Source organism: Alishewanella longhuensis, assembly GCF_014653435.1.
Lineage (GTDB): Bacteria > Pseudomonadota > Gammaproteobacteria > Enterobacterales > Alteromonadaceae > Alishewanella > Alishewanella longhuensis.
Genome location: NZ_BNAO01000002.1, coordinates 601,013 through 654,807 on the forward strand (window position 1 = coordinate 601,013; position 53,795 = coordinate 654,807).

General features: G+C 47.0%; 45 protein-coding genes and 1 pseudogene. 18 read left to right on the forward strand and 28 right to left on the reverse strand.

Going from position 1 to position 53,795, the window contains the following annotated elements; translation table 11 throughout:
• Both groEL and IE163_RS06840 read right to left on the reverse strand, forming a co-directional pair.
• The coding region (groEL, locus tag IE163_RS17765) for a chaperonin GroEL (RefSeq protein ID WP_229833460.1) at window positions 1-887 on the reverse strand (887 nt) is incomplete at its 3' end.
• A 49-nt stretch (window positions 888-936) separates the two neighbouring features.
• The gene (locus IE163_RS06840; RefSeq protein WP_189431542.1) at window positions 937-1,227 is read right to left on the reverse strand and encodes a co-chaperone GroES; all 291 of its coding nucleotides are present in this window, start codon (window positions 1,225-1,227) and stop codon (window positions 937-939) included.
• 169 nt (window positions 1,228-1,396) lie between these two features.
• On the opposite strand from IE163_RS06840, the gene cutA reads away from it, so the two are divergent.
• From cutA to purH, 9 genes are all read left to right on the forward strand, one after another.
• The gene (cutA, locus tag IE163_RS06845; RefSeq protein WP_189431544.1) at window positions 1,397-1,720 is read left to right on the forward strand and encodes a divalent-cation tolerance protein CutA; all 324 of its coding nucleotides are present in this window, start codon (window positions 1,397-1,399) and stop codon (window positions 1,718-1,720) included.
• On the forward strand, window positions 1,716-3,518 hold the full coding sequence (locus IE163_RS06850; RefSeq protein ID WP_229833472.1) for a protein-disulfide reductase DsbD: 1,803 nt from the start codon (window positions 1,716-1,718) through the stop codon (window positions 3,516-3,518). The genes cutA and IE163_RS06850 overlap by 5 nt, the downstream gene beginning before the upstream one ends.
• A gap of 338 nt (window positions 3,519-3,856) precedes the next feature.
• Window positions 3,857-4,315, forward strand: coding sequence for a type II 3-dehydroquinate dehydratase (gene aroQ, locus IE163_RS06855; protein ID WP_189431546.1), 459 nt, complete (start codon window positions 3,857-3,859; stop codon window positions 4,313-4,315).
• Between the two features lie 18 nt (window positions 4,316-4,333).
• Window positions 4,334-4,789 (forward strand): acetyl-CoA carboxylase biotin carboxyl carrier protein, encoded by a 456-nt coding sequence (gene accB / locus IE163_RS06860; protein WP_189431548.1) that lies wholly within the window; start codon window positions 4,334-4,336, stop codon window positions 4,787-4,789.
• A gap of 16 nt (window positions 4,790-4,805) precedes the next feature.
• The gene (gene accC, locus IE163_RS06865) at window positions 4,806-6,149 is read left to right on the forward strand and encodes an acetyl-CoA carboxylase biotin carboxylase subunit (RefSeq protein ID WP_189431550.1); all 1,344 of its coding nucleotides are present in this window, start codon (window positions 4,806-4,808) and stop codon (window positions 6,147-6,149) included.
• A gap of 113 nt (window positions 6,150-6,262) precedes the next feature.
• Complete coding sequence (prmA, locus tag IE163_RS06870; RefSeq protein WP_189431552.1) at window positions 6,263-7,144, forward strand: 50S ribosomal protein L11 methyltransferase; 882 nt, start codon at window positions 6,263-6,265, stop codon at window positions 7,142-7,144.
• 252 nt (window positions 7,145-7,396) lie between these two features.
• Window positions 7,397-8,368 carry a tRNA dihydrouridine synthase DusB gene (gene dusB / locus IE163_RS06875; RefSeq protein WP_189431554.1) on the forward strand — a complete coding sequence of 324 codons (972 nt, stop codon included), beginning with the start codon at window positions 7,397-7,399 and terminating at the stop codon, window positions 8,366-8,368.
• A 17-nt stretch (window positions 8,369-8,385) separates the two neighbouring features.
• Window positions 8,386-8,676, forward strand: a complete 291-nt coding sequence (gene fis / locus IE163_RS06880; protein WP_019676480.1) for a DNA-binding transcriptional regulator Fis — start codon at window positions 8,386-8,388, stop codon at window positions 8,674-8,676.
• An 86-nt stretch (window positions 8,677-8,762) separates the two neighbouring features.
• Window positions 8,763-10,349 carry a bifunctional phosphoribosylaminoimidazolecarboxamide formyltransferase/IMP cyclohydrolase gene (purH, locus tag IE163_RS06885; RefSeq protein WP_189431555.1) on the forward strand — a complete coding sequence of 529 codons (1,587 nt, stop codon included), beginning with the start codon at window positions 8,763-8,765 and terminating at the stop codon, window positions 10,347-10,349.
• A gap of 53 nt (window positions 10,350-10,402) precedes the next feature.
• Here purH and IE163_RS06890 read toward each other — a convergent pair whose 3' ends face one another.
• From IE163_RS06890 to IE163_RS06905, 4 genes are all read right to left on the reverse strand, one after another.
• Window positions 10,403-10,933, reverse strand: a complete 531-nt coding sequence (locus tag IE163_RS06890; protein ID WP_189431557.1) for a SixA phosphatase family protein — start codon at window positions 10,931-10,933, stop codon at window positions 10,403-10,405.
• Between the two features lie 17 nt (window positions 10,934-10,950).
• Entirely contained in the window at window positions 10,951-12,444 is a 1,494-nt protein-coding gene (locus IE163_RS06895) for a methyl-accepting chemotaxis protein (RefSeq protein WP_189431559.1), read from the reverse strand.
• A 198-nt stretch (window positions 12,445-12,642) separates the two neighbouring features.
• Complete coding sequence (gene traT / locus IE163_RS06900) at window positions 12,643-13,455, reverse strand: complement resistance protein TraT (RefSeq protein WP_189431561.1); 813 nt, start codon at window positions 13,453-13,455, stop codon at window positions 12,643-12,645.
• Between the two features lies 1 nt (window position 13,456).
• Window positions 13,457-14,185: a complement resistance protein TraT gene (locus tag IE163_RS06905; RefSeq protein WP_189431563.1), complete on the reverse strand. Its 729-nt coding sequence runs from the start codon at window positions 14,183-14,185 to the stop codon at window positions 13,457-13,459.
• 252 nt (window positions 14,186-14,437) lie between these two features.
• Here IE163_RS06905 and suhB point away from each other — a divergent pair, with 252 nt between their 5' ends.
• Both suhB and IE163_RS06915 read left to right on the forward strand, forming a co-directional pair.
• Window positions 14,438-15,241, forward strand: a complete 804-nt coding sequence (gene suhB / locus IE163_RS06910) for an inositol-1-monophosphatase (RefSeq protein ID WP_189431565.1) — start codon at window positions 14,438-14,440, stop codon at window positions 15,239-15,241.
• 142 nt (window positions 15,242-15,383) lie between these two features.
• On the forward strand, window positions 15,384-16,640 hold the full coding sequence (locus IE163_RS06915; RefSeq protein ID WP_189431567.1) for a mechanosensitive ion channel family protein: 1,257 nt from the start codon (window positions 15,384-15,386) through the stop codon (window positions 16,638-16,640).
• A gap of 56 nt (window positions 16,641-16,696) precedes the next feature.
• On the opposite strand, the gene IE163_RS06920 is transcribed toward IE163_RS06915, so the two are convergent.
• The 7 genes from IE163_RS06920 to IE163_RS06950 all read right to left on the reverse strand — a co-directional run bounded on the left by IE163_RS06920 (window position 16,697) and on the right by IE163_RS06950 (window position 23,623).
• Complete coding sequence (locus IE163_RS06920) at window positions 16,697-17,068, reverse strand: rhodanese-like domain-containing protein (RefSeq protein ID WP_189431569.1); 372 nt, start codon at window positions 17,066-17,068, stop codon at window positions 16,697-16,699.
• A gap of 61 nt (window positions 17,069-17,129) precedes the next feature.
• The gene (gene secF / locus IE163_RS06925) at window positions 17,130-18,077 is read right to left on the reverse strand and encodes a protein translocase subunit SecF (protein WP_189431571.1); all 948 of its coding nucleotides are present in this window, start codon (window positions 18,075-18,077) and stop codon (window positions 17,130-17,132) included.
• 10 nt (window positions 18,078-18,087) lie between these two features.
• Window positions 18,088-19,944: a protein translocase subunit SecD gene (gene secD, locus IE163_RS06930; RefSeq protein ID WP_189431573.1), complete on the reverse strand. Its 1,857-nt coding sequence runs from the start codon at window positions 19,942-19,944 to the stop codon at window positions 18,088-18,090.
• A gap of 28 nt (window positions 19,945-19,972) precedes the next feature.
• The gene (gene yajC / locus IE163_RS06935; RefSeq protein ID WP_189431575.1) at window positions 19,973-20,308 is read right to left on the reverse strand and encodes a preprotein translocase subunit YajC; all 336 of its coding nucleotides are present in this window, start codon (window positions 20,306-20,308) and stop codon (window positions 19,973-19,975) included.
• 27 nt (window positions 20,309-20,335) lie between these two features.
• Complete coding sequence (gene tgt / locus IE163_RS06940) at window positions 20,336-21,469, reverse strand: tRNA guanosine(34) transglycosylase Tgt (protein ID WP_189431577.1); 1,134 nt, start codon at window positions 21,467-21,469, stop codon at window positions 20,336-20,338.
• Window positions 21,470-21,596: 127 nt separating this feature from the next.
• Entirely contained in the window at window positions 21,597-22,622 is a 1,026-nt protein-coding gene (gene queA / locus IE163_RS06945) for a tRNA preQ1(34) S-adenosylmethionine ribosyltransferase-isomerase QueA (protein ID WP_189431579.1), read from the reverse strand.
• 86 nt (window positions 22,623-22,708) lie between these two features.
• Window positions 22,709-23,623, reverse strand: coding sequence for a hydrogen peroxide-inducible genes activator (locus tag IE163_RS06950; RefSeq protein ID WP_189431581.1), 915 nt, complete (start codon window positions 23,621-23,623; stop codon window positions 22,709-22,711).
• 197 nt (window positions 23,624-23,820) lie between these two features.
• Here IE163_RS06950 and arsB point away from each other — a divergent pair, with 197 nt between their 5' ends.
• The 3 genes from arsB (at window position 23,821) to IE163_RS06965 (ending at window position 27,506) form a co-directional block, all read left to right on the forward strand.
• Window positions 23,821-24,843, forward strand: coding sequence for an ACR3 family arsenite efflux transporter (arsB, locus tag IE163_RS06955; protein WP_189431583.1), 1,023 nt, complete (start codon window positions 23,821-23,823; stop codon window positions 24,841-24,843).
• Between the two features lie 293 nt (window positions 24,844-25,136).
• Window positions 25,137-26,621, forward strand: coding sequence for a SulP family inorganic anion transporter (locus IE163_RS06960; RefSeq protein ID WP_189431584.1), 1,485 nt, complete (start codon window positions 25,137-25,139; stop codon window positions 26,619-26,621).
• Window positions 26,622-26,633: 12 nt separating this feature from the next.
• Window positions 26,634-27,506: a universal stress protein gene (locus IE163_RS06965; protein WP_229833461.1), complete on the forward strand. Its 873-nt coding sequence runs from the start codon at window positions 26,634-26,636 to the stop codon at window positions 27,504-27,506.
• A gap of 177 nt (window positions 27,507-27,683) precedes the next feature.
• Here the strand turns inward: IE163_RS06965 and IE163_RS06970 are convergent, their stop codons facing one another.
• From IE163_RS06970 to IE163_RS06995, 6 genes are all read right to left on the reverse strand, one after another.
• Window positions 27,684-29,432, reverse strand: a complete 1,749-nt coding sequence (locus IE163_RS06970) for a Na/Pi cotransporter family protein (protein ID WP_189431585.1) — start codon at window positions 29,430-29,432, stop codon at window positions 27,684-27,686.
• Between the two features lie 231 nt (window positions 29,433-29,663).
• Window positions 29,664-30,374: a phosphate signaling complex protein PhoU gene (gene phoU, locus IE163_RS06975; RefSeq protein WP_189431587.1), complete on the reverse strand. Its 711-nt coding sequence runs from the start codon at window positions 30,372-30,374 to the stop codon at window positions 29,664-29,666.
• Between the two features lie 47 nt (window positions 30,375-30,421).
• A complete protein-coding gene (pstB, locus tag IE163_RS06980) occupies window positions 30,422-31,195 on the reverse strand; it encodes a phosphate ABC transporter ATP-binding protein PstB (protein WP_189431589.1) in 774 nt (257 codons plus the stop codon).
• Between the two features lie 31 nt (window positions 31,196-31,226).
• Window positions 31,227-32,582, reverse strand: coding sequence for a phosphate ABC transporter permease PstA (gene pstA, locus IE163_RS06985; protein ID WP_189431591.1), 1,356 nt, complete (start codon window positions 32,580-32,582; stop codon window positions 31,227-31,229).
• Window positions 32,582-34,465, reverse strand: a complete 1,884-nt coding sequence (locus tag IE163_RS06990; protein WP_189431593.1) for an ABC transporter permease subunit — start codon at window positions 34,463-34,465, stop codon at window positions 32,582-32,584. The genes pstA (IE163_RS06985) and IE163_RS06990 overlap by 1 nt, the downstream gene beginning before the upstream one ends.
• Window positions 34,462-35,460, reverse strand: a complete 999-nt coding sequence (locus IE163_RS06995) for a PstS family phosphate ABC transporter substrate-binding protein (RefSeq protein ID WP_189431595.1) — start codon at window positions 35,458-35,460, stop codon at window positions 34,462-34,464. The genes IE163_RS06990 and IE163_RS06995 overlap by 4 nt, the downstream gene beginning before the upstream one ends.
• 212 nt (window positions 35,461-35,672) lie before the next feature.
• Here IE163_RS06995 and IE163_RS07000 point away from each other — a divergent pair, with 212 nt between their 5' ends.
• The 3 genes from IE163_RS07000 to IE163_RS07010 all read left to right on the forward strand — a co-directional run bounded on the left by IE163_RS07000 (window position 35,673) and on the right by IE163_RS07010 (window position 39,951).
• Window positions 35,673-36,170, forward strand: a complete 498-nt coding sequence (locus IE163_RS07000; protein WP_189431597.1) for a glycine cleavage system transcriptional repressor — start codon at window positions 35,673-35,675, stop codon at window positions 36,168-36,170.
• Window positions 36,171-36,262: 92 nt separating this feature from the next.
• Window positions 36,263-38,395 carry a polyphosphate kinase 1 gene (gene ppk1, locus IE163_RS07005; protein WP_189431599.1) on the forward strand — a complete coding sequence of 711 codons (2,133 nt, stop codon included), beginning with the start codon at window positions 36,263-36,265 and terminating at the stop codon, window positions 38,393-38,395.
• On the forward strand, window positions 38,392-39,951 hold the full coding sequence (locus IE163_RS07010) for a Ppx/GppA phosphatase family protein (RefSeq protein WP_229833462.1): 1,560 nt from the start codon (window positions 38,392-38,394) through the stop codon (window positions 39,949-39,951). Before ppk1 ends, IE163_RS07010 begins: the two co-directional genes overlap by 4 nt.
• A gap of 37 nt (window positions 39,952-39,988) precedes the next feature.
• Here IE163_RS07010 and phoR read toward each other — a convergent pair whose 3' ends face one another.
• The 8 genes from phoR to IE163_RS07050 all read right to left on the reverse strand — a co-directional run bounded on the left by phoR (window position 39,989) and on the right by IE163_RS07050 (window position 50,015).
• Window positions 39,989-41,326 carry a phosphate regulon sensor histidine kinase PhoR gene (phoR, locus tag IE163_RS07015; RefSeq protein WP_189431601.1) on the reverse strand — a complete coding sequence of 446 codons (1,338 nt, stop codon included), beginning with the start codon at window positions 41,324-41,326 and terminating at the stop codon, window positions 39,989-39,991.
• Window positions 41,327-41,332: 6 nt separating this feature from the next.
• On the reverse strand, window positions 41,333-42,019 hold the full coding sequence (gene phoB, locus IE163_RS07020) for a phosphate regulon transcriptional regulator PhoB (RefSeq protein ID WP_189431603.1): 687 nt from the start codon (window positions 42,017-42,019) through the stop codon (window positions 41,333-41,335).
• Between the two features lie 222 nt (window positions 42,020-42,241).
• Entirely contained in the window at window positions 42,242-43,279 is a 1,038-nt protein-coding gene (locus IE163_RS07025) for a porin (RefSeq protein ID WP_189431604.1), read from the reverse strand.
• A gap of 196 nt (window positions 43,280-43,475) precedes the next feature.
• Complete coding sequence (pstB, locus tag IE163_RS07030) at window positions 43,476-44,264, reverse strand: phosphate ABC transporter ATP-binding protein PstB (RefSeq protein WP_189431606.1); 789 nt, start codon at window positions 44,262-44,264, stop codon at window positions 43,476-43,478.
• Window positions 44,265-44,313: 49 nt separating this feature from the next.
• Window positions 44,314-45,684 carry a phosphate ABC transporter permease PstA gene (pstA, locus tag IE163_RS07035; RefSeq protein ID WP_189431609.1) on the reverse strand — a complete coding sequence of 457 codons (1,371 nt, stop codon included), beginning with the start codon at window positions 45,682-45,684 and terminating at the stop codon, window positions 44,314-44,316.
• Between the two features lie 6 nt (window positions 45,685-45,690).
• Complete coding sequence (pstC, locus tag IE163_RS07040; RefSeq protein WP_189431611.1) at window positions 45,691-47,085, reverse strand: phosphate ABC transporter permease subunit PstC; 1,395 nt, start codon at window positions 47,083-47,085, stop codon at window positions 45,691-45,693.
• A gap of 139 nt (window positions 47,086-47,224) precedes the next feature.
• Entirely contained in the window at window positions 47,225-48,253 is a 1,029-nt protein-coding gene (locus IE163_RS07045; RefSeq protein ID WP_189431613.1) for a substrate-binding domain-containing protein, read from the reverse strand.
• 121 nt (window positions 48,254-48,374) lie between these two features.
• The gene (locus IE163_RS07050; protein ID WP_189431615.1) at window positions 48,375-50,015 is read right to left on the reverse strand and encodes a methyl-accepting chemotaxis protein; all 1,641 of its coding nucleotides are present in this window, start codon (window positions 50,013-50,015) and stop codon (window positions 48,375-48,377) included.
• A 278-nt stretch (window positions 50,016-50,293) separates the two neighbouring features.
• Here IE163_RS07050 and IE163_RS07055 point away from each other — a divergent pair.
• A pseudogene (locus IE163_RS07055) lies at window positions 50,294-50,455 on the forward strand (helix-turn-helix domain-containing protein); the annotation flags it as partial.
• A gap of 82 nt (window positions 50,456-50,537) precedes the next feature.
• Here IE163_RS07055 and IE163_RS07060 read toward each other — a convergent pair.
• The coding region (locus tag IE163_RS07060) for an Ig-like domain-containing protein (protein ID WP_189431617.1) at window positions 50,538-53,795 on the reverse strand (3,258 nt) is incomplete at its 5' end.

Consider the following 53,795-nt stretch of genomic DNA (forward strand, 5'->3'; position numbering starts at 1 on the left):
GTTAAGGTGGCGATATCTTGCAGCATGGCTTTACGACGATCGCCGAAGCCTGGGGCTTTCACTGCAGAGATCTTCACGATACCGCGCATATTGTTCACAACCAAAGTAGCTAAGGCTTCGCCTTCTACATCTTCAGCAATAATTAATAACGGCTTGCCTGATTTCGCTACGCCTTCTAATACCGGTAATAACTCACGGATATTAGAGATTTTCTTATCTACAGTCAGGATGAATGGGTTATCCAGTTCCACCTGGCCCGCTTCCTGGTTGTTGATGAAATAGGGCGATAAGTAGCCACGGTCAAATTGCATACCTTCAACCACGTCTAGCTCGTTGTTCAGGCCCTGGCCTTCTTCAACAGTAATTACGCCTTCTTTGCCAACCTTGTCCATGGCATTGGCAATGATTTGGCCAATTTCATCGTCAGAGTTAGCAGAAATAGTGCCTACCTGGGCAATGGCTTTACTATCAGCACAAGGCTGAGATAAGGTTTTCAGCTCGGCTACCGCAGCGATAACGGCTTTGTCGATACCGCGCTTCAGGTCCATTGGGTTCATACCAGCAGCAACGGCTTTCACACCTTCGTTGATGATGTTTTGTGCTAATACCGTAGCCGTAGTAGTACCGTCACCCGCTTCATCATTCGCTTTAGAGGCCACTTCTTTGACCATCTGTGCGCCCATATTCTCGAACTTATCTTCCAGTTCGATTTCTTTCGCTACAGACACACCATCTTTGGTGATGACAGGTGAACCGAATGATTTGTCTAAAATTACATTGCGGCCTTTTGGACCTAAGGTAACGCGCACAGCGTTAGCCAGAATATTTACGCCTTTCAGCATCTTGTTGCGAGCTTCGTCGCCAAAACGTACGTCTTTTGCAGCCATTTTATAAATCCTTAAATACGGTTAATGATTACTCAGAAAAAGGGAGGTATTAATCCAGAATGACACCTAAGATATTATCTTCTTTGGTGATCACATATTCCTGACCATCAATTTTTTCAGTGCGCTCTACATAGGCACCAAATAGCACCTTGTCGCCTACTTTCACTTCCAGTGGCTTAACGTCACCGTTATCTAAGATACGACCATTGCCAACCGCAACGACTTCGCCACGAGTAGATTTCTCAGCAGAAGCACCAGTTAAGACGATGCCACCGGCTGACTTGCTCTCAGCGTCAGTACGTTTGATGATGACACGATCATGTAATGGACGAATATTCATGCTCTATCTCCTAAAGCTTATTTATGTTTTAACATGGTTGTTAAATTGCGTGCTCCCTATATGGGGCAAGCCGAAAAAAATTCCAAGGGCTGAATTTAAAAATTCTGCATTTTTTCTTAGGTACTTTGCCGTACAATTGCCATATGAAACTACAAGATTGGGCCGCAATATGAGCCAGTACTTACTAATACTCTGTAACTGCCCGGATGAAGACAGCGCCAGCAAAATCACGGAGATATTGCTATCACGCCAACTGGTAGCTTGTGTCAATCAATCAGCACCCATGAAATCGAGCTACCGCTGGCAAGGTAAGATAGAACAAAGTATCGAGTTACAATTGCAACTTAAAGCACCAGAGCGGAACTTTAACGCAATTGAGCAAGCCATAAGCGCCATTCACCCGTATGCTGTACCCGAGATTATTGCCCTGCCGCTGGTAAAACTAAACCCAGCCTATGGTAACTGGATAGATGAGGTAACTTTACGTGATTAGATCTTTGCTGTTTTTATTTTTTATTTTTCTATCTTCGCTAGCGCCGTTGGCAGCACAGCAAAGCCCAACTAATACAGCCAATAATAATGCAGTGTTAAATAGCTTGTTAAGCGGTCAACCGCAGTTTCTGCCGGTAGACCAAGCCTTTGCCTTAGATTATCGGCAGCAGGATAACGAACTGTTACTCAATTGGACCATTGCCGATGGGTATTATATGTACCGAGATAAGTTCAAGCTCGGTGGCATTGCTGTAAATTTTTCACATCCAACTTATCCTGCCACTATCACCATTGAAGATGAGTTTTTTGGCAAATCAGAGGTTTACTTTCATCAATTACAGTTAAAAATCCCTTTATCAGATATTGATGAAGATGCCGTTTTCCGTGTGCAATTTATGGGTTGTGCCGAAGCAGGTCTTTGCTATCCACCGGAAACGATTGAAATTCCACTTAGTTCGCCAACCATAAGCAGTGGCGAATCACTGACCACTGCTAATAACGCACCTGTCTCCAGTCAGTTTGGTTTATTAGAGCGCTTATCACAAGGATCAGTACTAGCGAGTTTAGGCGTGTTTTTCTTACTGGGTTTAGGTTTAGCTTTCACCCCTTGCGTCTTCCCGATGTATCCGATTTTAAGCAGTATTATCGTCGGTCAGGGCCAGCAACTCTCTACTCGCCGTGCCTTTGGCCTGTCTATGTCTTATGTGCAAGGCATGGCTGTCGCGTATTCGTTGTTGGGTTTAATCGTTGCCAGCTTGGGCGTTAAGTTTCAAGCTGCCATGCAGCACCCTGCAGTGCTGATTGTCGCCATCATTATTTTTGTGGTGCTTGCCCTGGCCATGTTTGGTGTGTTTAATTTGCAACTCCCCGCCCGCTGGCAAGAAAAAGTAGCCGGTATTAGTAATAAGCAACATGGGGGCTCACTGAAAGGCGCTTTTACTATGGGCGCACTTTCTGGCTTTATTGCTTCCCCTTGCACTACTGCACCTTTATCTGCCGCTCTGCTCTATGTAGCACAAAGCGGCGATTTACTTTTAGGGGCAATAACCTTATATGTGTTAAGTCTGGGCATGGGCTTACCGCTGCTGTTACTGGGTACCTCTGGTGGTAAATTGCTGCCAAAAGCCGGCAATTGGATGAACGCCATTAAAACGATTTTTGGCTTTTTATTGTTAGCGGTGCCGTTAATTTTACTTGATCGCTTTTTACCCTTTGCGGTGATTCTAACCCTGGGCACCCTGCTCACACTGTCGCTGGTGTTTTACTTATACCGTTTACTATTTAGTTTAAGTAGTGCTAATGCCAAAGCCAGCGTTGCTGTAATAGCCCAGTTGTTGCTGCTTGCTGCTTTTTGGCTAAACCTAAACTATTGGCAACCCACAGCACCCGCTCAAGTTGGTAGCGCTACGCAACAGTCCGACGAACAAGTAAACGCCTTAGGCTTTATTGAAATAAAAACCGCCGAAGAGCTAGCGGAACAATTAGCCAAAGCCAAGGCTGCCAATCAGTACACGCTAGTCGATTTATATGCCGAATGGTGTGTGGCCTGTAAAGAGTTTGAGCAGTTAACCTTTCCGCGGCCAGAAGTTACCGCCCTGACCTCGCAAATGCGCCTGATTAAAATCGACGTGACTAAAATGACACGCAGTGATGCGGCGCTGCTTGATAGCTATCAGGTGTTGGGTTTACCAACCTTGCTATTTTTTGCACCAGATGGCACAGAGCTAACCCAAAGCAGAGTCACCGGCTTTATGAATGCCAGTGCCTTTGCCAATCATCTCGAAGCGTTACTCCCCTAGCTCACTTTACCTGTAACACAGCCGTTGTCTAAAACGGCTGTGTTACAGGCATTAAGGCAGATTATCTATTTTTAATTGCCTATTTGGCACTTTTTCAATAGCACCTAGTCATATCCCCTACTATTGGCTGGCCAAGCCCCCTTATCTGTTCCATCTAGATGGCCATTGGCTGATTAGACCAGTATTTTGCTGCCATTTGCTGCGATTTCACTATAATAAGGCACGCATCTGCCGGCTAGCAGAGAAAAAAACGTAAGTAAGGTGCTAAACACCTGTTTTTTGCTGCAAGCCCTTATATGATAGACGCAGTTAACAAACTGCCACGGGATTAGAAACAAATGGCTGCATCTTTACGGATATTACTGCTAAATGGCCCCAATCTTAATATGTTGGGTATTCGCGAGCCAGCAACTTACGGCGCCGCCACCTTGCAGCATATTGTTGATGCCTTACAACAGCAGGCAACAGCCGCAGGGGTAACCTTGCAGACATTGCAATCTAATGCCGAACATGTGCTGATTGACGCTATTCAGCAAAGCTATCAGCAGCAAGACTTTATTATCATCAATCCGGGGGCTTTTACCCATACCAGCGTTGCCCTGCGCGATGCCTTGCTGTCGGTAGCGATACCCTTTATTGAAGTGCACTTATCCAATATACATGCGCGGGAGTCTTTCCGGCACCACTCTTATTTATCCGATATTGCTAAAGGCGTGATATGTGGCCTGGGCGCTAAAGGCTACCATTTTGCTTTAGATGCAGCGGTATCGTATTTACAAACACACAACCAAAACTAACCAAATCAGGCGACAGACATGGATATTAGAAAAATTAAAAAATTAATTGAATTGCTGGAAGAGTCAGGCATTTCTGAATTAGAAATCACCGAGGGCGAGGAATCAGTTCGTATCAGTCGCCATGCACCTGTGCAGCACTATGCACCGCAGCCTATGCATTATGCCCCTGCGCCAACTCAGGCTCCAGCTGCCGCGCCAGCGCAAGCTCCAGCAGCACCGGCCGCTGCGCCGGTAGTCTCTGGTCATACTGTAAAATCGCCGATGGTCGGCTCTTTCTATCGCGCCGCCTCACCAACATCAAAGAATTTTGTAGAAGTTGGCCAAAGCGTGAAAGTTGGCGACACCCTGTGTATCGTAGAAGCCATGAAAATGATGAACCAAATCCAGTCTGACAAGGCCGGTGTGGTTAAAGAAATTCTGGTTGAAAATGGCGAGCCGGTTGAATTTGACCAGCCACTTTTTATTATTGAATAACGCAAAAGGCTGACTGATGCTAGAAAAAGTTCTGATAGCCAACCGCGGCGAAATTGCCCTGCGCATATTACGCGCGTGCAAGGAGCTGGGGATCAAAACGGTAGCAGTGCACTCCACTGTGGATCGTAATTTAAAGCATGTGCTGCTGGCAGATGAAACCATTTGTATTGGTCCGGCGCCGTCACCACAAAGCTACCTTAATATTCCAGCGCTCATCGCTGCTGCTGAAGTCACCAATGCTCAAGCCATCCATCCTGGCTACGGCTTTCTGGCTGAGCGCGCTGACTTTGCCCAGCAAGTAGAAGAGAGTGGTTTAGTTTTTATCGGTCCACATCCGGATTCTATCCGCCTGATGGGTGACAAAGTCTCCGCCATTGAAGCCATGAAAAAAGCCGGTGTACCTTGTGTGCCAGGCTCTGATGGTGCAGTCGGTGATGATGCTGCTACGAATATGAAGATAGCTAAACGTATCGGCTACCCGATTATCGTTAAAGCCGCCGGTGGTGGTGGTGGTCGTGGTATGCGTGTGGTGCGCTCTGAAGAAGAGCTGGTAAGCTCTATCGAAATGACCAAAGCTGAAGCTAAAGCCGCTTTTGGTAATGATATGGTGTACATGGAAAAATTCCTGGAAAACCCACGTCATATCGAAATTCAAGTGTTGGCCGATGGCCAGGGCAATGCCATCCACCTAGGTGAACGTGATTGCTCGATGCAACGTCGCCACCAGAAAGTGGTAGAAGAAGCCCCAGCACCGGGTATTACCCCTGAGCTACGCGCCTTTATCGGTGGCCGCTGTGTTGATGCCTGTAAAGTGATGAACTACCGCGGTGCCGGGACCTTTGAGTTCTTATTTGAAAATGGCGAGTTTTTCTTTATCGAGATGAACACTCGTATTCAGGTAGAGCACCCGGTTACTGAAATGATCACCGGTGTCGATCTGATTAAAGAGCAGCTACGTGTCGCTTCTGGCATGCCGCTAACCATTAAGCAAGAAGATATTGTTATTCGCGGTCATGCCGTAGAATGCCGTATTAATGCCGAAGATCCGGTTAGCTTTATCCCTTCACCAGGCAAGATCACCCGCTTCCATCCACCAGGTGGTAATGGTATTCGTTGGGACTCGCATATTTATGCCGACTACACGGTACCGCCAAACTACGATTCGATGGTCGGTAAACTGATTACTTACGGTGAAACCCGCGACATTGCCATTGCCCGAATGCGTAATGCTTTAGATGAGTTATTGGTCGATGGTATTAAAACCAATATCCCATTGCACAAAGACATTATGCGCGATGTGGGGTTCTGTAAAGGCGGTACCAATATCCATTATCTGGAAAAGAAACTGGGTATTAAATAATAACTGTAGCCTTTAAAAGTACACAAAAAGGACCAATTGGGTCCTTTTTTATTTCGCTCAATGGCAGCAGAGCGCTATAATACGCCCCCATTATTGCCAAGCCGAGATTTGCCATGCCCTGGATCCAATTGCGTGTCACCACTACCGAGAAAAAAGCTGAACAGGTCAGTGATATGCTGATGAGCTGGGGAGCACAGGCGGTCACCTTTCTGGATGCCAAAGACACGCCAATCTATGAGCCAATGCCAGGTGAAATCCTTTACTGGGAAAATACCGTGGTGATGGGCTTGTTTGATGCTGAGCATCCGATGCAAAAGGTCATTAAGCAGTTAGAAGCTGCAGCCCTGTTTAAAGACGGCCTCACCTATAAGTTGGAGCAGCTGGAAGATAAAGACTGGGAACGCGAGTGGATGGATAACTTTCATCCGATTAAATTTGGCGAAAGGCTTTGGGTTTGCCCCAGCTGGCGCGATATTCCCGATCCTACAGCCGTTAACGTGCTTTTAGATCCAGGCCTAGCCTTTGGCACCGGTACCCATCCTACTACTGCGCTTTGTATGCAGTGGCTAGATGCCCATATTAAGCCAGAACAAACCGTGGTCGATTTCGGCTGTGGCTCGGGCATCTTGGGTATTGCGGCGCTCAAACTCGGTGCCAGTCGTGTGGTAGGTATTGATATTGATCCCCAAGCCATTATGGCTTCAAAAGCCAACGCCGAACGTAATAACGTGGCCGGACAAATTGAACTCTACTTACCAAAAGACCAACCCAGCTTACAAGCCGATGTAGTAGTCGCCAATATTTTAGCTGGGCCTTTAGCGGAGCTCTCTAGCATCATTAGCGCTTACGTTAAGCCCGGTGGCCTATTAGCCCTTTCCGGTATCTTGCAAAGTCAGGCACAAAGTGTGATTGCTGCTTATGCCGCAGAATTTACTTTTGACCCTATTGCCGAGCAAGAAGAATGGGTGCGGTTAAGTGCCAGAAAAAATACCTGATTCAGGTATAATTCATCACGTTTCGGTAAGCTCTCGCTGGTGATAAAAACAACAGCACTACAATTATCTTTTTATGACAGCCTGTATTAACGCGGTTGTTGCTGACAGAAAATGCGTCTTTTCAGCCTTTTAGGGAATGTCAATCCCCGAAAGGGCAAAAAAAAGCAAATTTTGTTTAAATAATAGCCTTTGCTTTAGTGGCAAAAATCCGTAAACTTAGCGCCCCTTAAGGGTAGACCCTCGGATTCAGTGGTGCGCATAGGTCCATATCAGTTAACGAACAAGGTAATTTGTGCTCCGATGGCTGGAGTAACCGATCACACTTTTCGGGAGCTTTGCCGGCGTTTTGGGGCAGCTTTAGCTGTGTCTGAAATGCTGTCGAGCAATCCGCTGGTCTGGCAAAGCGAAAAATCGCAAAATCGGATGGGGCATCGCCAGGAGTCAGGTATCCGCTCAGTACAAATTGCTGGCAGCGATCCGGAACAAATGGCCGCAGCAGCCCAATACAACGTTGAGATTGGTGCCGATATTATCGACATCAATATGGGATGCCCAGCAAAGAAGGTGAATAAAAAATTAGCAGGTTCGGCGTTATTACAATATCCGGAACTGGTTGAGCAAATTATTCAGGCGGTGGTTAAGGCAGTGTCTGTGCCCGTGACCTTAAAAATCCGCACCGGCTGGGACCCAGAACACCGTAATGGCGTGCAAATTGCGCGCCTTGCTGAGGACAATGGCATTCAGGCTCTAGCTGTACATGGTCGTACTAAAGCCTGTATGTATAAAGGAGAAGCCGAGTACGACACCATCGCAGCTATCAAGCAGCAGGTTACGATACCGGTCATTGCCAATGGTGATATTACTTCACCGGAAAAAGCGCAATTCGTGCTCGACTACACCGGTGCCGACGCCATTATGATTGGCAGAGCGGCACAGGGTCGGCCATGGATTTTCCGGGAGGTAGCGCACTATCTGGCAACAGGGGAGAAACTGGCCGCACCTGCCATAGCAGAAGTGCAGCAGATTATGCTGGAGCATGTTCAGGGCCTGCATCAGCTATATGGATCTTACGCTGGTGCCCGTATCGCCCGCAAACACGTGGGCTGGTACCTGGCAGAACATGATGCAGCAGGACTATTTCGCAGTGAATTCAATGGTATCGAGCAAGCCCAACAGCAGCTTGATGCATTAAATGACTATTTTCATAAACTAGCAGCAACCTAACGTAAAAGAGAAAAGCAATGTTTAATTCGAACGTTACTTCGCCATTTATTACTAACGCCCATGTTCAGACTCAAGAGAAGCCACAGGCTTTATCAAACGCCGTACAAAAAGCCGTTGCTAACTACCTGCAACAGTTAAATGGCCAGGATGTGAACGATCTGTACGAACTGGTATTATCAGAATTAGAGCGGCCGTTACTGGAAGAAGTTATGAAGTATACCCGCGGTAATCAAACCCGCGCTGCCAACCTGATGGGCATCAACCGCGGTACGCTGCGTAAGAAATTAAAGCAATACGGCATGTCGTAATGCCCCGCAGGGTTCGGCCCTGCAACAAAGCACCTTCGGGTGCTTTTTTATTGACCTTTTCTTTTAGTGACAACGAGATAAACCTGATGAGCACACTTCGTCCTGTTCGCCGCGCCCTGCTAAGCGTATCTGATAAAACTGGTATTGTTGAATTCGCCCAGGCGCTAAGCGCCATGCAAGTGGAGATTTTATCCACCGGCGGCACGGCCAAATTGCTGGCCGAACAAGGTATTAAGGTAATTGAAGTATCAGACTACACCGGACACCCAGAAATTATGGATGGCCGGGTAAAAACCCTGCACCCCAAAATTCATGGTGGTATTTTAGCCCGTCGTGGCACCGATGAAGCGGTAATGGCTGCCAATAGTATTGGCCCAATCGATCTGGTGGTGGTCAACCTTTATCCTTTTGCCAATACCGTAGCTAAAGCCGGCTGCACGCTGGCAGATGCGGTAGAAAATATCGATATCGGCGGCCCGACTATGGTTCGCGCGGCAGCAAAAAATCATCAGGATGTGACCATTATTGTTAATGCCAGCGACTACGCTAAAGTGCTGGCTGAGTTGCAGGCCAATAATGGCGCCACTACGCATGCTACACGTTTTAGCTTAGCCATTAGCGCCTTTGAACACACTGCGCAGTACGATGGTATGATTGCCAACTACTTTGGCACTACGCTGTCAGCTTACGGCCAGGAAAGCGAGCCAGCCACAAAATTCCCACGCACCTTTAATAGCCAGTTTGTGAAAAAACAAGATTTACGCTATGGCGAGAACAGCCATCAGCAAGCGGCTTTTTATGTGGATGCGAACGCCAGCGAAGCCTCAGTCGCCACTGCAACTCAGCTACAAGGTAAAGCGCTGTCGTATAACAATATCGCCGATACCGACGCGGCGCTAGAGTGTGTGAAAGAATTCGCCGAGCCAGCCTGTGTTATCGTTAAACATGCGAATCCGTGTGGCGTAGCCATTGGCGAAAATATTTTAGCCGCCTATAACCGTGCTTATAGCACCGATCCTACTTCAGCCTTTGGCGGTATTATTGCCTTTAACCGCGAGCTGGACGAAGCGACGGCGCAAGAAATCGTTAGTCGGCAGTTTGTGGAGGTGATTATCGCCCCTCGCGCCACAGAGGCCGCTGTCGCGATTGTTGGCACTAAACCAAATGTGCGCTTACTGGTCTGCGGTGACTTTACTGTCGCTGCCGCAGCACTGGACATTAAACAAGTGAATGGCGGTATCTTGCTGCAAGATCGCGATCAAGCCCAGATCAGTGCGGCTGATTTAAAAGTGGTCACCAAGCGCCAGCCAACTGAGCAAGAGCTAAAAGATTTACTGTTCTGCTGGAAAGTGGCGAAGTTTGTTAAATCCAATGCCATTGTGTATGTAAAAGATAGCATGACCATTGGTGTCGGTGCTGGCCAAATGAGCCGTGTTTATAGCGCGAAAATTGCCGGTATTAAAGCCGCCGATGAGAACCTGGAAGTTAAAGGCTCAGTCATGGCCTCTGATGCGTTCTTCCCGTTCCGTGATGGCATTGATGCCGCTGCCGCTGCTGGGATTACTGCGGTAATTCAGCCAGGTGGTTCAATGCGCGATGCTGAAGTGATTGCTGCTGCCGATGAGCATGGTATGGCGATGGTGTTTACTGGTGTACGGCACTTCCGTCACTAATTAACCTTATTACGTTAAGCTAAATAAGTAGGCCGCCTTATCAGCGGCCTTTTTTATGGCATAAATTTAACCGGCACCGACCATTGTAAAGTCCAACGTCCCTGTTCTGTTGATAGATCAGCATCTGGTTCACATTGTTGCAAACTTGGCTGAGCCACCGCAAGCTGCAAACAGGTTATCGAGGCTTTGCGCACTTTGAGTACTGGTAGATCAGTGCCCAGCAAATGACTAATCAGCCGCGATAAATCCGGCTCGTGACCAATTAACAGGCTTTGTGCTGGTAACTGCGCTAGCAGCGCTTGCAAAGCCACTGCTGACTGCGCAACAGGCGTATCCAACGCTAGCCAATCCACTTCTTCAGCGGGCGCTAACAACGCCTGCTCACAGACGATAGCGGCCGTTTGGATAGCGCGTGGATAAGGACTGCTGAATACCCGCTGCGGATTAACACCCTGTTTTAGAATAAAATTACCAACACGCATAGCTTGTTGGCGCCCTTTATCCACTAAACAGCGATCTACATCTAGCTGACCGGGCCGAATCACTTCTGCCGTAGCATGGCGTAGAAAATACAATGTTGTCATACTTCATCCTGAAAATATTATACTTGGAACTTCTTCGTTTCATTATTCAGCGTCACAGCCAGTTTCTCCAGCGATTGGGCCGTATCAACCACAGCCACGCCCTGACGATTCTGTTGTTCCGTCATATCTTTTAGCATTTGCGTACTTTTTGCCACTTCATGACTGGCGGTATTTTGCTGCTCAATCGACGTTCGCATGGTTTGTGCTGATTCCGACACCAGCCTAGCTTGATCAAGAATGACCGTAAGTAATTGCTTACTGGTCACTGCATTATCTTTAGTCAGGCTTAATTGTTTAACACTGTGCGATACCACTTCGACCGAATCAGTACTGTAGCTGAGTAAACGTTCAATGATCTGTTTAATCTCTCCGGTCGATTTTTGGGTGCGCGAGGCCAAGGTACGCACCTCATCCGCCACCACCGCAAAGCCCCGCCCCAATTCACCAGCACGCGCTGCTTCAATGGCCGCATTTAATGCCAATAAGTTGGTCTGCTCGGCAATAGCTTGAATCACATCCAATACCTGCCGAATATCCTTAGTAGCAACAGCCATATTTTCTACTTTTTCCGAAGTGACAGTTAATTGTGTTGATAATTGCTCTACCGACGTTAAAGTGGCGCCCACCGCTTGCTGCCCAGATACCGCTGCCTGTTCGGTCTCATCTGCATAATGCGCCACTTGTTTGGCAATTTGATGAAGGGACGCCAAATTACTCGACATTTCTTCTGTTGCAGCCGCTATTAACTCCACTTCCTGTAATTTCTTCGACATGGCACCAGACAAGCCCTGACCTTGACTGACCAGAGATTCAGATTGCCTCGTTAATTCTGCTGCTGAGTGGTTAAGCGTTTTAATAGTTTTTTGTAATGAATCCAGTACCTGATTAAAGTTATTGATCACTTTGGATTTTAAAGAGAGGGCTCGTCCAGTTAAAACTATTTCTCCCTGTTTAGTCAGCAGCGAATCGGTCGCGTCAAAGAGTGCCTGCCCGACCTTCGCTTCACGCAAGGCATAGCGACACATAATTACCAGCACAACTGCTTCGACTACTACATAGAGCGCATGTAACATCACAACAGAAAATGTATTAGCCTCTTCGGGCAGCAAATAAACGCCAGCATCTTGCTGTTGCAACCACATAAAAAGTAAATGATGAACCGCGATCACTGCCGCAGCAACTAAAATAACCCAGACATCACGAAAGGCAAATAAAATAGCTAACAGCACAAAGATACCAAAGTGAATTTCGGTTAAACCCTGAGCCTGATGGATATGGAGTGCCGCAAAAAGCATAAAACTCACGCCATAGCTGCAGCGAGCTAGCAAATGATCATCCAGCAACTTGTAAAGAACCAGAGGCACCAGCAAACTTGGCAAGCCAATTAAAAATGCCACTAACCAGCTATCGAATAATGCCGCCAATACTAGCGAAACCAAAAACAAAAACACATTTACACCGAACGCTATTGAAAAAGCCTGTTGGCGAAAACGCAGTTGCACAAAGGACATAGGTACTCCGGATATGGAAAATTGGGTAACGTAAAAATCGCTTTCGTTAAAACTAGCTGAACTTTTTAGTTTTGTGAGAGAACATAAATACTTTATAGCACTAAAATTGGCGCCATGTTGTGCTCAAGAATAAGTGTTGGATTTTTTTGTTTTACGAGCAAAACCCGGATATGGTTTTAAAATAACGATAAGATTAGATTAGAAGATACCAGCAAGCGAGCGCAATAAGCCCTGATGTAACGGCGCCTCCGCTTCTTGCCAGCTTAAATTCGCTTTGTTGGCAAAGCCAACCAACTTCACCTGATATTTGCGCCTGTCGGTGCTATTTTGCCACATCAACTCTAATTGACCGCTATCACCCTGCAACAGGACATGCTCGCTTTGTTCCTGTACCAGCGAATCGCTCTCTGGTGCTAGCCGCTCGGCAACCTGTAAATCTGCTAACAAAGTATAATATTTGTCTTTGACTATTTGATTGCCAACGTATTCAGCTCCGGCTATTACCGCCACTACCGCTAACGCTTTGACAATATCACGGCCGCTAACGTCCGAGCCGACCGCCGTATCCGCATAGATCACCGCTGGCATAGTACTGCGCTGCCGCCCAACCACAGGTTTAGGCTCTGGTGGCGCCATGCCTGGGTGTAATAAGGCGGCAATTTCCTGCTCGCTCATGCCATACTCTTCGCGCAATACCTCGGCAGGATGACGGTTTAATACCGTACGAATATTTACCTGCAGCCAATATTGCGCGCTGCCAGGGGAATTTACCAACTGGTAACCGCGTTCAGTAAGTAACGCGGCCACATCCTGCATCAAAGGCTGCTGATACTCAGCAGCTGTTTGACGAATATCAAGAAAGACCGTACGTTGTTCCGGTTCAACGGGATCTAAATAGATGGTCTGGCTCATCCGCGTTTGCACATCGAGCTTACCTTTACTAATAGAGGTATGCATGGCACTGCAGCCGTTAAGTAACAGCGTTACCATGAAGATAGCCAGCAAACGCATCTTAGAAAAGTCCTGCCAAAGCGCGTGCTACGCCTTCAGTTAAAGTTGGCGCCGCGTCTTCCCATTTCAAATTGGCTTGATTAGCGGAGCTGACAACCCGGGTTTGATATTTCCGCATATTAGTTTGTTGTTGAAACGTCGAGCGGGTGCTGCCGCTGTCGCCTTGTAATAAGGTATGTTCAGAGCGCTCCTGCACTTTACCGTCAAAGCGCTCCATAATCTGAATATCGGTAATCACGCTGTAATACACATCCTGCACCATAGCATCCACAATAGTCCCTACGGCAGCGCCCGCTACTGCGGCGCCTGCAGTGCCTGATACCGAGCCACCAGTAGAACGATGGATCACCGCACCGGTTACTGCGCCACCTACCGCGCCTGGACCAGCGGCTAAAGCCCCCTGCGACTCACGTGCATTACTGCGACCAACTTGTAAGATATTCGCTTGCAACCAATAGTGCGCCCGCGATGGGCTATCAATCACCTGATAGCCACGACCACGCAAACTGGTAATCACCTGCTCCCGAATCATAAATTCTGGCTTGTCTGAGGTGTTACGAATATCCACAAAAATGGTCCGCTGCTCAGGCTCTACCGGCTCTAAGAAGATGGAAGAACTCATTTTGGTTTGTACATCTAAATTGCGTTTTGCTACTGATGTATGTAAAGCACCGCAAGCAGTTAGACTCAGCAAGGCGGCAGCAAATAGCACCTTAGTTAACGTTTTCATATTAGGTCTCAATTCAAAAGTCAGTATATAAGGTTATTCTCAGCTATTAAGCTGAATTATATCTGAACAACGGCCTCTGTTAGCGGGTTATTTGTACAAAAAATTACCTGAACGCCGCTCTACGATGAACCAGACCGAAAAACACCCTGCAAAGCTTTACTTTTTTCAGCCAGCCGGTACAATACGCGCCGCTCTTTTGATTGTTATTTATACCAAAGTATATACAGCTCTTTACAAAATAAGGTAATCGCTATGCATCCGATGTTAAACATCGCCATCCGTGCTGCCCGTAGTGCGGGTAACGTTATTGCGCGGGCTTGTGGCCAGCTAGACATGGTTCAAAAAATGCCAAAAGGCACTAATGATTTTGTGACTAATGTCGACCGTGAAGCTGAACAGGCTATCGTTGCGGTGTTAAAAAAATCTTTCCCAACTCATGGCATTGTCGGTGAAGAACATGGCGATTACGGTAACAGCGACAGTGAGTTTCAATGGATTATCGATCCATTAGACGGCACTACCAACTTTATTAAAGGCATCCCACACTTTGCGGTATCTATCGCTTTAAAGCACCAAGGTAAATTAGACCAGGCAGTGATCTTTGATCCGCTACGTGGCGAACTTTTTACTGCCTCGCGTGGTCGTGGCGCCCAGTTAAATGGTACCCGTATCCGTGTAACTAATTTACCTGATATGCAGGGCGCTATTTTAGCTACCGGCTTTCCGTTTAAAGCTAAACATCATTTAGATAGTTACAGCAAAATTTTTAATGCGTTTTTTGCAGACTGCGCTGACATGCGCCGCACTGGTTCAGCTGCACTGGATTTAGCCTATGTTGCCGCAGGCCGTTTTGATGGCTTTTGGGAAATTGGTTTAAAACCATGGGATATCGCAGCTGGCGAATTAATAGTTCGTGAAGCAGGTGGCATGATTTGCGATTTCGCCGGCGGCAATAATCATATGAAGAGTGGCAACGTGGTAGCGGCCAGCCCGAAAGTGTTGCAAGCCATGGTAAAAGGCATGCGCCCACATTTGTCTGAATCGCTGACAAAATAATATAAAACTGATCCTTTATTAAGGATGCCTTAAAAGTCATCATCAAGTCCGGCGCAAAGCCGGATTTTTTTTAGGTGTTATCAGCCTAGGCTGCCATGCTAGCATAGGCCATTCTATATCGGGTTAGGAGTTAACAAAGGTTATGCAGGAGCAATTGGAGATTATCAATACCTGGTCTGCTGAGAACGGCCAGCTAGCCATGTGGCTTGGTTTAGCGATCTTACTGACCTTATCATGGTGTGCCAATTTTCTGGTAAAACACATTCTGTTACGGGGTGTTTTTCACCTGCTTAATCTTGAAAAGCAGCAATGCGAGCAACGCGGTTTAGACTTGCGCTTTGTCGCCCGCTTGGCCAATGTAGTGCCGGCACTGGTTATTTCCACTCTCATTCATAAGGTACCGCAATTACCGTCTTTAATTGTCCAGGTTACCATTAATGTTACTAATGCTTTTGTCGTCCTCACTATCGCCATTGCCCTTAGCAATCTTCTCAATCTTATTAATAGCCTGTATTCACGCCGCCCGGATGCCCGTAATAAACCTATCAAGGGGTATATTCAGTTACTGACTATTGTGATTTATGCCGTGGCAGTGATTTTAATGATCGCTGCGCTATTTGATCGCTCACCGCTTATTTTACTCTCTGGCTTAGGGGCCATGGCAGCAGTGTTAATGCTGATTTTTCAGGACACCATTTTATCACTGGTCGCCAGTGTGCAGATCTCCTCTAATGATGTTATTCGGGTGGGTGATTGGGTTGAAATGCCGCAGCTTAATGCCGATGGCGATGTGATTGATATCGCCCTGCATACCGTAAAGGTACAAAATTGGGATAGAACTATTACTACTATCCCAACCCGCCGCTTTATGACCGACCCCTTTAAAAACTGGCGCGGTATGCAAGAATCCGGTGGCCGCCGTATTAAACGCAGTTTAATGTTAGATCAGCAAAGCATTAGCTTTGTAAGTAAAGAGCAGATTAAAGCGCTAAGCCGTTTTAAACTATTGCAACAGTACCTGCAAGAGAAACAGGCCGAAATTGATAGCTGGAATGCGCAACTGGCAGAACAAGGCAAAGAACCGGTTAATACCCGGCGCATTACCAATATCGGCACCTTTCGCGCCTATGTACTGCACTATCTTAAGAATCATGCCGGTGTCCATCAGCAGATGATTACCATGGTAAGGCAACTCTCGCCAACCGCTGACGGTTTACCACTCGAGATATACTGCTTTACTAATACCACGGCCTGGGTGGTCTATGAAGGGATCCAATCGGATATCTTTGATCATTTGTATGCTATTTTGCCAGAGTTTGGCTTGCGGGTGTATCAGCACCCAAGTGGCTTGGATTTACGCGAGCTAAAGCTAACTGCGCTGCCACAACAACAAGATTAACCAGGCAGGACGGCGGCGCGAAGTAGCCGCTGTCCGCTTCGAGCTTTACTCGTCTGCTATTCAGGCTTAACCAGCGGCAAATTGCGCTCACACCACTCGCGATAACCACCCGCTAAGCTGAGTACCTGTTGATAACCCATTTGTTGTAAAGTTTGTGCAGACAGCGCTGAACGAAAACCGCCACCACAATACAGCACAATTTTTTGCTTTTTATCCGCAACCGTTTGTTCGATATCACGCTCAATAATGCCTTTACCTAAATGCATGGCCTCGGGCAAATGCCCATTTTGCCATTCATGATCTTCACGGATATCTAACAGCACATAGGGCTCATTATGCTGTAAGAGCTCATCAATGCTAATTTCTTTAATCTGGCTTTTCGCCGCATTAACCAAGGCAATAAAACCCGCTGCATGTTGTTTGCTCATTCTTATTCCCATAAAAAAATGCCAGTCATTGACTGGCATTTTTAGCACACTTTAGTGCAAATTACAGTAGCGGCTCCGTGCCTTCGCCTTCTTTCTCTGGCGGAGGGGGTGGCAACATATCTTCGCGATTCAGGCCAAGCTGTACCGCAATACCACTGGCCACAAACACTGAAGAGTAAGTACCAATAGCAATACCAAATAACAATGCGGTGGCAAAGTTATGGATTAAGGCTCCACCCATATAGAACAGCACGACTAACACGATAATGGTGGTTAATGAGGTTACCACAGTACGGTTCAACGTCGCCGTTACTGCATCGTTGACAGTCTCTTCAGGTGTCGCATCCCGTAACTTACGAAAACTTTCCCGAATGCGGTCAAATACCACTATGGTATCGTTAATCGAGTAACCAATTAACGCCAGAATAGCCGCTAGTACAGTAAGATCAAACTCCAGTTGCAGTAACGAGAACAAGCCTAAGGTGATGATCACATCGTGCCCTAATGCCAGCACCGCCCCTACAGATAAACGCCACTCAAAGCGCATGCCAACGTAAAGCAGGATACCAATAAGTGCTGCCAACATGGCAAGGCCGCCCTGCTCTTTTAGCTCATCGCCTACTGAAGGGCCGACAAACTCGATACGACGCATTTCTACCGGCGTTGCCGAGGTTTGCGATATCGCCGCCAGAATTTCATTAGAAATACGGCTTTGCTCAACCCCTTCGCGCGGTGAAATACGAATAGCGACATCTTGGCTTGAACCAAAGTACTGCACTACCGCATCCGGGTAACCACGTTCGGCTAACACAGCGCGCACCTGAGTGAGGTCTGCATTTTCGGTAAAGCCCACTTCAATAACAGTACCGCCAGTAAAGTCTAGGCCCCAGTTAATGCCTTTGGTAAACAGCAAACCAAAAGAGCCTAAGACCAACAATGCCGATAGCATTAACGCAGGCCATTTAAAGCGCATAAAATTTATTGCATCAGTAAAACGGAATATTCTCACTTTCGGCTCCTTACATCGGTAGCGACTGTACGCGACGGCCGCCCCAGAACAAGTTAACCAGTAAGCGGGTACCCACTACTGACGTGAAAATCGAGGTTAAAATACCAATGGCTAAGGTAATAGCAAAACCTTTAACCGGACCTGTACCAATCCCAAACAGAATTAACGCCACTAATAACGTTGTAATATTCGAGTCGGCGATGGTGGCAAAAGCCCGATCATAACCCTGATGGATAGCTTGCTGCACAGAGCGGCCTTCGGCTAATTCTTCGCGGATCCGCTCGAATATTAAGACGTTGGCGTCAACCGCCATACCAACGGTTAACACTATACCAGCCATCCCCGGCAAGGTTAAGGTGGCACCTGGGATCATCGACATAATACCGATAATCAGGATGAGGTTAGCCACTAGCGCGCAATTGGCAATCAGACCAAATACCCGATAGTAAATCAGCATAAAGACCAGTACGACAACCATACCCCACATAATCGCCGTCATACCCAGATCAATGTTTTCCTGACCTAAGCTTGGGCCTATAGTCCGCTCTTCAATGATTTGTGTTGGCGCAATTAAGGCTCCAGCACGCAGTAACAAGGCTAGGTTTTGCGCCTCAGCCGGATTACCAATACCGGTAATACGGAAACTTCGACCTAAGCGTGCCTGAATAGTAGCTGCGTTAATCACTTCTTCCTGCTTTACCAGCACCGGTGTGCCATCGGCTTGTAGCTCCTCACCTGGCTTGTACTCAATAAAGACCGTGGCCATGCGCCGACCAATAGAATCACGGGTAGCCACAGACAGTAAGTTACCGCCTTGCGCATCCAATGAGATATTTACTTGCGGCTGGCTATATTCGTCATAGCTAGAGCTGGCGTTGGTAATATGCTCACCGGTTAACATGACCCGGTTTTCCAGCAAATAAGGCTGGCCATTACGATCAGTATAAAGCGAAGAGCCTGGCGGTAAACGGCCATTTAACGCCGCAGCAAGATCACCTTGTTCATCCACCAAGCGAAACTCCAGCGTTGCAGTTGCCCCCAGAATTTCTTTGGCTTGCGCTGGGTCTTGTACACCTGGCAATTGTACGATAATGCGGTCTGCGCCCTGACGTTGTACCAGAGGCTCTGCTACACCAATTTCATTAACCCGATTACGGATGATAGTGATGTTTTGTTCTAGCGCGTATTCACGGATTTCCCGGATGCGGTTCTCGCTTAAACTCACATTTAAACTAAACTCGGCGGCACCGTCCGTAAATACATACTCACGATCTAAACGGCTCAAGGCGGCACGTGCAGCAGCGACATCTTCGGCTGAACGCAGCAGAATTTGTACCTGGCCGCCTTCAACATCTGCCGACACCGAACGATAGCGAACCCGCGCTTCGCGTAAATCAGCACGAAAAGCTTGGGTCAAATCGTTAATGTTTTTGTCTAAGGCTGCTTTCATATCCACAGCCATTAAAAAGTGCACACCACCGCGCAGATCCAAACCCAATTTCATCGGGCTGGCACCAATAGCAGCTAACCATGCTGGTGTTGTGGGCACTAAGTTTAAAGCAGTAACATAGTTCACATTGCCTAATAACTCAGTAGCCACTTGTCGGCCGCGCAATTGCTCTTCAGCAGATTGAAAGCGCACCAATACCTGGCCATTTTCCAAGGTAACAGCTTTCGGTGTAAGACCCGAAGCGACCAGGCGCTCCTCCAATTGCTGACGGGTCGTTTCCGACACGGCACCACCACGGGTGGCGTTGATGTTTAGTGCCGGATCTTCCGGGTATAAATTAGGCAAAGCATAAACTAATGCCAACAGCAGTACCCCAGCAACCAGCAGGTACCGCCAAAGCGGATTTTGGTTTAACACAACAACATCCTTTCTTTAAAAACGCCGCTTATAACGACTTTAAGGTACCCTTAGGCAGTACCGCACTTACCGCAGACTTCTGCACAGTCACTTCAGTGCTGTCGTTTAAGGCCACTACAATAAAGTCTTTGTCTTCAGCAATTTTGCTGATCCGACCCACGATGCCGCCCTGAGTTAAGACTTCATCACCCTTACCCAAAGCAGACATTAAATTACGGTGCTCTTTAACGCGTTTTGCTTGTGGCCGGTAGATTAAAAAATAAAAAATCAAACCAAACGCCAGCAACATAATAATTAAATCCCAACCACCACCCTGCGGTGCAGCAGCAGTATCGGCATAGGCTTGGCTAATAAATAAACTCATGAAAATCCCCTTAATTGTCTTAGTAAGTTATTCTGTTGTTATCGCAGCATCCAGTGCAGGCACCGGTAAACCACGTTTTGCATAAAAGGTTGCTACAAAGGCGTCCAAGTTACCAGCGCCGATAGCATCACGCAATCCCTGCATCAGTTTCTGATAATGATGCAGATTATGAATGGTATTAAGGCGCGCGCCAAGAATTTCATTGCAGCGGTCTAAGTGATGTAAATAGGCTCTGGAATAATTTTTACAAGTGTAGCAATCACATTCTTTATCCAAAGGCGAGATATCGTCTTTATGTTTGGCATTGCGAATTTTCACGACACCGTCTGACACAAACAAATGGCCATTGCGGGCATTGCGGGTTGGCATTACACAATCGAACATATCGACACCACGGCGCACCGCTTCGACTAAATCTTCTGGCTTGCCCACTCCCATCAAGTAGCGCGGCTTATGCGCCGGCATTTTGCCAGTAGTATGGTTAAGAATATTAATCATATCGGCTTTGGGCTCACCCACCGATAAACCGCCAATGGCGTAACCATCAAAACCGATATCTTCTAAGCCTTGCAGCGAAATATCGCGTAAATGCGGATACATACCGCCCTGAATAATACCAAACAAGGCTGACGGATTATCGCCATGCGCCTCTTTCGAGCGTTTCGCCCAGCGTAACGACAGCTCCATGGATTTACGTGCTTGCGGCTCTGTGGCTGGATAAGGCGTACATTCGTCAAAGATCATCACAATATCTGAGCCCAGATCGCGCTGCACTTCCATTGAACGCTCTGGGGTTAACATAATTTTCTCGCCATTCAGCGGCGAGCGAAACTTAACACCTTCTTCCGTGATTTTGCGCAGCTCACCCAAACTAAACACCTGAAAACCACCGGAGTCGGTTAAAATAGGTTTATGCCAGTGCATAAAATCGTGCAGATCGCCGTGCTTACGGATAATCTCGGTGCCCGGGCGTAACATTAAATGAAAGGTATTCCCCAAACAAATCTGGGCACCGGTCGCTTCAAGCTCTTCCGGCGTCATGCCTTTCACGGTGCCATAAGTACCCACAGGCATAAAAGCGGGGGTATCCACCACACCGCGTTCAAATATTAAACGGCCACGGCGGGCTTTACCGTCGGTGGCAAGTAATTCAAATTTCACACTAAACCTCTTCTGGCCAGAAAAACAGTCTGGCTCGTATGGACGAAAGTGGCTGACGTTTATCCGTCGTCAGCCTACTGGCCGGGTATTATATCAGTAATACCGCTTAGGCTTAACTATTCGTCAATCAACTGATAAACATGGCATCGCCATAAGAATAAAAACGATAGCGCTCGGCAATTGCCGTAGCATAGGCCTGCATTACATGCTCTTTGGCACTAAAAGCCGAGACCAACATAATTAAGGTGGACTCTGGTAAATGGAAGTTGGTAATCAAGGCATCGATAACTTGAAACTGATAACCTGGGTAGATAAATATTTGTGTATCGCCGCTGTAGGGTTTTAACACGCCGCCATGTTGCTGCGCCGCAGATTCCAGTGAACGTACCGAGGTTGTCCCTACGGCAACCACTTTATTACCCCGTGCTTTACAGGCAGCAATGGCATCCACTACGGCTTGTTCTACCTCGATATATTCAGCATGCATTTTATGCTCTAGCACCGAATCGACGCGCACCGGCTGAAAGGTACCCGCTCCAACATGCAAGGTCACAAAGCCAAATTCGATGCCTTTAGCTTTTAACTGATCCAATAACGGCTGGTCAAAGTGCAACCCTGCGGTGGGTGCAGCAACAGCACCGGGTTTTTCGTTATACACGGTTTGATAGCGGGCTTTATCTTCCTCGGTATCCGGGCGAGCGATATAAGGCGGCAGTGGCATATGCCCCAAGCGCTCCAACATAGCCAGTACTGGTTCGTCACCTAATAATTCCAATTCAAATAAGGTATCGTGCCGTTGCTGCATAATCACTCTGGCAGAGTTTTCCAGCAGTAATTCGGTACCTGGCTTGGGCGCTTTGCTAGCGCGGATATGGGCTAAAAAGCGCTGCCCCTGTAACAGCCGCTCGACTAACACCTCGACTTTGCCACCGGAGCTTTTTTCCCCAAACAAACGAGCAGGGATAACGCGGGTATTATTAAACACCAGTAAATCGCCTGGGTTTAATAACTGCAGAATATCTTTAAAGATGTGATGCTGTAAGTCGCCACTCTGGCGATCCATCACTAACAGCCGGCTGGCAGAACGCTCTGCCTGCGGCTCACTGGCAACTAGCTGCTCAGGCAGCTCAAAACTAAATTCTTTTACTAACATGGCGTTTCTCAATAGTGTCTCTGGCTTTACCGGCCAAATCCGGCGGCGCTATTCTAGCAAATTGTTAGGACTTGCCCTAGAGCCCCCTAGTTGCTGCGGCACTTTTTTGTCAGCACTTCCCGAATTAACTCGGCCATTTGCTGATAACTCCGTGCCTTACTGGAGGTAGATCGCCACACTACCCCAATATCCCGATAGGCATTACCGGCAACAGCGGGCTGGCTGATCAGCTCAGTACCCTCTAGTACGCCACTGTTAATAGCCATTTGCGGCATAAAGGTAACACCCAATTTGTTATTTACCATTTGCGTTAAGGTATGCAGGCTGGTAGCAAAAAACGGGTTTACTTTACGGCTATCTTCCAGCTCACAGGCTTTTACCGCATGGCCACTTAAACAATGCTCGCGCTCTAACAAAAAGATACTTTCATCCGGCCATTGATTAATATCTTTATTAAAACCGCGATCTTGCCAATCTTTATGTAAAACCAGATTAAACATATCTTGCCCCAGTACTTCAGTGTGTAAGGCACCTGTTTCATAAGGCAAGGCGAGCAACACCATATCCAGCCGCCCTTCGTTAAGCGCATGTAAGGAGTTTTCCGAGGTATCTTCGCGCAATAACAGCTGTAAATCCGGAAAGCGTTCGCGGCATAAGCTCATTACTTCGCCAAGCACAAAGGGCGCAATGGTGGGAATACAGCCTAATCTAAAAGGCCCGGTCATCGGTTTGCCCTGGGATTTAGCATAATCGGTTAGCTCTTCGCATTGCTCAATGATTTGCCGTGATAAGCGCACCACATCCTCACCCAAGGGGGTAAAAATAAAGGTTTTGTGATCCCGCTCCAGCAATTGGGTGTCCATGGTTTCTTCTAAATTGGCAATAGCAGCACTTAAGGTCGATTGCCCGACATAGCAGGCGTCAGCCGCCCGACCAAAATGTTGATGCTCATGCAGCGCCAGTAAATATTGCAGCTGTTTAATACTGGGTAATCTTTTCATGTATTTTTCCGATTTAAAGAAGCGTTTTTATATGAAAATTCAGATTACGTTACGCCTAAGCAACGGCAGGATCAAGTGTATTCAGCGGAATCCTGCTCACAGGCTGGACTTTAGCCACATGCACTCTATAACATATGCAAAATAACATATATTATGGCAGTGGATTTAGGCATTTTCGCAGTTATGGGAGCGAGCTGATGGGCATTTTTGAGCGCTATTTATCGGTTTGGGTAGCAATCTGTATTGTTACCGGCGTACTGCTAGGCAACCTGTTTCCACAGGTATTTCAGGCCATTGCAGCACTCGAATATGGCCAAATTAATCTGGTGGTCGCGCTGCTGATTTGGTTAATGATTTACCCCATGATGGTGCAAATTGATTTTTCTGCCATCAAGGATGTCGGTAAAAAACCCAAAGGCCTTGTTCTCACCTTGGTCATGAACTGGCTGGTAAAACCCTTTACTATGGCCGCGCTGGGTTGGTTATTCTTTAAGGTGTTTTTTGCCGGCTGGGTGGATCCGCAAAGTGCCAACGAATATATCGCTGGCATGATTTTACTGGGTGTCGCCCCCTGTACCGCTATGGTCTTCGTTTGGAGCCAACTAACCAAAGGTGATGCGAATTACACGCTGGTGCAGGTGTCAGTGAACGATATTATTATGATTTTTGCTTTTGCGCCCTTAGCCGCACTGCTGTTGGGTGTCAGCGATATCGTGGTGCCCTGGCAAACCCTGTTGTTATCAGTCGTGCTGTATGTGTTATTGCCCCTGATCGCTAGCGTACTTACCCGTAAACGCCTTAACCAAAACAGTAATGCACAAGGCATCAGCCAATTTCTGGCAAAAGCCAAGCCTTGGTCAATGCTTGGTTTACTGGCGACGGTACTGTTACTCTTTGGCTTTCAAGCCGAAACCATAGTAGCTAAGCCGCTCATTATCTTATTAATTGCCATACCATTACTTATTCAAACCTATGGTATCTTTGCTATTACTTATGCCTTAGCGAAAAAAATGCAGCTACCGCACAATATTGCCGCCCCGGCTTGTATGATCAGCACCTCAAATTTTTTCGAATTAGCCGTAGCCGTTGCTATTGCCCTGTTTGGTTTAAATAGCGGTGCTGCGCTGGCCACTGTGGTGGGCGTGTTGGTAGAAGTGCCGGTTATGCTCTCGCTGGTCTATTTTGCCAACAGAACCCGGCATTGGTTTCCCAAAACCTAAAAGATACGCTGGCTGTAGTAAAACAAAACTTATCTAAATGCAGGTTTAGTGGCAAATTTGTAACGAACACAGGGTTTTACCTGGCATTACAGCTCTTAAACAGGCTATAATGCCGACAATGACTTGCAAGCAGACGATTTCTTAAGCAATGAGGACAGGCCGGTGTAATTGAGAACTCAGCACACAAGATTGCAAAAAGTTGAGGCAATGGGTACACAGAGCTACTTTACTGCAATCCCTGTTAATCTGTGTTCCGGCTCAATACCGGTAAGTTTTTTTTGATTGGAAATGTTATGTTGAAATCTATCCAGCAGCACTGGTTTTCTAACACCAAAGCTGATCTGTTATCTGCCCTTGTGGTCGCCTTGGCCTTGATCCCTGAAGCTATTGCTTTTTCTATTATCGCCGGCGTTGATCCCAAAGTAGGTTTATACGCGTCCTTTGCTATCTGTGTCATTATTGCCTTTACCGGTGCCCGCCCGGCGATGATCTCGGCGGCGACCGGCGCGATGGCACTGCTTATGATCACCCTGGTAAAAGAGCATGGCCTGGAATATTTACTGGCCGCTACCCTGCTGACCGGTGTTATTCAAATAATTTTTGGGTTTTTAAAGCTAGGCGATTTAATGCGCTTTGTTTCGCGCTCGGTAGTCACCGGCTTTGTAAATGCCTTAGCCATATTGATTTTTATGGCGCAGTTACCTGAATTAAGCGGCACCTACGGCACCACTACGGTCTATGGCATGACAGCGCTCGGCCTGGCCATTATTTATCTGTTTCCTTATGTCACCAAAGCCATTCCTTCGCCACTGGTTTGTATTGTGGTATTAACGGCACTGGCGCTGTACTTTGATCTGGATATTCGTACCGTGGCAGATATGGGCGAGTTGCCTGATAGCCTGCCTATTTTTCTCTGGCCAGAAGTCCCCCTGAATTTTGCAACCTTACAAATTATCTTCCCATATGCCTTAGCCTTGGCCGTGGTAGGGATTTTAGAGTCCTTAATGACTGCCACTATTGTTGATGATCTTACTGATACTAGCAGTGATAAAAACCGCGAATGTGTCGGTCAGGGTGTGGCCAATATCGGCTCGGGTTTAATAGGCGGTATGGCGGGTTGCGCCATGATTGGCCAGTCGATCATTAATGTGAAATCAGGTGGTCGTACCCGCTTATCAACCTTAATGGCGGGTATCTTATTATTACTGATGGTGGTGTTTTTGGGCGATTGGGTTGGCCTGATCCCGATGGCCGCTTTAGTTGCCGTCATGGTTATGGTGTCAATTGGCACCTTTAGCTGGAGCTCAGTACGCGATCTTAAAACTAACCCGAAAAGCTCCAGTGTGGTGATGATAGCTACCGTTGCTGTCGTCGTCGCTACCCACAATCTGGCTTATGGCGTATTAGTCGGTGTATTGTTAAGTGCACTGTTCTTTGCCAATAAAGTGGGCAACATTCTGTTTATCGGCTCAACCTTGTCGACAGAGGGCCATCAGCGCGATTATCAGGTAGTCGGCCAAGTGTTTTTTAGTTCAGCCGAGCAGTTTATTGCCGCCTTTGACTTTAAAGAAGCCATTGAAAAGGTCACTATCGATCTAAGCAAGGCCCATTTTTGGGATATCACTGCCATTAGCTCCTTAGATAAGGTGGTGCTTAAATTCCGCCGCGAAGGCACCGAAGTTGAACTCATTGGTCTGAATGAAGCCAGTGCCACACTGGTTGATAAATTTGCCATGCACAATCACCCGGATGCGGTGGATAAAATGATGGGCCACTAGGAGCAGCACACTATGACAAATACAATGATTGCGGCTAAAAAAGTTATTGCCTGTATTGATGCCTCACCCTATGCCCAGGCAACCTGCGACGCGGCGATTTGGGCAACACAAAAGCTACAGGCGCCCTTAGCCGTGCTGCATGTGTTACACCGGGCAGTGCATCACACCGCTGCCGATTTAAGTGGCAGTATTGGTTTAGGCTCGCAAGAGGCCTTATTGCAACAATTGGCCGATTTAGACCAGCAAAAAAATAAGCTGTCGTTAGAAAAAGGCCGCTTAATGCTGGATGCCGCCAAAGCGCGCGCTGAGCAAGCCGGCATTAGTCAGGTCGAAGAAAAACTGCGCCATGGCCAGTTAGTCGATACCTTGGCCGAGCTGGCAGATAACATCCGTCTGGTGGTATTAGGTAAACGCGGCCGCAACAGTGCCGAAGCGCATGGTCATATGGGCATGTATCTGGAACAGGTGATCCGCACCTTGCACAAACCTATTCTGATCACGCAACAAAGCTTTACTGCGCCTAAGCGCATTATGCTGGCCTATGATGGCAGTGCCACTGCATTAAAAAGTTTAGAGATGCTGGCACAAAGCCCACTTTGTCAGGGGTTACCCGTGCATTTGGTGATGGCCGGTGCCAATACTGCTGCCAGCAGCGCGCAGATGGCACAAGCGGCAACCATTCTGCAAAATGCCGGTTTTGCTACCACTGTTGCAATAGTCGGTGGTGAGCCAGAAACGGTGCTACATCAGTACCAGCAAGCGCAGCACATTGATTTACTGGTGATGGGGGCCTATGGCCATTCCCGCATTCGCCAGTTTATTGTCGGTAGCACCACTACAGCGATGATTAGCAAAGCAAAATGCGCCTTACTGGTTCTGCGCTAGATGTCAGAGCAAGCTTGTTTGCTACAGACAAGCTGTAACACCGTAAGCTAATCCGACTAAGCTGAACGCAAGCCCTGTTTTATCAGGGCTATTTTTTTCAAGTAACACTGACATAAAAAAAGGCTCTATTAAGAGCCTTTTTTACATCCGTCTAGGGTGCACCTAGCGCAGTCGCTATTACTGCTTAGCGACATTCGTGCCATCTACCCGTAGCGCCTTTAAACGGCGGCCAGAAGCGGATTCATTGACATTAAGAATATGATCGCCAATACGCTCTAAACGATTTAGCATATCAATAAAAATCACACCAGCGCGCGGTGCATAGTCACCACTTTCTAAGCGCTTGTAATGATTATCACGATATTCATCCCGTAACTTATCAATATGATCTTCACGCACCAGCGCTTCTTTCATGCTCACCGCACCGGGCTCTTTCGCCGTGTTCAGCTTCATGGTTGCTATGGCGGCTTTTAACGCTAACATCATTTGCTGCATTTCGGCCGTGGCAGGATCTGGCCAGACTGACTGGGTTTCCGCCATCCGCTCTACCAGTTTAGCTACCTGATAATAGATATCTGCAACACGTTCCATATCATTAATAGCCGTTTGCATAAAACGAATGCGTTCGGTCATCCAATGCTCAAGATTGGTATGCTCACTCACGCCAACCAAGTAGTCCGATATTTCAATTTCCAACACATCCGTTGCATCTTCATACTTACGCACTTTATCAACGAGTGCGGCTTTATCTGCCGTCGGATCGAACAGTAACTCTGTAACCGAGTCATGCATCTTATCAATGACCTCAGCAAAGTGCTGGATCTCTTTTTGCGCTTGCGTAATGGATAAACCAGGCGATGTCATCACGCCAGCACTGATATGGCGCAGATGAAACTCTTCATCTTTACCGCCCCTGTCTGGCTGAATATATTCTACAAACCGCACCAAATACGGGATAAAAGCGAACAAGAAGACGACATTAAGCACATTAAAGGAGGTATGGAATAACGAAAGCCCCAAAGCAGCAGTATCCCTGGTATCAGCGCCACCTGCCATCACCGATGCAGAGCTACCGGTAAAATACTGCATGGTATAATCTATTAGATGCAATGCCGGGTAGATCAACGCCAGCATCCATAGCACGCCAATGACGTTAAAGAAAAAGTGAAAGCGTGCCGCGCGTTTGGCATGCACGTTACCGACCAGGGCCGCAATATTGGCGGTTACCGTAGTACCAATATTCTCCCCCAGAATCATCGCAGCAGCGATAGGAAAGGATATCCAACCTTCAAATACCATAACTAGGGTAATCGCCGTCGCTGCTGATGAAGATTGGGTAAGTAACGTCAGCACAGTGCCGACAAGCACAAATAAAAGTAGCGAGAAATAACCATACTGGGTAAAGCCATCCAGAAACGCAAAAATGGCCGGATTACTGTTAATATCAGGTACAGCACCTTTAATAAAATCAAGACCAATAAATAAAATACCAAAACCGACCATTGCCTCGGCAATATTTCTTAAACGGGTATTTTTAGAGAATAAAAAGGCAAAAAACACCCCTATAACAGCAACGGCAATAGAGGTAATTTTAAATTTAAAACCAAAGAGTGCGACCATCCAGGCGGTAATGGTAGTACCAATATTGGCCCCCATAATCACACCTGTAGATTGTACGAAGGTAAGTAAACCAGCGTTAACAAAGGTAACGGCCATAACGGTGGTTGTGGTTGAAGATTGAGTAATGGCTGTGGTCGCAAAACCGGTCAGAACGCCGGTTAACCGATTGCGCGTCATACCACTTAGAATACCTTTAAGCCGATTGCCGGCTATCTTCTGCAAGCCCTCACTAAAAATCTTCATCCCAAAAATGAAAATACCTAGTGAACCAACTAACTGCAGAAAGTCAAAAAATGTATATGTCATGAGTTATGCCCTAAGCAGAACCTGAAAACAGACGAAAACGCGACCGAAATGACGTTTCGCTGTGTACAGATTCTGTGTTTGCAATATTATGCTTCGGGCGGCATTATACTCAAAGCCACCTGTAATAAGAATGAAATATAATTGAAATATTAGAACTTGCAAAAAAAAACCTTAAACTTTAAAAGCTTAAGGTTCAATTTTTTGGCTTAGCTAGCGGCAAAATCGGTGATTTTAGCTACGAACTTCCTGTTCCAGCTTCTCATGCGTACTATGGCGAACCACTTTCCCTTTCACAAAGAAAATAATGTATTCAGACAAATTCTTGCAGCGATCGCCAATCCGCTCTAACGAGCGAGCCGACCATAAAACATTCATAATCTTTGGAATAGAACGCGGATCTTCGATCATATAAGTCATTAGCTGACGGGTAATGGCCTCGTACTCACGATCGACTTTTTTATCTTCTTTGTGCACCGTCAAGGCGGCTTCAACATCCATTCGGGCAAAGGCGTCTAATACATCGTGCAGCATCTGCGCCACATGACGACCCAGATTATCGAGATTAACTAATAAATCTTGCTGATCGCTGTTAAAAGACTCCAGCGCCACTTTAGCAATACGCCGCGTTTCATCACCAATCCGTTCTAAATCAGCGATGCTCTTTAAAATGGCCATAATTAAGCGTAAGTCGCTGGCAGCAGGTTGGCGCTTAGCAATCATCCGGGTACATTCTTTATCGATTTGCAGTTCCCAATCGTTAACTTTTAGATCGTTTTCAATAACCCGCTGCGCGAGCTCGCTATCGCTATTGGCAATGGCAGCCAGTGCATCATAAAGCTGACGTTCAATTAAGCCGCCCATCGACATCACATGGTTGCGGATTTGTTCCAGTTCTTCGTTAAACTGGCTAGAAATGTGTTTCGATAAATTCAGTTTATCCATAAAATCGCTCCCCTCGGTCTCGTTGTGGCAACGCCAGGACAATTCGTTTAGCCAAAGCGCCCGGTAATATAATCTTCTGTTTGCGGCTCATTCGGATCGGTGAAAATCTTGTTCGTCGCATCAAACTCGACCACCTGGCCTAAATTCATAAAAGCTGTGTAGTCAGAAACCCGCGCAGCCTGCTGCATATTGTGTGTCACTATTACTATAGTATAGTGCTGTTTTAGCTCGTAAATCAGCTCTTCAATCTTTAATGTTGAGATGGGATCCAAAGCTGAGGCGGGTTCATCCAGCAACAATACCTCAGGCTCAATGGCAATGGCCCGTGCTATAACTAATCGTTGCTGCTGGCCACCCGACAATGTTAAGGCATTGTCATGGAGTCGGTTCTTAACTTCTTGCCACAACGCCGCTTTTTCTAACGCTTCTGCCACCATCTCATCAAGCTGCCGGGCACGATTTACACCTTGCAGCCGCAAACCAAAGGCGACATTCTCGTATACCGATAACGGAAAGGGATTAGGTTTTTGAAACACTATACCCACTCTACGACGTAGCTCTGCCAAATCTACACCCGGCCGATAGATATCCTGACCATCCAGTAATACCTGCCCCTGCGTAACAGCCTCTTCTAACAATTCGTTCATCCGGTTGAAGCTGCGCAACAAACTGGATTTACCACAACCAGAAGGGCCAATTAAAGCCGTTACCTTATTGGCCGGAATGTCCAGGCTGATATTGTCTAGCACAGCTTTACCGGCCAGCCTTACTGACAGGTTTTGTGCTGACATCTTCACAGTCGCATTCCTAATAACCGCCATTCTACCCCCTGATTGTGACACTTTTATGAAATTAAGATGTGGTATCGCGGGTTTGCACCCGATAGTACTGACGTAGTCGCATAGCCAGCAGATTCAAACTGCCAATAAGCAGCAACAATACTAACGCAATAGCGTAGACCCTGGGCTCGGCGGCATCTGCATTAGAGCTTTGCAAACCAACATCATAAATATGAAAGCCCAGACTCATAATTTGTTGATCGGCATGCACAAAGGGCCATTCAAGGCTAACAGGTAAACTCGGTGCATATTTAACAACCCCCACAAAAATAAGGGGCGCCACTTCGCCAGCCGCTCGCGAAATCGCTAATACCACCCCTGTAATAAAGGCTGGGCGGGCAACGGGTAAAATTAGCTTTCTTAGCACTTCGGCTTTCGTTGCGCCCAAGGCATAACCGCCAAGCCGTAACGCTACCGGAATACGTGCTAAGCCCTCTTCGGTCGCTACGATCACCACGGGTAAGGTCAGTAATGCCAGAGTTAGCGATACCCAAATCAGGCCTGGCGTACCAAAAGTAGGCTGAGGTAATTGTTCTGCATAAAACAGCTGATCAATACTGCCCCCTAACACATAAACAAAAAACCCCAGGCCAAAAACGCCAAATACTACCGAAGGCACCCCCGCCAGATTATGCACACTCAGGCGCACTAAGCGGACGAGACGGCTATCCTTGGCATACTCGTGCAAGTAAATGCCAGCCATAATGCCGATAGGTGCCACCAGCAACGCCATTAACATAACCGAAACCAGGGTGCCGATAATGGCAGGCAAGATACCACCGGCACTGTTCGCTTCACGTGGTTCACTGCTTAAGAATTGCCACCACTGCACCAGAAACAGCCGCACTTTACTCAGCCAGTTCAGTGTATTGGGTTGTACCCAGATGGCGACATCAGCCTTATCCAGGGTTAAATGGCGGCCAGAAGCCAGGCGCAGCTCCAGCTCACTATCGCTTTGTGCCGTAACAACACCAAAAAGATCGCCGAGCTGTTGATGACGCAATAAACTTAAATCTGGTGGATACTGCCACTCACTCGTCTGCTCCTGCCAATACCAGCGAAACGCGGGCTGCGCGGTGCCGGTATAGCCTTGCTTTACCAGCAAACGCTGCCCTAAACTTTGCGGGTCATACCCTGCTGCTTGTAATTGTTGTGCACTTAGCTGTTGCCGACTGACAACCTCGCCACTAACAACCTGACTTTGCCCCGCCTGCTCATACCGAAACTGCACCAGCTCTGCCGGCCAGAATAAGCTTAATCCCCGACTAAGCATCAATACCGACAACAATAACAACAGCAACAAAATAAATGCCGTTGATAACGCTGCAAAACAATACAGTAGTCGCCCTTGTGCTGAATATTGCCCCATCAATCCAGCCTCTGTAAGTTACGTCTGAGCCGCTGGCGTACCAAATCAGCCAGGGTATTGCAGGTAAATGTAAAGATAAACAGCAAGATAGCAACCAAAAACAGTACCCGGTAATGGCTACTATTTACTGCTGCTTCCGGTAATTCTATTGCCAAGGTAGCGGTGAGACTACGAAGCCCTTCAAATACATTAAAATTTGTAATAGGGTTATTACCCGTCGCCATTAAAATAATCATGGTTTCACCAATAGCGCGGCTTAAACCCAGCATCATAGCGGCCAGAATACCCGGCGCCGCTACCGGCAACATAATACGCTGTACAATTTGCCATTGATTTGCCCCCAAGGCATAAGCCCCTAAGGTTAGCTGTTTCGGGATTTGTGCCAAGGCATCATAACTTAAGCTAAATACGACGGGTAAAACCGCAAAACCCATGGCTAACCCCACCACTAGGGCATTGCGTTGTTGATAATCAATACCTTGCTTACTTAGCCAAGACTGCAAACTACCATCAAAAAAGTAGTATTCTGCCAGCGCAGCCAAGCCAAATGCCGCAGCGGCACTCAGTAGCAACAGCAGCAGCATTAGCAATAAGGTGAGTTTACTGCCGGTGGGACGCTGTAAAAACGCCGGCAGCACGGCCCAGTATTTCGCCAACAAAAAAACGAGCAGCGGCGTAATAGCAACAAACAACAGCAGCGCCAATAAATGCTGCTCTAAAGCCGGTGCCAACCAGATAGCCGCTAAAAAACCAATAATGACAGTTGGAAATAACGCTATTAATTCAATCAAATTACTTAAACGGCTACGCAGTGGCTCGGCCAAATAGCAAACACTGTACAGCGCAGCTAAAATTGCCAGAGGCACCGCCACCAGCATGGCATAAAAGGCTGCTTTTAACGTACCCACAGTGAGTGGCACCAAGGAGTACTTACCCTGGTAAAACTCAGCGCCACCGCTACTTTGCCACACATATTCGGGCTGTTGCCAACTCTCGTACCAGACTTTTTGCCATAAGGTGCGCCAGGAGATCTCAGGATGTTTATTCTGCACAGCCAGAAAACTCAAAGCCTGCTCTTGCTTTAGCAACCAGAGCTGATCGTTAGTCGCATTAAATCGCAGCTCATCGGGTGCCGCCCGTGCCGCGGCCATATCAGGAAATCGTTTTTGCCACAAAGGTTTACTTAGGGTGCTGTAGAATAAACTAAGCCCACCTGCGGCATCTAAGACAGCAAAGCCACTGCGACCAGGCTCTGCAGCAAGGCTAACAATAGCAGCGTTACGCTGTTGAAAAGGCTTAACCCAACTTAACCTGACTTGACCATCTTTGTCAGCTAGCAAAAACCACTGTTTTAACTGACCACTGTTATCACCGGTAATCAGGCTTTGCTGGCCCGCTAACCAGGTAATGGCCGTGAGCGACACCGTTCGATCGGTTAAAGACAAGCGCTGAATACATCCTGCAGTGGGTCTACTTAGCTGCAACAAGCAGGCCTCGCCACTGCGATTGGCCAAAATAACATAACGTTTCAAGGCATCCTGTAACTGAAAATCTATGCTAAAACTTAAAGGTAAGGCAAACTGCTGCAACACCTCAGCAGATATCGCAGTATCCATTACTGCCCGGGGTGGGATCGCTAAGCTTGTCTCTGGTGTTACTGGTAAAGGCCTAAGCTCTGCGGTCGCGGGCTTGAATAATGGCAGTGCTTCAGACATTAAATAGATAAAAATGGCTAATAACGCCACTATCACCGTCACCCCCGCTAAGCTAATCAAGCCGTACCAAAGCGAGTCTAATAAACGCCGTTTAACAGCCCGCCGCTGGCGTTGCTGGGCATCAGGTAAACGGCTTATCCCTAATGTGGTTGGCTCCTGTTGTTTCATAAACCGAGTTCCTGGCTAATTTGTGACACCAGTTCTTCCGGAATCGGCACTAAACCATCACTCAACAGTAATTGCTGGCCCTTTGCCGATAAAATAAAACGCATAAACTCACGCTCGGCTGCTGGCAGTAGCTGCGCTGGGGGTTTATTGACGTAAATATAAAGCAAACGCGCCAAAGGGTAAGCTCCGGAGAGTGCATGCTCGGCTGATGGCAATATCGCTGCAGATTCAGGGTCTTTGCTTACAGCCAACATTTTAACTCCCGCAATTTGCTGGCCAAAACCTGAATACCCTAAACCATTGACACTTAAACTTACGGCCCTAACAACAGCAGCAGCACCCGGTAGCTGTTGTACTTTGTTTTGAAAGTCGTCGTTACATAATGCCCTTTGCCGAAAAAACGCATAGGTACCGGAAGCCGGATTACGGCCATAGACAGCAAGTGGTCGGAACTGCCAGGCACCAGTAAGCCCTAAGTCGCCCCAAAGTGTTACCGCAGGATGATAAGAACAGCGACGATTTTGTGCATAGACGCCTTCGAGCTCTGCCATACTGATCTGCTGCAATGGATTGTCCTGGTGTACATAAAGCGCCAGCATATCCAGTGCCACAGGCACTGCGTAGGCATCATAACCAAAACGGTTACGAAAGCGTCGTTGCTCAGCCATTATCATAGGCCGGCTCATAGGTCCAAAACTGGCGGTACCTTCAATTAAAGCCACTGGCGCTGTCGCCGAACCACTGCTTTGGATCTGAATATTTAACTGAGGATGTTTTGCAACAAACTCCCGTCGCCATAGCATCATCATATTATGCAAGGTATCAGAACCGTTGCTGGATAAAGTCCCTGTGAGTTTCGACAATGCGGGCGACGACAACGCTGGGTATTCCTGCTCGGCAAAATCTGCTGCGGCTTGCTGTCCTGCAGATACATAGCCTGGCAGCAGCAAAGCACAGGCGAGGAGTCCAAGCACGCTAAAGCGGCTAAATTGCATGGTTTTACTATCCAAAAGCATCAATTACATAAAAACAGAAGCCTAATAGTAACGCAGCCATATGACAGCGCCTAGCTTGTGTTGATCTTTGTTAGCCTTTTTTGTAATAAAACTCATCTGCTACTTTAAAAAGATTGAGTTGCGGCTACACTCTAAAGCATAGATTGGGTACATTACATCAATAGTTAGTGAGTTTAATAAGGAAAGCCAGAATGAAGCAGTTGGTACTTACCATTATTGGTAAAGATAAAGCAGGTTTGGTAGAACAATTAGCTAAAGTCATTAATGAGCACCAAGGTAACTGGATGGCGAGTAATCTGAGCCATTTAGCGGGTTATTTTGCCGGTATTGTGCAAATCGAAGTGGCAGAGCCGGATTTAGCGCAGTTAACTACAGCTTTGCAACAGTTAACTGACTTAGATGTGAAAGTGCAACACGGTCAGCAAACTGAATTGGATAAATCGCAACAACTGCGCTTTGTTATCACCGGCAATGATCGCCCGGGTATAGTACGTGAACTTTCCAGCGTGCTTAGTCACAAAGGCGCCAATATTGTGGCCTTTGAAAGCAATAAGCAAAGCGCTCCAAACTGGGGTGTTCCTTTATTTCATGCCGAAGCAACTGTTCAACTTCCCGCAGGTTTACACCGTGACGATGTAACGCTGGCACTGGAGGCCATCGCCACCGATATCGTTGTCGACTTAGAATAGTCTTAGATTTTGGCGATGGCCGCAGAGCTGTCATCGCCATGTCATAAAACTGACATAGAGTGCTTTGCAGGCAGTTAGCAGGAGCAAAAACCATGGAACAGCAAATCACCCCAATTACTCAAGCAGATTACCCCTTATTTCCACGTGAACTTAGCTGGTTAGCTTTTAACGGCCGGGTACTGCAAGAAGCAGCAGACACCCGTAACCCGCCAATAGAGCGGTTACGTTTTTTGGGGATTTACTCCAACAATTTAGATGAGTTTTTCCGGGTACGGGTGGCTGATGTTAAAAGACGGATCTTACTGAAAAAGTATCAAACCTGGGAACATGAAGACGCTGAATTACTGCTGATTGAGATCCAGAACCAAGTACTACAATTAGGGAAACAATTTAACAAGATTTATCTAGATATCCAGTTAGAACTACGCAAGCACAACATCGAACTGATCGACGACAGTAAGATCACTGAATTACAATCAAGTTGGGTACGCAGCTTCTTTAACAGCGAGGTGAAAAAACATATTTCACCCATTATTCTCTCTAGCACCGATGCCTCGCTTGGTAAAATCCTGGAAGATAATACCACTTACCTCATGGTAGAGATGACAGGGTCACACAAACCCGAATATGCCATAGTGCAGGTACCTACAGATGAGGTATCACGCTTTATTGAACTGCCACTGCATTTAAATACCCGCAAGAAAAATGGCCATTATCGGCGGCAAATTATCTTGTTGGATGACATCATTACCCATTGTATCAGCGATTTATTTCAGGGTTTTTTTGAGTTTGACAGCATCTGTGCTTTTTCGTTAAAGCTGACACGCGACGCCGAATACAATATCAGCGATACCCTAGATCAAAGCTTAATTGATAAAATGTCAAAAGGCATCCGGCAGCGATTGAAGTCAGAGCCAACTCGCTTGGTCTATGATGCGGCTATGCCTGAGCAGATGCTAAAAGTACTTACCAAGCAATTAGGTACCAGCTCGGTTGATGCGTTAATTGCCGGCAGTCGCTACCGTAATTTTAAAGACTTTATCGGCTTTCCAAACTTAGGCCATCAAAGTATGGAATTTGCCCCCCTGCCGCCTTTACCTAGTGCTGACTTTGAGCAGCACCCAACAACCTTTGATGCCATTCGCAATAGCGATATTTTGTTGTATTACCCCTATCATAGCTTTGGCTATTTTACCGAATGGGTGCGCCAAGCCTCGTTTGACCCTAAAGTCACCCATATCAAAATTACTATGTATCGGGTAGCCAAGCATTCACGTGTGATCCACTCTTTGCTTGATGCGGTGCGCAACGGTAAAAAGGTTACAGTGGTGGTCGAACTGAAAGCCCGCTTTGATGAAGAGAATAATATTAACTGGGCAAGGCGGATGACCGATGCCGGTATTGAGGTCATTTTTGGTCAAACAACCTTAAAAATTCACTCAAAAATTTGTTTAATTACCCGCCAGGAAAAAGGGAAAGCGGTGCGCTATGGCCATATCGGTACCGGTAACTTTAATGAAAAGACCGCCCGGATTTATACCGATATGAGCTTATTTACCTGCCATCCGGAAATTACCGCTGAAATTGAGCAGGTCTTTGAGTTTATTCAATATTCTTATCGACCTTTTGTGTTTAAACATTTGATTGTTTCACCCACCTGGAGCCGACCAAAGCTACAACAGCTAATCCAACGTGAAATTGATTTTGCCGTCAGCGGCCGCAAAGCCGAAATCTTCTTAAAAGCCAATAACCTGGTCGATGAAGATATTGTCCAGCTATTGTATAAAGCCAGCCAGGCCGGTGTGAAAATCCGGATGATTATTCGCGGCATGTGCTCTTTAGTACCGGGCATTCCGGGAAAAAGTCAGAATATTAAAGTGATCAGTATTTTGGATCGTTTCCTAGAACATGCTCGCGTTTACGTCTTTAGTAATGGCGGTGATACTGATGTGTATATCTCATCTGCGGACTGGATGACCCGCAATATTGACCAACGCGTTGAAGTAGGTGTGCCGTTATTTGATGCAAAAATTAAGCAAACAATTATCAGTACCCTAGATATTCAGTGGCGGGATAATGTTAAAGCCCGTACTATTGATGCTAAGCAAAGTAATTCCTACGTGAAACGCGGCAATAAACGTAATATTCGCTCACAACAGAGTATCTACGATTTATTTGCGGCACAGGCACAACTCTTATTACAACAGGCTGACCCAGAGCTTTGACAACACAAACTATACAAGAATCAGGCACGGCCCCCTATATTGCCGCCGTTGACCTGGGTTCGAACAGTTTCCATATGGTGATTGCCCGGATTGTAAAGGGCGATATACAGCTATTGCACCGCGAAAAGCAAAAGGTGCAATTGGCAGAAGGACTCAATGACGAACTGGTATTAAGTGAGGAAGCTATCGAGCGAGGGCTACAGGTGCTGCGGCAATTTGCCGACACTTTACAACCCTTCGCCCCGCAATCAGTTAGGGTTATTGCCACCTACACCCTGCGCCGGGCCAGAAACTCAGCCACTTTTCTAAGGCGAGCTAAGACCTTGTTCCCTTTTCCGATAGAAGTAATTTCGGGGCAAGAAGAAGCCCGCTTTATCTATCAGGGTGTGGCACATTTCGAGCATTTTAACGGCCGTCGTTTAGTAATCGACATTGGCGGTGGGAGCACCGAGTTTGCTATTGGGGAAGCGGCTCAACCACTGCGCTTAAGCAGCCGTAATATGGGCTGTGTTAGCTATGGTAAAAGCCATTTTAGTCAAGGCAGAATTTCCGCCAGGCGTTTTAGCCGGGCTATTATTCAAGCCGAGCAAGAACTGGAACCCATCGTCAGCAGCTTTAAAACGGCTGGTTGGCAACAGGTTGTCGGCACCTCTGGTACCATTAAAACCATTCGCGACATAATCACGGGTTTCGGTTGGTCTAACGGCGCTATTGAGTTAGAGCAGCTGTTAAAGCTGCGCGATTACCTGGTAAAGTTTGACCATTGCCAGCAATTGGATTTACCGGGCCTAACCGAAGACCGTAAGCTGTTACTGTGTTCTGGTTTAAGCATTTTAATTGCCGCTTTCCAAATGCTGCATATTGACCAGCTCGTTTATATCGATGCCGCACTGCGCGAAGGGGTGCTGTACGAAATGAGCGATCGTATGCAACATATGGATATCCGCGAGCAAACGATGCAAAGTTTGGTAACACGCTATGATATCGATCAAGCTCAAGCGAGTCGGGTGCGGGCTACCGCTATGGCGTTATTTGAGCAAGTTAAAATAAGTTGGCAACTGGATGACGAGGACGCCTTGCTCCTGGGTTTTGCCGCGACAGTGTTTGAAATAGGCTTACATATTAACTCCTCCGGCGTGCAAAAACATTCAGCCTATATTCTGCAACATGCAAACTTACCTGGCTTTAACCAGGAGCAACAGAATTTACTGGCCTGTTTGGTACGCTTTCACCGGCGAAAAATCCGCGCCGATGAAATCCCCTATTTCAGCTTATATGATATACCTGTGGTGATTAACTTACTGGTGCTGCTGCGGATGGCAGTATTGCTAAACCAAAAACGCCGTGACGACTTTTTGCCACCACTCAGTGCTCAAGCCGGTGTGCAACAACTGCAACTGCAATTATCACCTGATTGGTTACAGCAACAAACGGTATTAAGTGCCGATTTACAGCAAGAACAAAAACTTTTAAAGAAAATTGCTTTTAAACTGGAGATCCCGGCTCTGCAAGATTTACTTTGTCAAGCAGACAGCGGCAACACAACAGACGTATAGCATGCTTAGTGCGGGCCAATGTTTAGGCCCATTATTTTCATTTCACTTTAAACTTGGCTCTTTTCTTTGGTGTTTGCGTGCCAAGCACCAGCTCTGGTGGTAATGCAAAAGAGAAAGTACTGCCCTTGCCTTGCTCTGAAAAAATCAGCAACTGGCTGTTATGCCGTGACAACACATGTTTAACGATGGCCAAGCCAAGCCCTGTACCACCGGTATTTCTGGCTCTGGCTTGATCTACCCGATAAAAACGCTCCGTCAAACGCTTTACATGATGCGCTGCAATCCCCTCGCCATTATCACTAACCGTAAACACGGCCTTTTGATGCTCACGTTGCCAGCTAACACTAATTTCGCCACCCGCTGGCGTGTATTTAATGGCGTTTGTTACCAGGTTAGAAAAAGCACTGCGCAGTTCATCCTGGGCACCGGTAACCTTGAGGTCCTGGTCAATTGTGAAAGTGAGCTTATGCTGCTTCTCCCGATTTAAGGTTTCTGCTTCTTGCTCAATTAACCGCAACATAGCAGGCACATCCACTTCTTGTTCGAATTGCACCCGCGCAGCAGCCTCGATCCGCGATAAGGTGAGCAGTTGCTGCACTAGCGCATCCATGCGCCGGGTTTGCTCTAACATCACCGGATGGGCTTTTTGCCAAATGGTATGAGCAGGTTGACTGTCGCTGTCCATTACCTCTAAGTAACCCTGTAATACCGTTAGCGGTGTGCGTAGCTCGTGCGAAACATTGGCAACAAAGTCTTTTCGGATCTGTTCTAACTGCTTTAACTGGGTAATATCACGCACGATTAACAGAAACTGCGCCTTGCCATAAGGCATCATTTTACATTCCAACATGATGCTGGAAGAGGTTGGTGACATCACTTCTAAGGGCTGTTGAAAATGCTGTAACTTAAGATATTGGTGAAACTCGGGGGAGCGGATTAAGTTATCAATACGTTGACCTTCATCGAGCGGCCAGCGCAAACCTACAAGTAGTTGCGCCAACTTATTACACCAGATAATACTCCAATCTTCGCTTAGTACCACTACCGCCTCGGGCAGGGCCTCGGCACCATCACGGAAACGGCGGACTAAGGTGCGCAGTTCCTTACGTTTACGCCGCTCGCGCCGTTGCTGAAAATAAATGCCATCAAAAATCTGTTGCCAGCTACCGTCACCTGCAGGTGGTGTTAGCTTGCGATCACGCCATAGCCACTTATCCAGCAGGAAAATGTGTTTATATTGCCACCACAGGTGCCCCAGGCTGAGTAAAAGCAGCACCAACAGCACCTTGCCAAAGATCCAACCAAAAAAAGTGGCTAAACCGTAAATCAGTACCACTTTAGCCAGCAGATTTCGCTTTGACAATAATAAACGCATTAGTGACTACTTAGCTGAGAAACGGTAACCAGAGCCCCGGACGGTTTGGACCAGCCGATCATGCCCCGCTGGCGAAATGGCTTTACGTAAACGGCGAATATGCACATCAACAGTCCGATCTTCCACATAAACATTAGTTCCCCAGACATGATCCAGCAATTGCTCGCGGCTATAAACCCGTTCCGGATGTGTCATAAAGAAGTGCAGCAACCTAAACTCGGTAGGCCCCATATCCAAGGGTTGCTCTTCCGCCGTTACCCGGTGTGAAACTGGATCCAGTTTTAAACCTTGTACTTCTATAACATCATCTAAACTGGTAGGTGCAACCCGACGAATCACTGCCTTGATCCGCGCCATCAACTCTTTTGGCGAGAATGGCTTAGTGACATAATCGTCAGCACCCACTTCCAGACCGCGGACCTTATCTTCTTCCTCACCGCGAGCTGTAATCATAATAATCGGAATATTCCGGGTTAGCTCATGTTGTTTCATCTTTTTAGCTATTTGAATACCGCTACCACCTGGTAACATCCAGTCTAACAAGACGAGATCGGGATAGGGTTCAACTAAATTACTGATTGCGGCTTCAAAATCTTCGGCAACACTCGCCTGATAGCCATTTTGCTCTAATACAAAACACAGCATATCACGGATGGGTGCTTCATCTTCGACAACCAAAATTCTTCTCGACATAGCTTGCTACCATATTAACTATAATGTGCCAATTATGCGGCCATATTATGACATTTTTATGAAATGAAACAGTTAACTTATTATTTTCAGTATAGAAACTAAAAGGTTATTTAGCACTGTACAGCAATAGTAGAAAAAGCATTTTAAAATGGATAAGCGTAGATCAAAAAAGCCCCGCAAGCGGGGCTAAAACACTCAACAACAGGCTAGAACACTGACAACTTAGAAGTTGTATTGTACGCCTAACGACAGACCACTGCTGTCTTTACCCGGCACTGCTGCTAACTGGGTATCACGACCACCCGCCGATACACGGAAAGCCGCTGCGTCATCGTTAGAGGTGATGCCGTAGGCTACGTATAAGGTTAAATCTTTACCTAAACGACGATCCGCACCAATTACTAACATAGAGGCGCCTGAATCGGCTGCATCGTTATCATCAGCAACATAGTACTGGCTGCGTAAGGTGTAATCACCCATTTTATAGCTGGCACCTACACCGTATACATTACGGTCGCCACCTGGTACATCGCTGGCGCTTTGGAACATACCTGACACACGGAAGTCAGACGTGACATCGTAGTAAGCACCTAAGCGTAACGCGTTTGGATCTAAACCATTTTGACCTTCAAAAGTCTCATAAGCGATAGCTGCGTAGAAGCCTTTCACCTCGTAGCTTAACGCCATGCTGTAAGACTCTTGTACATTGTCTACAGTGGCACCCGCGTTATTGTGTGGCGTGTAATGAATATCAAATACAAAGTTGCCAAATTTAGGCGTTTGGTAATGCACGCCGTTTTTGTAACGCTCGTCAAACACGTTACCGATGTTGGCATTGGTGCTACCACTGGTAGAGGTGCGAGTCAGGTTACGGATATCGCCGATGCGATCACCAAACATATCAACTTTGCCACGTACTGCTTTTAATGGTGTATCAAACTGACCTAAACGCACAGTACCAAAGTTACCACGGATACCGACGAATGAATCGCGCGATGCCCAGCTACCAGCGCCTTCATCAAAACGAATATTTTGCTCAATTTGTACGAAAGCTTCTAAACCACCTTCAATTTCCGTTTTCGCACGGAAACCTAAACGGCTTGAGTTACTTGATACGTTAGTGCCGCTATCTACGCCATTGTCCAGCGAATCAACTGACAAATGTGCGCGACCATAAATTTGTACATCAGCAGCTAACGCAGGTACGGCAAACAATGAACTAAGGGCTGCCGCAACTAGGCTTAATTTGATCGTTTTCATGGGATTCTCCTGATAATATTTTTATAAGCTGGTTTGTTTTCGATGGGGATATTATCAGCAGCTTAAATGTCAGATTAATGGCTTTTTTTTGAAGCTTTTATGACAGCGGCAGGAAATGCTCTAGCGCGTACCTTAGAAAAGTGCCGCTAAAAAAGGCCGGAGAACCGGCCTGAAAAGTGATCTTGCTAAAACCAGATTAACCGTAGCGCCCGGTAATGTAATCTTCGGTTCTCTTCTGTGTCGGGTTAGTAAAGACATCGTTCGTTACCCCCAGTTCAATCAGGTTGCCCAGATGGAAAAAGGCCGTTCTATCAGATACCCGCGCCGCTTGCTGCATATTGTGGGTAACAATGACGATGGTAAAATTCTGTTTTAACTCAGCAATCAACTCCTCAATGATAGAGGTCGCAATCGGGTCCAAAGCGGAGCAAGGCTCATCCATTAGAATAACTTCCGGGCTTACCGCTATAGTACGGGCAATACATAACCGCTGCTGCTGACCACCGGACAACCCTGTGCCAGGTTGATTCAAACGATCTTTCACTTCTTCCCATAAACCGGCACGGCGTAAGCTCGACTCCACTACATCATCTAAATCAGACTTTTTGCTGGCCAAACCATGTAATTTGGGGCCATAGGCAATATTGTCATAGATAGACTTTGGAAAAGGGTTAGGCTTTTGGAACACCATGCCAACCTGCGCCCGCAGCTGCACCACATCCAGTGAAGGATGATAAATATCCTGACCATCTAAGGCTATCTGACCCGTTACCCGGCAAATATCAATGGTATCGTTCATCCGGTTTAAGCAACGTAAAAAGGTCGATTTACCGCAACCCGATGGGCCGATAAAGGCAATCACTTCGTTTTCCATAATATCCATATCGATACCATGAATAGCCTGGTTAGTACCATAAAACACTTTTACATCACGCGCGGTCATTTTTACCTTGGCCGCGTCATTTAATACTGTACTTTCACTCATTATCTTGTCCTGTATTCAAAATAGGGTTCGGGGTGCCAGCCAAGGCGTTTTACCAGCGCACTTCATACCGCTTACGTAACCAAATTGCTAAGCTATTTAGTGATAACATTAATGCCAGCAATACAATAATGGCAGCAGAGGTTCTGGCTTCAAAGAAATTACGCAATTCATTACCCTGCCATAAATAAATTTGTACGGGTAAGGCTGTAGATTGTTCCATGGCACTGCTGGGTATTGACGCAACGAACGACTTCATACCAATCAGTAGTAAAGGTGCCGATTCACCTAAGGCTTGCGCCACACCGATAATAGAGCCGGTTAAAATACCTGGGATAGCCAGCGGTAATACATGATGGAAGACGGCCTGGCTCTTAGAAGCCCCCAACCCCAACGCCGCCTGGCGAATTGAAGGTGGGATAGCTTTTAAAGTAGAGCGGGTAGCAATAATCACTGTAGGCAGTGTCATTAACGTTAATACCAAGCCACCGACTACCGGCGCTGACATGGGTAAATTAAACCAGCCAATAAAAATAGAGGCGCCCAGTAGACCAAAGACAATAGAAGGTACTGCAGCCAAGTTATTGATATTAACTTCGACTAAATCCGTTAGTTTGTTTTTAGGTGCGAACTCTTCTAAATAGATAGCCGCGGCAACGCCCATTGGAATGGCCAGCACTATCACCACCAACATCATATAAAGTGAGCCCATAAAAGCACCCGCCAAACCTGCAGAGGCTAAAGAACTACGCGAATCAGGGTTCATAAATAGGGCAAAACTAAAGCGGTTTTGAATAACCCCCTGCGCTTTCAGGCTTTCTACCCATTCGCGCACTTTTGGACTCAGCTGCTGCTGTGCATCTCCCAGTGAACGATCAATATTACCTTTTAACCACACATCAATATTGGCATCTGTTAGTAAAAACAGACTTTGGGTACTACCAATAATGCTCGGATCCTTAATTACCAGATCACGAATGGCAAAACGCTCACCCGAAGTAACAATTCGCTGCAAATCGCGGCGATGCTCATTAGCATCCGGAATAACTTTTTGTAAACCGTCAACAATTAACCGGTTGAAGTTAATCATACCAACGGCTGAGCGCCATTCCAGATCCCGCTGCCGGAATTCGTTATCACTCTCGCCTGCTTGTTGCACAGGTTTTTCCGCAATCTTTACCACGGCCGGATCAAAGTAAATATCCAGTTTAATCGCATGTTGCCAAAAAGCAGGTAAGCCTTTAGAAAAAATATTTACAAATAACAGCACCACTAACAAAATACTGATAGATACCGCTGCAACACCTGCACCGCGAAACAACTTTTCCTGCCGATGGCGTTTTTGCAGAGAATTCACCACCTGCTGCTGAACTTTGCTTCTGGTAGCCGCATTACCTTTAAGGTTTTTCACTTCAGTAGTCATCTTTTATTACTCGTATTGTTCACGGTATTTACGCACTATCACCAAGGCAACCACGTTTAACAGCAGCGTAATTACAAATAAGGTGAGGCCCAGAGCAAAAGCCACCAATGATTGCGGACTGGCAAAGTCATTGTCGCCCGTAAGCTGATTAACAATAGTCACCGTTACTGTCGATACCGCTTCGAACGGATTAGCAGTAAGTGAAGGACTGTTACCGGCAGCCAGTACCACTATCATGGTTTCACCGATGGCCCGGCTAACAGCCAGCAGCACAGCACCCACTATGCCAGGTAAGGCTGCTGGCAATACCACTTTACGAATAGTTTCTGACTTTGTTGCACCCAAGCCTAGTGAACCATCACGCAAGGCTTTAGGAACCTGAGTTAAGATATCGTCCGACAATGAAGAGATAAAAGGAATAAGCATAATGCCCATCACCACACCCGCAGTAAGCGCCGACGTCGCCCGAATGGTTAAGCCCAGCATAGCGCCTAAATCGGTTAAAAACGGCCCCACTGTAACCAGAGCAAAGAAACCATAAACGATAGTAGGTATGCCGGCCAGCACTTCAATAACGGGTTTAACCGTGTTACGTACTTTGCTTGGTGCGTATTCTGCCATATAAATAGCGACCATCAAGCCTAGTGGTATTGCGACCAACATAGCAATAAATGCCACCAACATAGTGCCAGACAGCAATGGCAGTAAACCAAAGCTGCCTTGACTGCCCGTTAACGAGCCATCCGCGACACCTGCGGTGGAAAAACGTGGGTTCCAGGTAGTCCCAAAGAAGAAGTCAGAAGGTTTGATAAAAGTAAAAAACTTCAGTGTCTCCCCTACCATCGATAATACGATACCGATAGTGGTTAAAATGGCTACTGTTGAACAAAGCAACAACAGTCCCATCATCACTTTCTCGACTTGATGGCGGGCACGCAGTGAAGGCTGAATTTTCCTAAAGCTAAGCAATAACCCTACTGAAGCGACAATAAACATTAAGGCCGTTAACATTAAGGCACTTTGCTGGCGTAACGCCTGCAAATAGTTAGCCGCATTAAGCTCCCACTCTGCAGCCTCTGCGACTATACCAAAGTTCGCCGCCAGATTACTGATCCGACGCATAATGATAGCTGCCTGCTCGCCATCAGGCAGATGCTCTGCCGGAATAGAGGCCAAGACCATGCTTTGAATAACACCAGGTGAAAACCAGTTCCACAGCAGCATAATGAACAATGGCGGTAACACCGCCCAAAGCCCTACCATCATACCGTAGTGGTGTGGTCGTGAATGCATGATGGCACTGTTATTGCCACCGGCCAGACTACGGCTGCGTACCATACCAAATTGGTAGGCGACAGCCATTAGTACCAGCAACATTAAAATTAAAGAAAAGTTGTTCATCAGTACTCCGCTACTGAACAGAGATCAGGGTCTGCTTAAAATGATAACGCCGCTAGATTGCAGTTTTATGACAACTGCAATGCTTACTTAACGAAAAGCAAAAGGCCACCCGCAGGTGGCCTTTTAAAAGGGCAGTAAATTACAGTGCCTTTTTATTACGAATGTTGTTTAACACTTCTGTACGCTCAGCATCTGACAGAGGGATTAAACCCGCTGCTTCCAGTGGGCTGCCTTCTCCAGATGCAGCTTCAGATACAAAGTATTCAGCAAACTGCTGCAGACCAGGAATTACGCCGATATGTTCGCCTTTAACATAAAAGAATAATGGACGAGATACTGGGTAAGTACCAGCAATGATATTATCAACGGTAGGTACTACATCACTTACTGTGGCTACCTTGATACGGTCACGGTTTGATTCATAGAAGCTTAAACCAAATACGCCAACCGCGTCTTTCTGCGCCTGTAAACGGGCTAAGGTTTCAGTGTAGTCACCAGCAATTTCCACTACGCGGCCATCAGTACGCATAGCTAAACAGAAGTTGTTCTGATCACCAGATGGCATCGCTTTTACTTCTGGCAGTGTTTTACAGCCATCTAAAATTACTTTTTCTTCATAAACTTCACGGGTACCGTGGTTAGAACCAGGAATAGCTAATAAGATAGCCTGGTCTGGCAGTGACTTGTCGATTTGCGACCAACGCGTGTACGGGTTAGCTACCATCTGGCCGTTTTGCGGTACTTGCGCGGCTTGCGCTAAAAATACATGTACAGGCTCTAAAGCAAAAGTGCCAGCGTCAATACGTGATGCGAATACGATACCGTCATAACCAATTTTTACTTCGATAACCTGATTAACACCATTGGCTTTACAGGTTTCTAATTCTGCAGAGCGGATGGCGCGAGATGAGTTGGCAATATCGATAGTGTTGGTGCCAACACCCTGACAGAACTGGCGTAAACCACCACCTGAACCACCAGAACCTACCACCGGCGTTTTAAACTGAGCAAAGTTATTACCAAATTCTTCTGCAGCAATTGAAGAGAACGGCAACACTGTTGAGGAGCCAGCAACCTGTACAGTATCGCGGGTAGCCTGAGCAGTGGCAGCAAAGCTTAGTGAAACTGCTGTTACCAGCGCTAATTTAGATAATGTCTTCATTTTCATTTTGTCGTTCCTCTAAAGAGTAGTTTTAATCAGTTTTAATTCAACATGGCTAGTTTGCTTGCGTTATATTTCAACAATATGACAGTAGCGTTTTTTTTCGTGCCACTGTCATGACAACTTACTAACTGACCCGGAATTGTTGCCAACCTGCATTTAACTGGGCAGCAACTGCCGATAATTGTTCGCTGGCTTGGGCAGAACTGGTCGCGCCGTCATGCAACTGCTGGCTGGCACTATGCAGTTCGCTAATACCGCTGATAAAACGATTGGTAACCTGTTGCTGTTCATCAGTAGCCTGAGAAATTTGTTGGTTAAAGGCCGCGAGCTGCGTAACTTCGCTGGCAATATCCCGAAATACCTGTTCGGTAATGCGGGCATGCTCTACGCTATGCTCTGCCTGGCCGGCGGCTTGCTCAATAGCCGCAACAGCGTGGTTGGCCTGAGCTTGCAGGGTGCTGATCATTTGCCTTATCGATTCTGTCGCAGCCTTGGTATTGCCAGAGAGGGTTCTGACTTCATCGGCCACGACTGAAAAGCCCCGACCGGCCTCGCCTGCTCGCGCCGCTTCAATAGCGGCATTCAGTGCTAATAGATTCGTTTGCTCAGAAATTTTGCCTATCACTTCAAGCACACCAGAGATTTTTGCCGAATCTTGCTGCAAGGTGCCAATAATGCTGCTCGCCTGCACCATTTTCTGTGCTAACAACTCGGTACTCTGCATATTTTGGCTGGTCACTTTAGTACCCTGCTGGCAAAGTTGCTGCGCTGCCGCTGCCGTAGTTAGAGCGGCCTCGGTGTCAGCAATAACCTGACGTACCGCAGCTGACATTTCTTCTACCGCCAAGGATAATTGATCCGCTTGTGTCGCCTGTAAACCGGCGCCTGCATTCACCTGCTCGCTGACCTGCTGCACATGATGAGCCTGGCTAGTTAATAGTTGCGAGCTGGCGCCAAGCTGCATTAATAAAGCAGCAAAACGCTGCAGCATTTGGTTTAGTGCTCTTGCTGCTTCGGCGATTTCATCCCGCCCCTGCTCATCAGCTCTTAACGTAAGATCGGCTTGTTGTTCCAGTTGCAATAGTAGATCGCGTAAACCACGCAACGGCTGATTAACCGCCCGCCGGGTTTGCCACATTAAAAACAGCACGACTAAAGTCAGTAGCAGGCCGCCGTAGACATAAAACTGCACCATGCGTTGGGTAAAATCTGCCGCCCTATCACGCACGACAGCTGCCGTGGCAATTTGCTGCTGAATAAATTGTTCAGCCTGTTCAGTAAAAGGGTTTATCTTTAGCGCAACTTCATTATTGATGGTGGATTCATTTAAAATGCGGATCAGTAGAGCATCGGTACCGGCGTAACTCAACCATTCCTGATAGTGCTTTACTGCCTGAGCAAAGGCTTTATCCAGCTCGGAAAAAACCTCAGCATCTGCTGCAGATTTAGCCACCCGCTTTGCGCTAAACGCTTGCCAATGCTGCTCTGCCTCGGTAAGTAACGCTGTTACGCTTTGCACTGTGCCCTCGGCAGACGCCCAGCCTGTGCGATACTGCTGTAGCTGGGTTAGGCCTTGCTGTTGCAATATCTTTTGTGGCCGCATCACATCAGCCAGAATGGCCAGATGCTCGTCATAGAGTTGGTTAAATAAGCGGTCTTTAGCATTTGCTGCCCAGAAACTGCCCAGCAGCACCGTCAGTAATAACACTAGGGGGATTAACCCCAGTAACACAACCCGATTTGCAATAGTTAATGTGAGTTTCATAGCACCGCCCGCAATTCTCCTAAATTGCGGCGAACATTAGCAATTAGATATGACTTTTTTATGACAGCAAGCAAGGTAAGTGCTAGTCAAAGGCTCGCAAAGCGCTAAGCTGTATTACAGAAGTTTCCATGTTAACGTTGGTTACTTAAACTAAAAAGTACTCTGGAAAATACCTTTCTTGAGGCCTCTACGCAGGCAGAGTTGCAGCAGCTGACGCAATTTCGAAAGTAGCGCTGGGGACTGATATTCGCTAAGACACTGGTTGCGATTACCGGTAACAACTGGAATGGAAACATATCCAGCGTACGCTGGAACAGTTTGACGGTAATGTCTCTCACACGGCACGCGCTCTGGGTATGCATAGACAAACTTTACAACGGAAACTACTGAAACGGCGGCCTGAACGGCGCGATGAAAAACAGCACCTGACAAGCACTTAAAGAGGACGACTGTACTGCCCCTTTGCCATAGCGAGAACACGATAAAGGGGCAATACGTTTATTTACAGTTTACATGAACAACTCAAAAGCTGAAATTAACACCAAGCATCACGTTATCCACTTGGTTCGACGCTAAACGATAACGGTTAAAGCTCACTTGCAATGCCAAACGCTGGTTAAATGCATAGCCTAGTTGCCCTCCCCAGTACCAATCATTGTCGTTATTCTTATGAGTAATCACGGTGCTATTCCAGACACTTTCCTGCTTACTCCGCCAGAAAAACATGCCCGTTTGCACCTGAAATTGCCACTGTTGTCTTTGCCATAAGGTATAAGATAATCCTGCTCGGATCCCTGAAGCAAACAAAGGCCCCAAATCAGATACTGCTTGATGGTATTGGTCAGGGGTGAGGGTCTCGCCAGAGAGTGTGACAGATGTTTCGCCTAAATCGACATAGTGTAGTTGTGCTGCCAGCCTTTCAGTAAGCTGATATTGGCCACCTAACGCCCAACTGCTACTGTTATCGTCGTAAGCGACCAGGCGACCTTCAGCTGGCAGCTTAACACTAAGGTCTGCAGCACTCATCCGGCTGTTGCTGTGCCCTACTTGAATATCGGCAGACCATTGTGCGTGAACATTAAAACTGACGGCACTTATCAGAACAATAAAGAATACTGAGCTATAGCCTCGGCGGAATACCAATAAGACCGCTAATAACAGTAGCCAACTGCCCATGGCACCACCAGAAGATTTATTTGTCACAGTAACCACCTCATAAGCGGTAATAGCAATAGTAACAGTGCCACTGGCACTACCCCCCCGTTGATCACTCACGGTAAAACTTATGGTATCAGTGCCAGCGTAACCAGTTAGTGGTACATAACGTAGGCTTTGCGAGGCGGTAATGGTTACAGTTCCTTTCTGAGCACTAACACTACTGATAATTAGTGCATCACCGTCTGGGTCGCTGGCGCTTTTTAGCACATCAATATCAATCGCTGTGCGATCATTGGTGCTGGTTGTAATATTGCTGACTACTGGTGGCCGGTTATAGTACACCTCCACTGTAACTATCGCGCTAGCACTGCCGTTCTTTCCGTCAGTAATGGCGTAACTTAGGGTATCTGTACCAACAAAATCTTGTGGCGCAGTGTATAGCAATGTCTGACCATCGTCATTTATCGTAACGCTACCAAATGCCGCCGTTGCCTGATTAATGCTTAGCGGGTCGTTATCTGGATCACTGTCATTAGCCAACACATCTAAAATATGCACCTGATTCCACTGTACTGAATAGCTATCATCTGTGGCTAGGGGTAAACGGTTGCCACCAAGAACAACCGCAACACCACCTGGGTCTAAAATAGTACTGTTTGCAATGCCGTCAGCATCATTCGGCCCACCATCTTCAATAATAAGCTGAACACACCAATGACCCGCGTTTAACCCAGATTGCCAATTGCTGTCACCCGGCGGTGGACAGAAGCCCGGCTCACCACTGGCGCTAAACAACTGATTGCGCTCGTTCACCACAAAGTTGTTCCAGCCCTGGCTCGGGGTAAACTTACGGTACACGGCGTTCTCTGGTATTGGTTGACGTTGCGGTAACACTAAGGCGTAGCTTGCGCCCGCCACCGGCAAATCTCGCAGGATAAAGTCGAAGATACCACCGATATTGGTCGCTAGCATATCTGGTTCCAGCCACTGTAAGTCGGCACTAGTTAGTTGTATGCCACCGGTTTGGCTAGTGGCTGCAGTAGCGCCTTTACGCAAGCAGATACCTGGCTCGCCTTCGGCAACAAACTGCCGCACACTGCTTAGTTGTTCCGGCATAACGTTACAGTCAAAACCCGGATCCAGATAATCTGGAATACCGTTACCATTGCTGTCACCCAAACCCTCTACATTATCCGGGATCAAGTTGTTATTGCTGTCACCGCTGCCAAGCACAGGCAACTCATCTTGCACTAACAGATAGACCTCAACTGTACGATTCAAGGGTACTATGGCACTGTCTGTCGCGGTTACTGCTATCTGGTACAGGCCATTGCTTATAGTGCTAGGGTCAAAGATAAACTGTGATGGATCTGCAGAAATATTGTCCAAGGCACTATCTGCCTGCCAAACTAAGCTAACACTATCCTGAGGATTGGGGTCAGTTGCCAAGGCAGATAGCGTTACCATGCCGGCAGACTTGCCGACAGTAAACCGCTGCTCACCCTGCTGTTGCACTTCCAGCACAACACTAGGTGCTAAATTGGCCTCAGTTACAGTAATAGTCGTACTCGCATTGGCTCCAACATTCTGGCCATTATCCAGCATAATCCTGATATTCTTCTCAGGCTCGCTATTCAGATCGGCGAACACGTTAAAGTTAATTACGCCACGCAGACCAGACATTATCTGCAGTGTGCCTGATGCCAAAGTATGCTCGCTCATGGCAGCAGTTCCGCTGACACTATATGCAACCTCTACCGGGTAATCCGGCGCAGGACCATTTAGTACAACCTCTAAAGAAACATTGCTGCGGTTAGCTACTATTTGCGGTTTGCTGAGTGACAATAGCGGCCTGACTTGCAGCAATTGAGTTGTGGTACTGCTTATGCCAGTTGCATCAGTCGCACGCCAATATAATTCGTGGCGACCAGGAGAGAATAACGGCGAGCCATTAACCAATGAAACTGGCAGACGGTTACCTGCTTTATCAACAGCCGTCGCCACGCCAACATCTACTTTGGTAAATAAGCCTGTAGCATTAACAATTAAGTCGGCTGGCGGTGTGATCACCGGCGCATCAGGGTTACTACCTGTAATTTGTAAGATAACGTCAGCCGTATCATTCAACTCTCCGTCTGTAATACTGTAGCTAAATATTGCAGTACCACTGAAGTTATCTGGCGCGCTAAAGCGCAACTGATTACCCTGAATGCTTACTTGCCCTATGCTAGCGTTAGCCGCGGTAATGGTTAAACTATCACCATCTGGGTCAGTGTCATTGCTCAATACATCCAGGATGTAACTATGGTCATTATTAAATGGCAAGGTATAGTTATCATCAACCGCAACTGGCGCAGCATTCACTCTAACCACTTCCAGATTAAAGGCAGGCAAGCTGGCACTGAGCACACCATCTGACACTGCAATAACAATACCTTCGGAGCGTCCGATATGTTCACGCTCTGGCGTCCCGGTTAAGGCCCCGGTTGCTGGGTCAAAACTGGCCCAGACCGGCTTATTGGCAATGCTAAAGGTTAGCGTATCACCATCTGGATCGCTGGCAGTAGGCACAAAGCTGTAAGCCTCTCCTTGATTCACCAAGGTCGCCGGGCTGCCGCTGAT

Coding starts and splice junctions, on each gene's coding strand:
- IE163_RS06840 (WP_189431542.1), bottom strand. CDS start 1,227: ATGAATATTCGTCCATTACATGATCGTGTCATCATCAAACGTACTGAC.
- cutA (WP_189431544.1), top strand. CDS start 1,397: ATGAGCCAGTACTTACTAATACTCTGTAACTGCCCGGATGAAGACAGC.
- aroQ (WP_189431546.1), top strand. CDS start 3,857: ATGGCTGCATCTTTACGGATATTACTGCTAAATGGCCCCAATCTTAAT.
- accB (WP_189431548.1), top strand. CDS start 4,334: ATGGATATTAGAAAAATTAAAAAATTAATTGAATTGCTGGAAGAGTCA.
- accC (WP_189431550.1), top strand. CDS start 4,806: ATGCTAGAAAAAGTTCTGATAGCCAACCGCGGCGAAATTGCCCTGCGC.
- prmA (WP_189431552.1), top strand. CDS start 6,263: ATGCCCTGGATCCAATTGCGTGTCACCACTACCGAGAAAAAAGCTGAA.
- fis (WP_019676480.1), top strand. CDS start 8,386: ATGTTTAATTCGAACGTTACTTCGCCATTTATTACTAACGCCCATGTT.
- purH (WP_189431555.1), top strand. CDS start 8,763: ATGAGCACACTTCGTCCTGTTCGCCGCGCCCTGCTAAGCGTATCTGAT.
- IE163_RS06890 (WP_189431557.1), bottom strand. CDS start 10,933: ATGACAACATTGTATTTTCTACGCCATGCTACGGCAGAAGTGATTCGG.
- IE163_RS06895 (WP_189431559.1), bottom strand. CDS start 12,444: ATGTCCTTTGTGCAACTGCGTTTTCGCCAACAGGCTTTTTCAATAGCG.
- traT (WP_189431561.1), bottom strand. CDS start 13,455: ATGCGTTTGCTGGCTATCTTCATGGTAACGCTGTTACTTAACGGCTGC.
- IE163_RS06905 (WP_189431563.1), bottom strand. CDS start 14,185: ATGAAAACGTTAACTAAGGTGCTATTTGCTGCCGCCTTGCTGAGTCTA.
- suhB (WP_189431565.1), top strand. CDS start 14,438: ATGCATCCGATGTTAAACATCGCCATCCGTGCTGCCCGTAGTGCGGGT.
- IE163_RS06915 (WP_189431567.1), top strand. CDS start 15,384: ATGCAGGAGCAATTGGAGATTATCAATACCTGGTCTGCTGAGAACGGC.
- IE163_RS06920 (WP_189431569.1), bottom strand. CDS start 17,068: ATGAGCAAACAACATGCAGCGGGTTTTATTGCCTTGGTTAATGCGGCG.
- yajC (WP_189431575.1), bottom strand. CDS start 20,308: ATGAGTTTATTTATTAGCCAAGCCTATGCCGATACTGCTGCTGCACCG.
- queA (WP_189431579.1), bottom strand. CDS start 22,622: ATGTTAGTAAAAGAATTTAGTTTTGAGCTGCCTGAGCAGCTAGTTGCC.
- IE163_RS06950 (WP_189431581.1), bottom strand. CDS start 23,623: ATGAAAAGATTACCCAGTATTAAACAGCTGCAATATTTACTGGCGCTG.
- arsB (WP_189431583.1), top strand. CDS start 23,821: ATGGGCATTTTTGAGCGCTATTTATCGGTTTGGGTAGCAATCTGTATT.
- IE163_RS06960 (WP_189431584.1), top strand. CDS start 25,137: ATGTTGAAATCTATCCAGCAGCACTGGTTTTCTAACACCAAAGCTGAT.
- IE163_RS06965 (WP_229833461.1), top strand. CDS start 26,634: ATGACAAATACAATGATTGCGGCTAAAAAAGTTATTGCCTGTATTGAT.
- IE163_RS06970 (WP_189431585.1), bottom strand. CDS start 29,432: ATGACATATACATTTTTTGACTTTCTGCAGTTAGTTGGTTCACTAGGT.
- phoU (WP_189431587.1), bottom strand. CDS start 30,374: ATGGATAAACTGAATTTATCGAAACACATTTCTAGCCAGTTTAACGAA.
- pstB (WP_189431589.1), bottom strand. CDS start 31,195: ATGGCGGTTATTAGGAATGCGACTGTGAAGATGTCAGCACAAAACCTG.
- pstA (WP_189431591.1), bottom strand. CDS start 32,582: ATGGGGCAATATTCAGCACAAGGGCGACTACTGTATTGTTTTGCAGCG.
- IE163_RS06990 (WP_189431593.1), bottom strand. CDS start 34,465: ATGAAACAACAGGAGCCAACCACATTAGGGATAAGCCGTTTACCTGAT.
- IE163_RS06995 (WP_189431595.1), bottom strand. CDS start 35,460: ATGCAATTTAGCCGCTTTAGCGTGCTTGGACTCCTCGCCTGTGCTTTG.
- IE163_RS07000 (WP_189431597.1), top strand. CDS start 35,673: ATGAAGCAGTTGGTACTTACCATTATTGGTAAAGATAAAGCAGGTTTG.
- ppk1 (WP_189431599.1), top strand. CDS start 36,263: ATGGAACAGCAAATCACCCCAATTACTCAAGCAGATTACCCCTTATTT.
- phoR (WP_189431601.1), bottom strand. CDS start 41,326: ATGCGTTTATTATTGTCAAAGCGAAATCTGCTGGCTAAAGTGGTACTG.
- phoB (WP_189431603.1), bottom strand. CDS start 42,019: ATGTCGAGAAGAATTTTGGTTGTCGAAGATGAAGCACCCATCCGTGAT.
- IE163_RS07025 (WP_189431604.1), bottom strand. CDS start 43,279: ATGAAAACGATCAAATTAAGCCTAGTTGCGGCAGCCCTTAGTTCATTG.
- pstB (WP_189431606.1), bottom strand. CDS start 44,264: ATGAGTGAAAGTACAGTATTAAATGACGCGGCCAAGGTAAAAATGACC.
- pstA (WP_189431609.1), bottom strand. CDS start 45,684: ATGACTACTGAAGTGAAAAACCTTAAAGGTAATGCGGCTACCAGAAGC.
- pstC (WP_189431611.1), bottom strand. CDS start 47,085: ATGAACAACTTTTCTTTAATTTTAATGTTGCTGGTACTAATGGCTGTC.
- IE163_RS07045 (WP_189431613.1), bottom strand. CDS start 48,253: ATGAAAATGAAGACATTATCTAAATTAGCGCTGGTAACAGCAGTTTCA.
- IE163_RS07050 (WP_189431615.1), bottom strand. CDS start 50,015: ATGAAACTCACATTAACTATTGCAAATCGGGTTGTGTTACTGGGGTTA.